Source organism: Herbaspirillum sp. YR522, from assembly GCF_000282575.1.
Classification (GTDB): domain Bacteria; phylum Pseudomonadota; class Gammaproteobacteria; order Burkholderiales; family Burkholderiaceae_D; genus Herbaspirillum.
Map to the genome: position 1 here is coordinate 57,672 of NZ_AKJA01000006.1, position 45,650 is coordinate 103,321.

The window sequence follows — 45,650 nt, forward strand, 5'->3', positions numbered from 1 at the left end:
GATATCCTTGATGGTGGTACAGGCGTTGATCTGTTGTTTGGTGGCGCAGGAGACGATCAACTAATCGATCTTTCTGGGAACGGTGCATTGCTCGGCGGAGCTGGTAATGACACGTTGACTAATGGCGGCGGTAACTACCTGGTGGCAGGGGGCTCCGGCAGCGATGTGCTGAATCTCAGCGGCGCGCGGAATATTCTTGCATTCAATCGTGGCGATGGCACTGACACCGTAATTACATCAAGTGGCATCCAGAATGTGATTTCTTTGGGGGGAGGTATTAGATACGCTGACCTTTCACTGAGTAAAAATGGAAATGATTTGATACTCAATGTGGGGCAAGGCGATTCGTTGACGATGAAGGATTGGTATTCGACCACAGGTAAGAAGTCTGTGACTGCCTTACAAGTTTTCACTGAAGGCGGGAATTTTTCTGAAGCGTCGTCTGATCCGCTAAGCAACCATAAGGTCGAGCTATTTGACTTTGGACAATTGGTGCAGACCTACGATCAGTCCCGATTGCTCCAAGAGGCTGCATTGCAGCCGGTCACGGCTTGGGCGGTCGTCGATGGTCTGCTGGCAGCTCATTTGTCCGGTAGCGATAGTGTGGCGCTTGGCGGTGATCTTGCGTATCAATACGCCCAAGGCGGAAGTTTGACAGGTGCATGGTTGACGGGGGCTCAAGCGACTGTTTCGGATTCGCAATTTTCCACGAGCGGGCAGACGCTGCAACGACAGCTGGCAGCTGCCAGTAGCACAGACCTTAAATTGGTTGCTTAAGAATATTATTTGAGATTGATATGACTGGAAATTCGAAGAGTTCACAACAGCCTACAGCAGAACAAATGACAGCCGCACAAGAAGAATTGGACGCGGCGTTTACCAAGCTGCCAACACTCGGTCCGATTGTTTGGTTATATGCGCGAACTCAAGAACGGCGGTTCACGTTCTTGGCGGACCTTGATTGGGCGGTCATACCTCCTGTGACTTTGGATCAATGCCGTCTCTTTATGAAGGGGAAGATGCCTTTTGCCTTTTTTACATGGGCAAGGGTTAGTGACGAGGTTCATCAGCGCCTTGAGGCCGGTGTCAATAAACTGGCCCCTCACGAGTGGAATTCCGGCCCGCATCTCTGGCTGATCGATGTAGTTACACCATTTGGTAGTGGCGATCAGTTATTGGCGGATTTGCATCAGATCAAATTCAAGGACGAGGCGTATTTGCGATATTTGTGGCCCGATCCGGTAACAAAGAAACTGGAGGTGCGTACTTTTGAGCCTGCTGTATCAGTCAATACAGAGGTTGGCGAAACCAAGATAGACAACAGGTCATCTTCGCAAAAGCACTGACTGGGCGTTCGATGAATACAATTGCAACGCAGCGGGCCGAGGCTGCAAGAGAAGAATTTCGTTCAATGGAGGACATCGAGCGGGAACCGCCAGGTTCCATTCTCCGGCTGACTCTTTATGCTGTCCTCGGCCTGTTCGTCATCCTGCTAATCTGGGCCATAGTTGGAAAGCTAGACATCATCGCATCCGCAGAGGGGAGACTCGTTCCTCAGACGTTCGTCAAGATCGTGCAGCCCGCTGATAGCGGGGTGGTTGCGGAGATTCGAGTAAAAGAGGGGCAGCGTGTCGAGGCAGGGCAGGTCTTGCTTCGCATGGATACAAAGATATCTGATGCTGATGATACCGAGCTAAGAATGGAGTTGGCCAACAGATCGCTGCAACTGCGCCGGATTGATGCCGAACTGTCGGGGGCAGTGCTGGCCCCCCGATCTGGAGATAACGACGACCTTTTCCTTCATATTAATGCTCAGTACCTTGCGCATCGGCAGAATTTTCTGGATACCCAAGGACAGGAGCAACAGGTGTTGCGCAAAGCGCAGCACGAGCTTGCATCTGCCAAGGAAATTCTAGGAAAGCTTCGCCAGACTGCACCCATTCTCAAGCAGCAAGCAGATGCCTATGTCGACCTTGGCAAAGATGGGTATGCCGGTCAACTGATGGTGCAGGAAAAGCAGCGTGAATATCTAGAGCGTGCTCAAGACCTTAAAGCTCAAGAATCCACCGTTGCTGGGCTGGACGCAGCAATTGGCCAATCTCAGAAGCGCATTGAGCAGATTACCTCGAATTATCGGAGTACCTTACTCAATGAACGTATAGAGGCCGAAGGCCAAAGACACAAAATTGAGCAGGATTTGATCAAGCAGAATCGCAAGGCTGAGCTATTGGAACTGAAAGCACCGCAAGCCGGCTTTGTAAAAGACTTGGCTACGCATACCGTCGGAACAGTGGTCACCCCAGGCACTATATTGCTTACCCTGGTACCTGAAAATGAGCCGCTCATCGCTGAAGTGCAGATTAAAAATGATGACGTGGGGTTCATCCACGAGGGACAAAACGGGAAAATAAAATTAGTCGCATATCCGTTTCAGAAATACGGAATGATCGAAGGTAAGGTTATCCATCTTGGTGCCGATTCCCAAGAAGCAAGTCAAGCGCAATCTGGTAAGCAGGGAAATGTCGAAAACAAAAATGGGGCTGCCCAACAGACCTACAAGGCTCTGATCGAACTAAATAGGCAGGCCTTGGAAAACCAAGGGGCGCTTCTAAAGCTTGTTTCAGGTATGCAGGTCATTGCTGAAATAAATCAAGGGCAGCGCACTGTAATGGAGTACCTGCTCTCACCGGTTCAGAAAGCGTTCCACGAGAGCGCGCGAGAAAGATGATGGTTTGGGGACATCGTATTCAGTTGCGCATCCAGTGCGTAATGTTGCCGCTGGCTATTGTTGTAATCCTGGGGAATTCTGCCTACGCTGCCGGTCCGTTGGACTTCTACGAACGGGCAAAGCGTGATGATCCAACTTTCGAGGCGGCCCAGTTTGAGTTGGAATCTGCTAAAGAAAGAATTCCTCAAGCACGGGCGGGTTTATTGCCTTCGGTGATTGCATCAGGTGGCCGAAGTCGGTCGCACGGCCAATATAGTTTTAATCAGGATGTGCCAAGTGACCGCAATGTGGGGGCCTGGAATTGGACGGTGCAACTCACCCAGCCATTGCTTCGGGCTCAGAACTGGGCAAGCTACAGCCAAGCAGAAGCGATGGTGGCCCAAGCTGAAGCAAAATTCATACAAGCCAGGCAGGACTTGATCTTACGGATTGCGCAGGCTTATTTTGATTTTGATACTGCTCGAGAGAGCCTGATTGTCGCGCAAGCCCAAGTAGTCGCAGTTGACCAGCAACTTAATATGGCGAAGCGGGGATTTCAAGCAGGAACAAACACCATCACGGACGTTCACGAATCGAAAGCACGATATGACCTCGGACAATCTCAAAAGATTGCTGCGGAAAATGACTTAATCAATAAAAAGGAGGAGCTGGAGAAGATTGTTGGCGCATTCAAGGAACCCGTCGATTCGCTAAATGCGCAAGCTGTTCTCATGACGCCTGAGCCTGCTGACGCCGAGGCATGGGCAGGGATTGCGCGTGATTCATCGCCTCAAGTGCTTCAGCAGCAGGCAGCGATCAATGCCGCTGAAAAAGAAATTGCGCGAAATAAAGCCGGCTATCTGCCGACGGTGGATTTGGTCGGTTCCTACGGGCGTAATTTTTCGTCAGGTAGTAGCAATACTCCAACAGACTATGAGACCAGGACCCGATCGAATCAGATTGGGATTCAGGTTAACATTCCAATCTTCTCTGGTGGCGAGACCAATTCTCGGGTGCGTCAGGCGGTAGCAGAACTTTACAGGGCGAGGGCCGAGTTTCGCGTGGCTCAGAGAGGGGCCAACGCAGCGGCAAGACAAGCTTTTTTTGCCATTGCGAGTGGTAAATCTCAGGTAGATGCCTTGCAGTCCGCAGTTGATTCAAGCCGAAATGCCGTTAAAGCCAATCAAGTCGGATATCGTCTTGGCACTCGTATTATGGTAGACGTGCTGAACGCTCAGCAGCAGCTCTACACCGCACAGCGCGACCTGGTAAAGGCAAAATACGATGTTCTATTACAAAGCTTGAAGTTGAGAGCAGCTGCTGGGACCTTGTCGGAAGACGACGTCATTAATTTGAATCGATTGTTCGTTGAGTGACAAACGAATGTCTTATTTTCCGCTGCTGATGTCGTGTCGGACAATCGTCGAGCATCCGGCATGCGATTTCACTGGATCGACCTTATTATTCTGTAGGAGCCGATCAGAGTATTGGTTTGCGCCGATCTAGTCTTTTCAGTAAAGCGCCTACAGAACCGATGAGTTGCGATTCACCGCTGTAGCAAAGATCGCTGGATTGGCAATGATTGATTCAAAGGCGAGATCGTGAAGATGGCACCGGCCGACCCATATCACCCTGTTTGGACGTCCGACGTTTCGGACATTCAATGATGTTGACAAGAACGTTTAGAGAAAGTAATGGCACTTTTTGAAATGACGCGTGAAACCCTCACCGCGATCAGTGAAACGAGCTTCGATATTGAAGGCATCTACGAGCGTAAAGACCTCCAACGACACCTCAAAAAAAATATATCCGTACTAGCGCCTGACCTAATGGTCATCGCAGAGGAATATGGCGATTGGGTAGATAGCTTACGTCGCGTTGATTTGCTATGCATCGACAAAGACGCCAATCTCGTTGTCGTAGAAATCAAGAGGACGAACGATGGCGGTCACATGGAACTGCAAGCCATTCGCTACGCAGCCATGCTATCGACAATGACCTGGAAGCAGCTCATTGAAGCGCATGTGACTTACCTAAGTGCGGAAGGTAAGTCCATCGATACGGCAGAAGCCGACATTCTCGCTTTCCTTCATCTTGAGGTCCCTGACGAAGAAGGATTCGGAAAGGATGTTCGAATCATCCTTGCTTCCTCAAACTTCTCGAAAGAAATCACAATGGCTGTCCTATGGTTGAACGACCATGGCTTGGATATCCAATGCATCAAGCTCAAGCCATACCGCCTTCAAGACAGACTTCTATTGGATGTTCAGCAGATTATTCCGCTCCCAGAAGCCGCAGAGTTTCAAACTCAAATCCGTGCCAAAGAAACGGCCGAACGAGTGCAAAAGGCTGAGAGATACGATATTCGATACCAGTTTTGGGAAGAGTTACTTGCTTATGCCAAAACGAAGACTCAACTTCATGCTTCTCGTCGCCCAGGTAAATATCATTGGATTGGGGGAACGACAGGTAAAGCCGGCGTTTATATCAATTACGTCATAAGAGGCGACGACGCCCAAGTCGAGCTCTATATCGATGACCACGATGAAGTAACCAACAAAGCCAGATTCGAATACTTCAAGAGCCATGCAGAGGATATCAATGCGAAATTCGGTGAAGGCTTGATATGGGAAGAGCTTCAAAGCAAGAGGGCTTGCCGCGTGAAGTATGAACTTCAAGGCGGCTGGCGAACTGACAGAGCTGAATGGAAGGGCATGCAGCAGAACATGGTTGAAGCCATGATTAAGCTTGAAAGTGTATTCCGGCCGTACATCACCAGTATGACGATTTGAGGGGAAAAGGCCGCGTTGAAGCTGTTCTTTCAATTCCGCTGTTAGGTTATTGAATATTTCAGCAGCGCCACCAGTCAATCGCATTCCGGTAACACCGCTAACAACTCGCCCTGGGCATTACAGGTCTGCTGGAATTCAGCCAGCGATTGGCCTCGCATGGCGGCGTAGATATCACCACTTTCCCACTTTCCATGCCGCCCAGCCGAGCAAAGTCGGCCTGGCGCGCAGGCGGGGAGAATAGCCGGCCATGCTCCGCTTCCGCATGCAACCCATCGACACATCGACTAGCCACCCAGCGCGCTGACGATTTCCTGTGTGGTACGCACCTTCCCCATATGCGGAAACACGCGTTCGTTCGAAAACCGATGCATCTCCGCGCTGATGGAGCTCATGGCGTCTTGCGCGAAGATCAGTTCGTAAGCCCTGTCGAAGGCGCCGCGTGCCGTCGATTCCACGCCGAAGTTGGTGGCGATCCCGGCCATGATGATGCTGGTGATGCCACGGCGACGCAGATGGAGGTCAAGCTCGGTCCCGTAGAAAGCGCCCCAGTTGCGCTTGGTGATGATCAGGTCGCCGGCGTGTTCCAGCAGGGATGGCGCCAGCTCCGAAGCGCCTGGCGGCGGTGGCGGCGCACCGGCCGGACGCGACAGTGGCTGGTCGGCGGGCAGCGCGGGCAGGGCATTGACGTCCACCCTTACCCAGATCACGGTGCCGCCGGCGTCCCTCAGGGCATTGGCGATCCGGATGCTGTTGTCCAGCACCACCGCCGATGAATGGGGCGCCAGTTGCCGACCCAGGTTGCTGGCCTGCAAATCGATGGCGATCAGTGCGGTGTGGTTGGCATCGATGTCGGGGGTAGTCATGGCTCTCCTTGAATGTGAGGATATCCTCATTATTATAGTCCTATAATATGAGGATGCAATCACATAAAACCGAAGCCTCGCGTCGCGTCCCCAAGCAGGAGCGTGCCGAGCATCGCATCCGTCAAATGCTGGCGACCACCGAGAAATTGATCTCCAAGCGGGGACTCGAGGCGGTGACGATGACCGAGATTGCCGCCGTCGCCGGCATGTCGATCGGTGCCCTCTACCAGTACTTTCCTAACAAGGACGCCATCGCGTCGGCCATGCGCACGGCCTATGCGCAGGAGATGGACCGCCTGTGGAGCGGGTTCCTGGCGCTGCATGAGACGCTCGACCTGCGCGCCTTTTCCGATGGCATCGTCGATCTGATGACGGCGTTCATCGCGGCGCATCCGGCCTACCTGGTCCTGTTCTCGTCCGATGTGAAGGCTACGCGCACCGATGCACAACGCGAAGGCCTGCGACTGCGCTTCGCCCAGGCGTTCATGCAGCGCTGTCCCGCGCTGGCAAAGGACCAGGCGATGCATATCGCGTCGATCGCGGTGGCGATGGTCAAGAGCCTGGTCGGTGCACGTGAACAGGCAGCGCCGGCGGACAGACCGCACCTTGAAGCGGAAATGAAGATCGCACTGCTTGCCTACCTGTCTGTTCGGCTCGATGACGAATGAGATCGGTCGCGTGCATACGCATGGTCGCTTGCTGCGGTTTCCGCATGGCAATCCCGAGATGGCAATGAAAGTGAAAAGTCAGGGGTTTAGCCATCCTGCATGCCATGGGATGGGAATATTAGGTGCCGCAGGGCGATGCGGCCTGCGCATCGGGCATTGCGATACCGCGCGCTGTCATCGGCGCATGCTTGGCCATGGCGTTCCCGGCTAAACTGTCGAGCTATGTCCGAATCCAGGGTTTTTCCATGAAACTGCGCTCGCGTCTGGCCTTGATGGCCTTGCTTGCCCTTGTCCCGCTGTTGATCTTTTCGGCACTTGCCGCAAAAAGGTTGAGTGACGGCACACGCGAAAACGCAATCAGGGCCATGCAGGAGACTGCCAACGCCACTGCGCTGATCATCGACCGCGAACTGCAGGGGGCGCTGTCGGCAGTGCTGGTGCTGTCCCGCTCGCCGTTGCTGCTCGACGAGAAGTTCGCGCAGTTCTACGACCAGGCCAAGTCGACCGCGTCCGGCGACAGTGCCTGGGTGATCCTGTACGCTCCCGACGGCCGGCAGGCGCTCAATACGCGCGTACCGTACGGTGCACCATTGCTGATCCGGCCTTCCCCGGATGAGTTGCCGCCCATCATTTCGGCCAAGGGCGTGCACATCTCGGGGATGGTCTGGTCGCGCGCACTGAAGAAACACATCATCTTCATCGATGTGCCCGTAACCACCAGGAGCGGCAAGAACTACGTCCTGTCGCAAGCCGTCTATGCCGACCATTTCGGCGTGGCCTTCAAGGAGAGGGATATTCCGTCGACCTGGGTGGTGGGGATATTCGACAAGGAGGGCATGACCATCGCGCGCAGCATCGGGGCCGACCAGTTCGTCGGCAAGAAGGCCAACCCCGATACCGTCGAGGCGATCCGGCTGGGCGTCGACAGTTTCCGCAAGCATGTCGTGCGCGGAGAACTCGAGGTGTATGACGTCATCACCCATTCCGACCTGTCGGGCTGGGCGGTTGCCGTGGGCGTGCCGGTGGAGGAAATCGACGGTCAGGTACGCGAGGCCGGCTACATGGCCGCGGGAGGGCTGCTGCTGGCGGTATTTGCGGCATTGATGGGTTCCGGGATCGTGGGGCGGCAACTGGCCAGTTCGATCGAGACGGCGGCCATCGCATCGGACATGCTGGGCAAGAGCGAAGAGCTGCCACCGCTGAGGCGATCGGGCACGCGGGAAATCGACCACCTGCAGCACGCCATCGTCAGTGCGGCGGCCAAGTTGAAGGCTGCCGAAACTAAAAACGCCGAACTGCTCGATTCCGAACGCACGGCGCGGCAAGCGGCGGAGCTGGAAAACCGGCGCAAGGATGAGTTCCTCGCCATGCTGGGGCATGAACTGCGCAATCCGCTGTCGGCCATCACCAGCGCGGTTTCGCTGTTGAGGCTCAGGGTCGGCGACGACCCCGCGGTGCGACGTCCGACCGATATCATTCATCGCCAGAGCGCCCATCTGCGCTCGCTGCTGGACGACCTGCTCGACCTGAGCCGGGTCATCTACGGCAAGGTCCAGCTCGACATGCAGCCCACCGACCTGGCTGCGCTGATCGGTGGTTCGATCAAGAACATGACCGATACCGCCAAGCTCTCCAGGCATACCTTCTCGCTGAGCACGGTGCCGGTCATGGTGAGCGCCGATCTGACCCGCATGGAGCAGATCTTCAGCAACCTCATCGACAACGCCGTCAAATATACCGACGAGGGCGGCTCGATCCAGGTCTCGGTGACGCAGGGCCACGGCATGGCACTGCTGCGCGTGGCGGACACGGGTGTCGGCATGGGGCCGGAACTGCTGCCCTATGTCTTCGACGTCTTCGTCCAGGGCGACAATACCCTGGCCCGTACCAAGGGCGGCATGGGCATAGGCCTGAGCCTGATCAAGAAACTGGTCGAGTTGCATGGCGGGACGGTGGCTGCGTTTTCCGAGGGCGTCGGCCGCGGCAGTGTGTTCGAGGTCCGGCTGCCGGTGCTGGCCAGCGGCGCCTCGGCGGAGGCAGCCGGGCACGCCATCGATGCTGCGCTGGACGGCGTCAAGGTGCTGCTGGTGGAAGACCAGGACGACCTGCGCGAGATGACGCAGGCATTGCTGGCAGAACTGGGCCTGCAGGTCTGGTCGGCGGCCAACGGCCGCGATGCGCTTGCCATTGCCGCAGCGCACCGGCCGCAGGTGGCGCTGATCGATATCGGCTTGCCCGACATGAGCGGCTACGAGCTGGCAGTGGCGTTACGCGGGAACGACCAGGCCGCACCCATGCACCTGATTGCCCTGTCGGGCTACGGTCTTGCCGGCGACAAGCAACGGGCTGCTGCCGCCGGCTTCCATCATCACCTGACCAAACCGTTGCCACTGGACGAATTGCGGCAGTACCTGGCCGCTTTGAATCTGCCTTGAATCTGCTTTGAAGCCGATTTGACCCCGGCCTTTTAATAGTCTCGTCTCGAACCGCTCGACGTGGTCGGGTGATGGTGACCGCCATCTTCCGTCCCTTCCTGCATTCCTACGTCACAATCAGCGCTAGGCGCGCACGCTTGCAGTCTTCGACCGAGCGCGGGCAATCGATAATTAAACAATAATCATCGCTCCAGGAGGACCACCACCGCCCATGCTGCCCGCAGCGCGCGGCTACACCGAACATTCATACAGGAGCAGCGCCATGCATGACCTAGCCGCAACGCCAGGTACGCAGTCCACCCAGGTTGCCACCCATCCCATCACCCTGACGATCAACGGCCGTCCATTCAGGCTCCAGGTCGAAAGCTGGACCACGCTGCTCGACCTGCTGCGCGACAAGATCGGCCTGACCGGTAGCAAGAAAGGTTGCGACCACGGCCAATGCGGTGCCTGTACGGTGCTGGTGGATGGACGCCGCATCAACGCCTGCCTGACCCTGGCGGTGATGCAGGATGGGCGCAGCGTCACCACGGTCGAGGGGCTGGCGCGCGAAGTGGACGAGCAACAGGTTCTTCATCCGCTGCAACAGGCCTTTATCGCCCACGATGCCTTCCAGTGCGGCTACTGCACGCCCGGCCAGCTGTGCTCGGCGGTCGGCCTGCTGGCCGAAGGGCAGGCCAGCAATCGCGACGATGTACGCGAACTGATGAGTGGCAACATCTGCCGCTGTGGCGCCTATGCGCAGATCGCCGATGCGGTCTCGGAGGTGGCCTTCGGTGCCGCGAGCGCATCGATACCGTCGGCTGCCCGGGCCGATGCCAACAGTGGTCCCGCCGGCTTGCCGGATGCGGAAACACCGGTCGTGGTCGGGACGGTGCCGGCATGAACCCCTTCTCCTATATTCCTGCCGCCACTACCGATGCGGCACTGAGCGCGATCACTGCCGGCGCGACATCCGACTCGGTTGCCGACGACCGTGTCCTGCCGCGCTTCATCGCCGGCGGTACCAACCTGCTGGACCTGATGAAGGAAAACATCAGCCGCCCGTCGGCCCTGGTCGATGTCAATGCGCTGGCCTTGTCCGCTATCGAATCGACTCCGCAGGGCGGCATGCTATTGGGCGCATTGGCGCGCAATGCGGATACCGCCTATCACCCTGGCGTGCGGCGCGACTATCCGCTGCTGACATCGGCGATCCTTGCCGGCGCCTCGCCGCAGATTCGCAATATGGCCAGTAACGGCGGCAACCTGCTGCAACGGACCCGGTGCTATTACTTCTACGATGTCGGCGTGCCATGCAACAAGCGCAACCCGGGCAGTGGCTGCCCGGCCAGGGATGGCCTGAGCCGCAACCATGCGGTGCTGGGCGCCAGCGAGCATTGCATCGCCACCCATCCATCGGACATGTGCGTGGCGCTGGCCGCGCTGGAGGCGGTGGTGCACGTGCGGTCGCAGCAGGGCACGCGCAGCATTGCGATGGCAGATTTCCACCGCCTGCCTGATGAGCGTCCCGATGTCGACACCAACCTGCGCCCCGATGAGCTGATCACCGGCATCGAGTTGCCCAGCGCGCGCCAGTTCGCCGCGCACTCGGCCTATCTGAAATTGCGTGACCGGGCCTCGTACGCATTTGCGCTGGTCTCGGTGGCGGCGATGCTCGATTTTGCAGCCGATGGCACGGTGCGCCAGGCGCGTATCGCGTTGGGCGGCGTGGCCCACAAGCCCTGGCGTGTACCCGACGCGGAAGCATGCCTGGTGGGCCTCATGCCCACGGCCGAGAACTTCCAGCTGGCCGCCGACCGCTTGCTGCAAGGCGCGCGCGCTTACGGTACCGCGCCCACCAATGGTTTCAAGATCCCGATGGCCCAGCGCGCGGTGGTGCGGGCATTGATGCTGGCTACCGAGGGCACCGTCACCAACGATGTGGCCGCGCAAGACAGTGACGACACCGGAGAACGCACATGAACGACGCCCTTGACAATGCCGCACAGGCGGCCATCGACGACGCGCTGCACGACATCCAGCCGATGGCGCCCGCCGGCACCGGGCACGTGCCGCTGGGCGCTTCGGTCTCGCGCATCGACGGCCTGGCCAAGGTCACCGGCCAGGCCCGTTATGCGGCCGAACATATCACGCCCGACATGACCTTCGGGGTGGTGGTCAACAGCAGCGTGGCCCGCGGGCGCATCCTGTCCTTCGACCTGGCCGCGGCCCTGGCGGTGGCCGGCGTGATCGATGTCATCACGTACCAGAACCGGCCCCATGTGCGCTCCCTGGGCGTGTTCTATAAGGACATGACCGCCCCGGGCGGAACGCCCTTCAAGCCCCTGCACGACGAGCAGATCCACTACAGCGGCCAGCCCATTGCGCTGGTCGTGGCCGAGACCTTCGAGGCGGCCCGTTATGCGGCCTCGCTGGTGCGGGCCGATATCGAAGTGCTGCCGCACGACACCAGGCTATTGGCCAACCTGGCGCAGGCGCATGTGCCCAGCCGGCTCAAGGCAGGCTATTCGCCGCCACCCAAGCCGCGCGGGGACGCCGATGCCGCTTACGAGGCCGCGCCGGTGAAGATCGAAGGCCATTACACCAGCGGCGTCGAGCATCACAACCCGCTGGAAATGCATGCCACCACCGTCATCCTGGGCCCGGATGGTCATATGACCGTCTACGACAAGACCCAGAGCTCGCAGAACAGTCGCTGGTACGTCTCGCACGTATTCGGATTGGGCAAGGACCGGGTGACCGTCAGGAATGTCTTCGTCGGCGGTGCCTTCGGTTCTGGCCTGCGCCCGCAGTACCAGCTGTTCATGGCCATGATCGCCACGCTGAAACTGAAGCGCTCCGTGCGCGTGGTGCTGACCCGCCAGCAGATGTTCACCTTCGGTCACCGTCCTGAAACCGTACAGCATGTACGCCTTGGCGCCGACCATGACGGCAGCTTGAAGTCGATCGTGCACAGCGCCGTGGCCGAGACCTCGCGCTTCGAGGACTATGTCGAGGTCGTCGTCAACTGGAGCGGACAACTCTACAAGTGCGACAACATCAGGCTCGACTACAAGCTGGTCAAGCTGGACCAATACAGCCCGATGGACATGCGCGCCCCCGGCGCGGCGCACGGGGTGCATGCCATCGAAGTGGCCATGGATGAATTGTCCTATGCATTGAAGATGGACCCGCTGGCGCTGCGCCTGAAGAACTACGCCGATACCGATGGCAACAAGGACCTGCCGTTCTCGACCAAGGAACTGCGGGCCTGCTATGAGCAGGGCGCACGCCGGTTCGGTTGGGCGCAACGCCCGCCGCAGCCCCGTGCGACCCGCATCGGCACTGAGCTGGTCGGCTGGGGCATGGCCACCGGTACCTGGGACGCGATGCAGATGTTCGCCCGTGCCGAAGCCGTGTTCCACGCCGACGGCAGGCTGGTGGTCAGTTCCGCGGCCACCGACATCGGCACCGGCACCTACACCGTCATGACCATGATCGCGGCGGCCGCCATGGGCTTGCCGATGGAGCAGGTCAGCTTCAGGCTGGGCGACTCGACCTTGCCGGTGGCGCCCATCGAAGGAGGCTCGTCGCATGTGACCACCATCGGCGCGGCCATCGAAGGGGTATGCGACAAGCTCAAGCGGAGCCTGTGGAGAGCGGCGCGCAGGATGCCCCACTCGCCGTTCGCCGATATCAAGCTGGACCAGGTGCATTTCGCGCAGGGCAGGATGCAGGTGGTGGCCAGTCCCGACACCAGCATCGCACTGGTCGACATCCTGGCTGCCAGCAAGCAGGAATCCATGGCCCACAAGTACATGATGTTGCCCAACGTGTTGAAGCAGAAGAAGTTTGTGCGCGCCACGCATTCGGCCGTGTTCTGCGAGGTCAGGGTGGACGAGCAATTCGGCACGGTGCGTGTCACCCGCGTGGTCAGCGCGATTGCCGCCGGCAAGATACTGAGCGCCAAGACGGCCCGCAGCCAGATCACCGGCGGCGTGGTGTGGGGCATCAGCCAGGCGCTGCATGAAGAGACCCATAGCGACCACCGGCTAGGTCGCTTCATGAACCACAACCTGAGCGAGTACCACGTGGCGGTCAATGCGGACATCCACGATATCGACGTGATCTTCGTGGAAGAAGACGATCGCATCGTCAGTCGCATGGGCGCCAAGGGGGTCGGCGAGATCGGCATCGTCGGGGTCGCCGCGGCCATCAGCAATGCGATCTATCACGCCACCGGCCAACGTGTACGCAGCACTCCCATGACCCCCGACAAGGTGATGCGACCCGGGGCCGGGCCGGACTGACCCCAGGTATCGAGTCGGTCATGGCCATCGCGGCGGCCCTAGGCCGCCTGCCGGCGCCAGGCCCCGGGCGACACGCCCATGCCCCGCACGAACATCCGGTGGAAATGGCTTTGATCGTGGAAGTCGCAGTTGGCGGCGACCTCGGCCAATGACAGCGCGGAATTGCTGAGGTATTCGCGTGCCTGCGCAAGTCGCTGCGACAGCACCCACTGGTGCGGCGTCTGGCCGGTGGTCTTCTTGAAGGCCTTCATGAAATAGCTGACCGACATGTTGCATTGACGGGCGATGTCGGCGATCGAGGCTGCGCTGCGGTTCCTGGCCAGCAGCAGTGCCTTGGCGCGTTCGGCATGGACCCGCGACAGCACGCCGGGCCGGTCCCGCTCTGGGCCAGTGCCGCCGCAGGCCCGTAGCAGGTAGGTCGCCATGGTGCCCAGGAGCTGGTCGACGAACAGCGCACTGGCCTGTGACGGACATGCCAGCGACGGCAACAGGGCGTGGGTCAGGTGCTGCAGCACCGGGTCGCTGCGCGCGGCAATCGGCGCCAGTGCCACGCCGGCAGGCGTGACATGCTGGTGGACCAGGCCCTCGAAATAACTCCTCGGGAATTCAAACAGCGTGAAATCGAATGGCGTCGCGACCTCTGCTGCATAAGGATCCTGCAGGTCGCGCAGGTAGATATCGCCGCGCGAGAACCGGTGCGAGCCTGCCAGCTCGCCCTGGATGATGCGGCGCTGATGCGCTCCGGTCATCGATACGCCCAGCAGGTACCCGCTGCCCGAACAGGCACTGGTGATGTGCAACCGGCGCGCGCTGTCATAGCGCTTGCGATAGACGCTGACGCCGTTGCTGCAGAGCTGGGCGCCGAAGCGTAGTTGTCCGTACGGGCCGTCGGGCGCGGGCGCAGGCCGGTCCAGGGCTGCGATCGTGGTCTGGAAGGTGGTCGTCATGGGCTGGGCGCGGATGGACACGGGTCGAGTGGCGAGAACCCGTATCGTTGCCGACCAGGTTGCAGGCAGTGTGTCTGCAAGCGCTTCGCCACGCTCGCACGATCAGGCCATGGGTTGCACCATTCGGGCCATGCCGGGCATGGCCTTGGCGTTCAATGCACCTTGCGGCAGTCGCTGGGAAGCAGCCCGAGATGCTTCTTGAACAGGCGCGCCAGGTAGGATGGCGACTCGATGCCCACGGCCAGCCCTGCCTGCAGCACCGACATCCCGCGCTCGCCGATGAGCCGCTGCGCTTGTTCCACGCGGCGCCGGTTGGTGTAATCGACCACGCTCTCGCTGGCAATGTCGCGAAACAGCCGTGTCAGGTGCCGTCGCGACAGGTGGAATTGCCGGCACAGCGTGTCGAGATCGTGATGCTGCTCCAGGTGTTCGTCGATGAACTGCTGCACCTGGCGGATCAGCAGCGCGTTGTTGCCGCGGCCGTCGCCGGCATCGAGGCGCTCGCCGCGCGCGATGATGCGCATGCACTCATCGAACAGCAGGTGATTGAGGTGGTGCTGGCGGCCGGCGTGCAGGTCGGGTTCGCGGGAGGGCGACCGCGGCGATGCTTCGATGCGGTCGTACAGCAGCAGGATGGCGTCCAGCACGTCGCTGCGCGCCCACTGGCCGGCCTGCGCGATGGCCGCCTGCAGATCGGTGCCGGCGTGTCGGGGGCCATAGCGACGCAGGTAATCCGGCTCGACGTACAGCGTGAGATGGCTTTGCTTGCGACAGGCGGCCGAGGTGGCGTGCCCGATATCGAGGCCGACCGCAGAGAAGGACAGGCTCGACAGGCGCATGTCGGCCTGGCTGCACTCGGTCGACAGCAGCAGGCTGCCACGGCGCGGCACCAGCAGCATGTGACAGTCGTGGGTGTGCCAATCCATGACATAGCCGCTGCCACTGCTCAGTTCGCAATGCAGGACATCGCTCTGCATGGCGGGCATTTTCTGGGAGCGCTTGGTCACGCGGGACGCGGGGTCGCTTCGGAGCATGGAAAACCTGGGGATGGCAGTTGGAAGACCGGGCCTGGCCAGGCCCGCTGCCCACTATAACAGTATCTAGGCGAGCTCGACGCAACCGCCCAGATAACACCCCGGTGGGGTGCCGCTACCGGCATGGTCCTGCGCAAAGCGCACGTGGATGTCGGACGGGCAGCCCATGGCGCGCCCCTGGTGCATCAGCAGCGGGCCGGCATCGGCCGCCGCCAGGCCGTAGTGCAGCAGGCCGAAGGCGAGGGCGGCGGCGGCAATGCCGGTGGCGGCATCCTCCGGGTAGCCGGAAGACTTCGGGAACTGGCGGGCGTCGAATTTGCGGGCCTGGCCCGGATCGGCGGCAAACGGATACAGGCCGGTCGAATCGATCCGCTCGCACAGCCGTTCGATGGCCGCCGGATCGGGGCGGGCGGCGTCGAGCACGGCCGGGCTGCGCAGCGGGACCAGTGTCTTGACGCGACTGGTACTGGCGTTCAGGAACGGCAGCGCAAGTGCATCGGCCGGCTGCAAGCCCATCGCAGCGAGGATGTCGGCGCGCAACTGCGGCTGTGGCATCTCGACCACGGTGGCGCCGGGCTGCGAGATCTCGACCGATATCCCGTCTTCCGGATTGCCGCTCACCATGGCCCGCACCGTGCCGCTCATGGTCTGGATGGCCACGCGGTCCGACTTCAGCAGGCCTCGCCTGGCCAGCAGCCACACGGCACCGATGGTGGCATGGCCGCACATGCTCATCTCATGACGCGGTACGAAGAAGCGCAGGCGCAGGTCATGCCGGCTGGCATCGTCGGGCGCCAGCACGAAGCCGCTTTCATGGCCATGGGTGCGGGCGATGGCCAGCATGTCGTCGTCCGGCAAGCCGTCGGCGCAGAGGACGATGGGGGCGGGATTGCCGCCGCCGACGGCGGAGGTGAAGACCTTGACCACTTCGATATGGGGCATGGCGGATGCTCGGATGAGGGTTCGATAGAGCGCCACAGTGTGAGGCCGGGCGTATGCCGGTGCGCACGCGATCAGGCCATGCGCGGCCATTTTCGGGCCTTGATGCCGGATCACCGGTGCACCATCAGGTGCGGGCGGTTCACCAAAGTTGGTCGGCGCGCCCCGTTTACTGGCGCTGCAGGTGCCGGCGCGACCGAAAATGCCGCGAATCGACTGGCATGCAATTTGCTGTCTATGCAAAAAGAAGCTTTCGTATTGGAAAGTGACTTGCATGGAGAGGCGAGCCGCGATGTCGATGGAAAAGGAAAATCAACTGAATGCCGAATTCGAGGCCGATGCCCTGCAGCTGGGCGCCCGGCTGCGCCACGCCAGGCGCCTGAGGAACCTCACCCTCAAGGAATGCGCCGATACCGCCGGGTGTTCCGAGGGCCAGCTGTCGAAAGTGGAGCGTGGCGTATCGGCCCCCTCGCTGGCGCTGTTGCACCGCCTGGCGCACCTGTACGCAAGCAACGTCTCGGAATTGCTGGGCAAGACCGCGCCCAACAGCTCGCCGGTGCTGTTGCGGGGCAGCCGGCCGACCTTCGGCCGCAACCATGCCGACATCAGCCTGGAACGCATGGACCATGCGGCGCCGGGCTCGCTGCTGCAGGCGCATATCCACATCATCCCGGTCGGGGCCAAGAGCGATGGCCTCATCGAGCACGTGGGCGAGGAGGTCGGCTATGTGCTGGAGGGCACCGTGAAGCTCACCATCGGTGGCGAGACCTATGTGCTGACGGTCGGTGACGGCTTTCACTTTCCCAGCCAGATGCCGCACGGCTACGAGAACATCGGCGCCGACGTCGCCCGCATCTATTGGGTCAACACGCCCGCAACGTTTTAACCGCAATCGTCCAGGAGCACACGGTGGAATACAACTGGCAGTTTCATTTGCTATCTCAATATTGGCCGGTCTTCGTCAACGGCGCGCTGGTGACCCTGCAGATCACCTTCACCGCCACCGTCATCGGCCTGGTCATCGGGCTTCCGGTAGGCATCGCGCGCCAGTCCGATACCGGGGTGCTGCGCTGGATCGCCACCATCTATGTGGAAGCGATCCGCTCGACGCCGGCACTGGTCCAGATCGTCTGGGTCTATTACTGTTTTCCGGTGCTGTTCGATGTGCAGCTGGGCGCCAAGACGGCCATCATCCTGACGCTGGGCGTCCACAGCGGCGCCTATATCGCCGAGATCGTGCGGGCCGGCGTCGAAGGCGTCGACAAGGGGCAGATGATGGCCGCGCGTTCCATCGGCATGCCGCACCTGATGTCGCTGCGCCGGATCATCCTGCCCCAGGCGATCCAGCGCATGATCCCGCCGTTCATCAACGAGTTCGCGAACCTGATGAAGCTCTCCACGCTGGGCTCCACCATCGCCGTCTACGAGCTGCTGCAGGAATCGAACAACCTCATCGCCCAGACCTATCGTCCGCTGGAGGTCTACACCTTCCTCGCGATCGTCTTTTTCGTGATCACCTTTCCCTGGATCTTCCTCTCGCGCCAGCTCGAGAAGAAGATCAAGAAGAACGCCTGATTCCAAGGAGCCTGCATGCTGTCCGTCAAATCCCTCGGCAAGTCCTACGACAAGCTGCGCGTCCTCAACGACATCAACCTCGAGATCAACACCAAGGATGTGGTGGCACTGATCGGACCCAGCGGGTCCGGCAAGAGCACCTTGCTCAAGTGCCTCAATTTCCTGGAACCCTACGACCAGGGAGAGGTGTTCTTCAATGGCGAACTGGTCGGGTATTCGAGCGCCGACGGAGCCAGGCGCAAGCTGGCTTCGCAGGCACAGGTCAATCGCATGCGTACCCGCATGGGCATGGTGTTCCAGAACTTCAACCTGTTTCCGCACATGACGCTGCTGCAGAACGTCATGGAGGGACCGGTGCAGGTACTGAAGAAGTCGCGCGACGAAGCCCGGCAGACGGCGGAGGCCATTCTCAAGCGTGTCGGCCTGGGCGACAAGCTCGATGTACGTCCCACCCGGCTGTCGGGCGGACAGCAACAGCGCGCCGCCATTGCGCGCTCGCTGGCGATGAAGCCGCAACTGATGCTGTTCGACGAGCCGACTTCGGCGCTGGACCCGGAACTGGTCAATGAAGTGCTGGCCGTGATGGGCGACCTGGCCCGCGACGGCATGACGATGGTCATCGTCACCCACGAGATGTCCTTTGCCAGGGAAGTCGCTGGCAGGGTGGTGTTCATGGAGGGCGGCTATGTAGTGGAAGAGGGGCCGCCCGAACAGATTTTCACCTCACCCACAAATGCGCGCACGCAATCGTTTCTGTCCCGCGTTCTTCGATAACAACACCTACGTCAAGGAATTGTCATGTTCAAAAAATTCGCGTCCCTGGTCCTGGCCGTTGCCGTGCTCGGCTCCACTCTCTGCGCCCCGGCCCATGCCGCCGGCGAACTCGATGCCATCACCAAACGCGGCGAGCTGCGCATCGGCTACATTCCGTCGCCGCCGGGCACCAACAAGGACCCGGCCACGGGCGAGCTGACCGGCTTCTATGTCGAGATCGCCAAGAGCCTGGCTGCACAGATGAACGTCAAGCCGGTGTTTGTCGAAACCACCTGGGCCAATTTCGTGGCCGGCCTGCAGGCCAAGCAATTCGACATGTCCATCGGTGCCACCTTCGCCACCGTCAAGCGGGCGATGGCGGTCGACTTCTCGACGCCGCTGTTCTATCTGGGCAGCGTGGCCGTGGTCAAGGCCAACGACAATCGTTTCAAGACGCCGGCCGACATGAACAAGCCCGAGATCAAGATCGCGGTGGTGCAGGGCACGGCGGCCGAGGACTGGGTGCGCCAGACCATGCCCAACGCCAAGGTCACCTCGCTGGCCGGCGGCAACCTGACCGCCGGCTTCATGGAAGTCGCGGCGGGCCGGGTCGATGCCAGCTTCGAAGACTCGTTCACCGCTGGCCGCTTCGTCGAACAGCAGCCCTCGACCAAGGTCATCTTCGGCGACAAGCCGGTGTTCTTCCTGCCCATCGCCTGGACCGTCAAGAAGGGCAACACCGAATTGCAGGAAGTCATCAGCATCTCGATCCGCAACCTGATCCTGTCGAACCAGATGAATACGCTGGTGGGCAAGTATCTCAAGGGCGGCCGCTATCTCGACACGCCCAACCTGACCGAGTTTCCCAAGTAAGCACGTCGTGAATCCTTGTACCCGAATTGAAAAAGGTAGATGAAGATGCCCTCATATCCAAGTTGGGAACAGACCCTGGCAGGCAAGCACTGGCGAACCGTCCATTTTCCCCGCATCCGCGAAGATACGCCGACCTTCCTGGGGGTGCCTTACGCGCTGGACGAAAGCGACCTGCAAGGTGCGGACGTGGTGATCATCGGTGCGCCCTTCGCGGCCGGCTGGGGCAAGAAGTACAGCGGTGTCGACAAGGCCGAATGGCTGGCGGCGACCACCCGGGTGCGCCAGCAATCGATCCGCTATCGCGGCGGCTACGTCCAGGAGCTCGACATCGATGTCTTCGAGCACCTCAAGGTGGTCGACTACGGCGATATCCCGATCCCGCTCGAAGCCAGCTACGAGGGCACGGTGGAGCGCATCCTGGCGGCCCAGGACATGGTCGAGGAGCGCGTCAGGCAGGCCCTCGACGCAGGCGCCATCCCGATCGTCATCGGCCAGAATTCGCCGGTGGCATCCTATGCCGTGGGGCGCCCCGTGGCCCAGCATTTCAAGGGCCCGATCGGGATGGTCAGTCTGGATACGCACTGGGATGCCTGGCCCTACGACTGGGCCACCAAGAACGATCGCATTGCCGGTTCCACCAACTGGAAGGACAAGCTGTTTCGCGATTGCCAGAACTATGGCATGCAGAACCTGGTGGAAATCGGCGAACGCGGCATGCTGGAGGACCCGGCGACGGTGCGCCGCTTCGTCAACGGCGGCTGCTGCTTCATGCCGATGTGGAAGATTCGCACCGAGCTCGGCATCGAAGGCGTCATCAGGAACCTGGACCAGGCCTACCGGGGCACCGACGCCGTCTATGCCCACTTCGACATGGATGTGCTGGGTGGCGCCGGTCCTACCGATGGCGACATCCTCGGCGAGCTGGCCGAGCCCATGGGCATGACCGACTACGAGGCCATCCGCATCGCCTACGAGACCGGCAAGCGGGGCTGCGCCGGCCTGTCCTTCCTGTGCATTCCACCCGGCTCGGCGGTGATGTACCGGGTCATCGTCTATTGCCTGACCTACTTCATGGCCGGCATTGCCGAGCGCAAGCGCGGCCAGAACGGTGGAGCATGACATGCTGGTGATCGACCAAGACCGGGTGCTCGCCTCGCTGCAGGCGCTGGCCCGGTTCGGCGCGCAGGGCCGGGGCGTCAATCGGCCTGCGCTGTCGCGCCCGGACATGCAGGCCAGGCAATGGCTGGCCGCCGAGATGAGCGACGCAGGGCTGGCCGTTACCATCGACGCGGTCGGCAACGTGTTCGGCAGATCGCGCGCGGCGCGGGCCCTGCTGCTCGGTTCGCACTGCGACAGCGTGCCCACCGGCGGCTGGCTCGATGGCGCGCTCGGCGTCATCTACGGCATCGAGGCGGCACGCGCGATGGGCCAGCAGTATCCGGATGCCGAGGTCGGCATCGACGTGGTGGCCTTCGCCGACGAAGAGGGGCGTTACCTGAGTTGCCTGGGAAGCAAATGGTTCTGCGGCGAGCTGGGCGCGCACGATCTGGCGGCGCTGAAGTTCGATGGCGTGTCGTTCCCCGAGGCTGCGCGCGATATCGGGCTGCATCCGGATATCGGCGCGCTGCTGGATCCGGCGCGCCATGTGGGGTATGTCGAGGCCCACATCGAGCAGGGGCCGCGCCTGGACGATGGCCAGCTCGACCTGGGCATCGTCACCGGCATTGCCGGCATGCGGCGCTTCGGCGTCAGCTTCGCCGGCCAGGCCGACCACGCCGGCACCACGCCCATGGCGCTGCGCCGGGACGCCGGCATGGCCGCGCTCGATTTTGCCGTTGCGCTGCGCGACCGTTTCGTTGCACTGCGGGCGCCGGATGCGGTGTGGAACTTCGGCGCCATCAGCTTCTTCCCCGGGGTTGCCAACGTGGTACCGAAAGAGGCGCAATTGACGGTGGAAATCCGTGACCTCGATGTGCAGCACCTCGATGCGATGCAGGCCTGCCTGGAGCAGCTGGTCCGGCAGGACGATTACCGCGCAGGCGTGCGCATCGCCTGCACGTTGACCGGCAACCTGGCGCCGGCACGGATGGACCCGGCGTTGACGCAATTGCTGGCCACCGCCAGCGCACGAGGCAGCAGCAAGATCATGCGCATGCACAGTGGCGCCATCCACGACGCCATGGTCATGTCGCGCTACCTGCCGTCGGCGATGTTGTTCGTGCCCAGTATCGGCGGGCGCAGTCACGACGCCATCGAAGATACCGCTGAGCGTCACCTGCGACTGGGCGCCAAGGTATTCGCCGACGCCGCCTACGCGATGACACAAGGCGCCGGTCGTGAGTGAACTGCCGCCGCAGTATCGGCAACAGCAGGCCCGGATCGACCTGGCGGCGCTGTACCGGATGGTTGCGCATTTCAGGATGACCGACCTGGTCGATACGCACATCTCGTTGCGCGTGCCGGGCCAGGACCACCACTTCCTGATCAATGCCTATGGCGTGCAGTTCCAGCAGATGGCGCCGGGCGACCTGGTGAAGATCGATCCCGAAGGGCAATTGGTCGGGCCTGATCGAACACGACGCGTCAACGTCGCCGGCTTCGTGATCCACTCGGCGATTCACATGGCGCGGCACGACCTGCAATGCGTCATCCACACGCCTACCCCGGACGGGATCGCGGTCGCCTGCATGGAGCAGGGCTTGCTGCCCTCAGCCAGCACGCGCTGAAGTTCTATCGACGCATTGGCTACCATGAATATGAAGGTATCGCGCTCGATACCGGTGAGCGCCAACGCCTGGTCGCCAACCTGGGCATTCACCAGGCGATGATCTTGCGCAATCACGGCTTGCTGGTGGCTGGACGCACCCTCGCGGAGGCGTTCCTGAACCTGATGTACCTCGAGCGCGCCTGCCAGATCCAGGTCAAGGCCATGGCGACCGGCCAGGCGCTCCACTTTCCAAGCCCCGAAGTGTGCGAGAAGACGGCACGCCAGTACGAACAATGCGAAGGCCTGGAGCACGCCAGCTTCGTATGGGATGCGATGCTGAAACTACTTTAGTAAAGCGCTGGTGTTGCTGGCGTGAACATGCCCGGGCAAGCGGGAGTCGATGGGCAGCTTGGTCTGAATTATTTCCAGATGGCAATTTTTCCTTGCGCCTGCAGGCGATCGGGACTCATCGTTGGGGTAGGGCATCGCCCCTCGGTGCGGCGATGCAGCTGGATATGTCTTTGTTGGCAAGTTGGCATGCGGGATAGCACGGATTAACGACAGTCGATATTTTTTTAGCGACGTCCGGGCTGGTCGGCAGGAAATCGAATAAAAAATAAATGTATACTTGCAGCAAATCGAATTGCCTCGACTGTCACTTAGCCACAAGCAAACCTGACATGCCGGCGGCTTCTTCCCCGGATTACCTTCAAGGGAAACCATGTACTTCCGCAGTCAGCGCCCTTCCGCGGGCGATCCACTGGATGTGTCACGTGCCGCCCTGAGCGACCCGGGCGTGTCGCATCGCACCGCAACGAATCCTTCCGAATCATCCGTGCGCGCCCAACTGGTTCCCCATAATGCCTGGGACGACCTGTACGGCCTTTACCTGGGCGTGCTGTTCGCGGCGATGGGCATCTCGCTGCTGGCCAAGGCTGGACTGATCACCGGCGGCATCGCCGGCATGGCCTTGCTGACGTCGTCGCTCACGGGGTGGGCGCCGGCGCCCCTGGTGCCGCTGATCAATATCCCGTTCATCGTTTTCAGTTTCCTGGTCATGGGGCGGGTCTTCGCGTCCAAGAGCATCGTGGTCAGCATTGCCATCGGCAGCGTGGTCGCCGGCATTGCCCGATGGCTGGACGTATCGAGCATCGGGACCGGGTTTGCCGCCATCGCCGGCGGCACTTTCCTGGGCATGGGCATCCTGTGCCTGGCCCGACATAATGCATCGATGGGGGGCACCGGTGCGGTGGCGCTATGGATCCAGCGGCGCTATCGCATCAACGCCGGCATCAGCCAGCTGGCGTTCGACCTGGCCTTGTTCGCGTTGGCGGCGACCTCCTTGCCTGTCGGCAAATTGCTATGGTCCATCCTTGGCACCGTGGCCATGAACGGCATGCTGATCGTCTGGCATAAGCCGGGCCGTTATCGGGCCTAGGGCCTGGCATCGGCCGCTGTCCGGCTGTTGCGCTGTCTGCGCCAGGCATCGCAGCGCTGTGCGCTAGCGCTCAAGCCGGCCGCATGCCCATCGATTACCCGCGGTCCATTCGTGACGGGCGAGCTCAAGCTGCTTAACCAATCCCTAACACCGAATGCCGGCGTCGTCCGTGCGCTTGCGCGCATGGCAGCCATGTTGGAAAAGCACGACGCGCATCGCGGTCGAGCGGATTCCTTCACATCGGTGTGGGGTAGCGCACGGTACTTTCGCGACGACTGGGGCAACCTTCATTCGGGCGCGAAATGACGGCATGACAGCAGATTCGATCGAGCATCATTCGATTCGGCATAAGTGCATTTTCAGGAAGTGACCGTTTGAATCCGCGCCGCATCCGAAGCCTCCAGTGAATTTCCATTCAGCGATCAAATTCAACTTTCAAAAGGTTCCTCCGTGAAAAAGCACATTCTCAACTCCCTCGTCCTGGTATCGGCACTGGCCTCATGCGCAGCGGCAAACGCGGCAACCGATATCAACAACACGTCGGCGCTCGTCTTCAACAACAACACCACGCCCATCGGAGCAACTTATGGGCTTTCCGACGCAGGCAAGTCCTTTACGGAGAACTTCACTTTCAGCACCCCGGGAATGTTCGGCTTTACCGGGGCGATCATCTCGATCACGCTCGGAACGCTGGCAGGCGTGAGCCTGAGCGCCTTTACCCTGACCGGTAACGGCGTCACCTCCACCGGTACCTTGACCTCGAGCGCAGGCCTGCAGACATGGACCCTGATCGCCCCGAACCTCAGCCTGGGCAATTACACCCTGGCCGCAGTGGGCAACGTAAGCGGGACAGGAGGCGGCAGTTTCGGCGGCAATGTCAATATTGCAGCGGTTCCCGAGGCATCGACTACTGCCATGATGATGGGCGGCCTGGCGTTGGTAGGGTTCTTCGCTGCCCGTCGCCGTCGCTCGGCCAACGGCAAGGCCGGGACGCCTGGTAACTTGATGGCTGCGTGACCGACAACGCGGGTATCTTCCGCCCGATGAAGAACTGCCCGTTCGACGGGCAGTTTTTTTTGAGATGGCCGAAGAGGGCCTGGCCGATCCATTGGCGATTGCAGCTCGCCATGCCGGCCGATCGCCCGGTGCCGACGGCGAGCATCCGGAAACGTTTTTTTGCCTGTGTTCGATAGCGAACATGCAATAGTCGACGAATGCTTTATGGTGCCTTCATCGCAGTTCCGCTTTCCCCCCCTCCGGCGCCAGCCGGATTCAAGCCCCTCACCTTCCTGCCTCGGGTCGAGGGGCTTTTTTTCGTGTGCGTGCCGCCCATCCCAGCGCATCACGAACGCCGCTTCTCCAGCATTTCATCTTTTTTCGCAAATCCGGTTCCCTTTCCTGAATCTCGCTTGGCAATAGAGGTATCGGGCCAGTTTCTTCCGCCATTGGCCCCTGTTCTTGCTTCGAGGGATTCATGAAACCGTTCAAATTCTTCATGACGCTGCTGCTGGCGTCGCTATTGCTGGTGGCCAACGTGTTTGCCGCCGAGTCCCAGGCCGTCGTGTCGGGAGCCTCCAAGAGGGTGCTGCTGGTCGTGCGCATGGAAGGCAAGAGCCTGCCTGTCGACCAGAAGATACAGCAGCACCTGGCCGCGCGTGGCTATGTCGTCACGCTGCACAGCCAGTACGCCGCAGTCGATGCCGCGCGCGATACCGACCTGGTGATCCTGTCGTCTACCGTCAGATCGCGCGATCTGCTGGGCGCCTACCGTCAGGTGAGCGTACCCATGCTCACCTGGGAGAGCGACCTGCTCGATGACCTCGGGATGACCGCCAAGCGCGTCGATATCGATTTCGGCAAGGTCGAAAAAGAACGTTACGTGTGGCTCGTCAATGCGCCTCACCCATTGGCAGCCGGGCTACCGGCGGGCGTGGCCAACGTCTACGAGAAGCCTGCCGGGATGAATTGGGGCAAGCCCGGCCTGGGCGCGGCCACCATCGCCACGGTATATGGGCAACCGGATAAGGCCGTCATCTTCGGCTACGAGAAGGGGGCCACGATGGACTACGAATCGCTGGCGCCGGCACGCCGCGTCATGTTCTTCCTCGATAACGAGACCTTCACCAATCTGTCCGCTTCCGGGCTCAAGCTGTTCGACGCCGCCGTCGATTGGGCCATGGGATCGCACTGATCGCGCCCCATTGTCAATGACACCCCTTTGTAACATCCACTGGATTTCCCAATGACCATCAAATTATTCCCCCGCAAGAAGCAGGTGCTGCTCGGCATTTCGTTGATGTCCACCGCCATGCCCATGCCGGCCTGGGCGCAAGCGACCACTCCAGCCGAAACCGGACTGGCGCCGATCCAGGTCCTGGGTGAGAAAAAGCCGGACAACGAGCGCGACTACACCGCACGCAGCGCCCCCAGCGTGCTGCGCTCGGAGGCGCCCTTGTTCGAGACTGCGCAATCGATCACCGTGATCACCGGCAAGCAGATCGAAGAGAGGCAGGCGAAGACGGTGGCCGAAGCCCTGGACGGGGTGGCCGGGGTCACCGCCGGCGCCTATGGTCGGCGCGGCTGGGACGACTTCATGATCCGCGGCCAGATCTCGTCGGCGCAGACCTATGTCGATGGCCTGCGGACCCAGAATTCCACCAATGTCCTGCGCGCCGAGGATATCTTTGGCCTGGGTTCGATCGAGGTCGTCAAGGGGCCGACATCGGTGGGCTTTGGCATGGCACTGCCCGGCGGCCTGGTCAACCTGAGCACCAAGCGCCCCCAGGCCGACACCTTCTTCAACGCCGGCCTGAGCTATGGCAGCTATGCCCAGAAGGACGCGACGGTGGATCTGAACGTCGCCCCCAAGGGCAGCAGCAAAGGCGCGTTCCGCCTGCTGGCCCACGTTGCGGACCAGGACGACCCGACCGACCATGTGTACTTCAAGAGCCAGTATGTGGCGGGTTCATACAACTTCGACCTGGGTGCCAGCGATGAGCTGTCGGTCATCGCCAGCTACCAGCACCGCGAGTACATCCGCAACCAGGGCGTGCCGTTGAACTGGTCCGAGAAATACGGACGTAGCATCTTCGTGGGCGAACCGGACCGTCCCTACAAGGTGGATGTGATGCGGGTAGGAAGCAACTACACGCATTATTTCGACAACGGCTGGATCTTCAGGCAGAACCTGGCGGTCACCAAGGGCAGCAGCTGGACCAATTCGGTGTTCGCTGCCGGCGCGGCGCGGTTTCCGCTGGTCGCTCGCCAGATCAACAACCAGGACAAGCGTGACGTGAATGTCACGCTGGATAACTACCTGCAGCGCAGTTTCGATCTCGGCCGGGTCAAGTACGATCTCGTCACCGGTCTCGACACCATGCGCGAGCGCAGCGATTACTACCAGCGCACCGACAATATCAATGCGCTCAATGCGGATACCCTGGTCTACGGCGTCACCTCGATCCGGCCCGGCACGCCGGCCCGCGACGTGACCACCACGCAGGATGTCGGCCTGTACCTGCGCAATACCATCAAGATCGACAACCGCTGGATCATCGGCCTGTCCGGGCGTCATGACTGGGCGCGGGTGAACGTGCAGCACCGGCTGGGCGGCGCCGACGCGACCAACTCGAATACGGCATTCACCGGTAGTGCTTCGTTGATGTATCGCATCAACGACAACTTCGCCCCCTATGCCAGCTATTCGACCTCGTTCATGCCGGGCACCGACCTCGGGGCCAATGGCACGCTGTTGAAGCCCGAGACCGGCAAGCAGACCGAAGTCGGCATGAAATTCCAGGGCTTCGAGCAACGCCTGCAAGGCTATCTTGCCGCCTATGACCTGCGGCGCCAGAACGTGACCGAGGCCGACGCCACCCTGGGCTACTCGGTCCAGACGGGCGAACAGGTCACCAAGGGTTTCGAAGTGGAAACCACGGCCGCGCTGACCAGGCAATGGAATGTATCGGCGTCGTATAGCTACATTCCGTTCGCCAAGACCACCGCCAGCCTGGCGACGAGCGATATCGGCAAGCGCATCAACCTGGTTCCCAGGAACGCCGTGGGCCTGTTCACCCAGTACTACCTGAGCGCCGACAGGATGGGCTGGAACATGGGCGCCGGCGCACGCTACCAGAGCGCCCGCACGTCGCAACGGGCGGCCAACTACGTCGCGCTGGCGGGACATACGGTATTTGACGTCAATACCGGATACGAGGCAGAGTCCTGGGGCGTGAACCTGAGCATCAAGAACCTGTTCGACAAGGAGTACATCCAGGGCACGACCCCGGCGGCGACGCTGATCACCTTCGGCAGCCCGCGCACCTTCCTGCTGACTGCCAAGTTCAAGTACTGAGCCGGCCTGCCTGCGTGCCCCGGTGGCCTGGGCGGGGGCACGCTACGGGGTGCGCTGTTCCATCGGCTGGCAAGGCCCCACGAATACCTTCAAAGGCCTCCGAAGACTTGCGCCTGACTGCCAGCACCTTGGGGCGCCAGCAACTGCAGGCCGGTGCGCCGTACGAACTCCGCATATCGCAGCGGTGGCCCGGCCCGGGTATCGGATCGGTTGGCCTGTATATGCGCCCATGACCTTGCGCTCCCCGGATCATAGACCAGCTTGAACAGGTGGCTGGGAACGGCCACCCGCCCGTGGCCTATATGGGAAGTGGCGCCATCGAACAGCGGCCCGGTGTAGACGAAGACATCACCCTGGGCCCGCATCACGTATTTGCGCGTGTCCTGCTCGAGGCGCGACCAGGCGCCGGCGTTGTGTACCTGGTCCTGCGGCACCATGTTGGCCAGCGAGAAGCTTTGCGCCATCGCCCCGGGCGTGGTCATGTCGGCCGCGGGCGCCATGTGCCCGCGCGCGTAGCCAGATCCCTTATAGTCCTCCAGCTCGGCGCGCTCGCTGCGCGGCAGGCGGGCTTCCGGATAGAACCTGTCGGTGCGGTGCTGTTTCCTGGCCTGCAGCAGGGTGGCCCGGTTCAGGCGTTCGACCACCAGCAGCGGCGTCCTGGTCTGGGCGTCGTACAGTACCGCGAAGGCATCGAAACAGAGCTCGCGCAGGTGCTCGCCTGCGGGCAGTCGGGGCGCCTGGCCGCCAGGGAAGAACTGTGGGCAGCGGGTAAAGCGGGTAACGGTGTCGCCGCCATCGACGTGCGCCGGCGGCGGCTCGTAGGCGCCGGGCCAGTCGATCCGGGAAAGGATGGACGAGTCCCGCAGCGCATCGGGCAGTCGTGCATTGAGCACGCAACTGGCGATGCCGAAGACGACGATAGTGGTGCTGGTAAAGGAAACCAGGAAGCGCCGCAGCGCCCCCGGAGATTTTTTCCTGCTCTTGGACCTGGATCGTTTGCGAGGTGCGGTGGTTTTTTGTCTGGTTGCCATGCTGCCCGAATGGTAGCTTGCAAGCCTGGCCTTTGCCACTCACTTTTTACTGACGAACGATGATCGGGGCGGCGATATCGTGTCGCTGCGTGGCGACGACGTCTGGCGGCAAGTCGGCGCAGGATGATTGTTGCGTTGGCCGGTCGGGATATCGACCGCATGGTTCGATCGGTATGCGTCTGCGCTCGCCACGGTGTTGCCGGCGCCGCAATGTTTCAGTTGTAATGTGGTGGCCCGGTGCTGCAACACGATTGAAGCCCAGCCGGTGCAAGATGGCTCCATACCAACTGCATTGACGAAGGAGAACATCATGCGAATCGCCGTTTTCATTGGAATGATGACACTGGCCTTCGAGGCCCATGCCGGTCGCGGCGGCGCGATGTTGATGAAGGACCTGACCCGCCTGTTCAGCCACCTGTTTCATCAGTGGGTAGGCTGATCGTCATGGCTCGATCAGCACGCGACGGGATTCCTTATAGAATACAGAGGACGTTTTCGCCGAATGGAACCATGCCGGTTTAAACCGGCGTTACCGGACGACCGTCTTCGTCGTGCTGGCCGAGGCCGAGAGCTTCTCGGCGCAGCGCGCCGCTTGTCGCTGTCGTCGGCCGCCGTCACCGGCTCCATCGCCACGCTGGAAAAACGCCTGGAAACGAGACATGAAACGCAAACTGCATCTGCTGGTGATCGATCCGCAAAACGATTTCTGCGACCTGCCCGACGCCTACCTGCCCGGCGACCCCGCGCTCAAGCCCTCCCTGCCGGTGGCCGGTGCCCACGCCGACCTGCAGCGGGTGGCGCGGCTGATCGATGAAGGTGGCGCGGGCTTGTCGGCCATCAGCATCACCCTCGATTCGCATCACCGACTCGACATTGCCCACCCGGGCTTCTGGCGCCAGGGCGATGGCGGCGCGGTAGCGGCATTTACCCAGATCGTGGCGGCCGACGTGCGGCGCGGTGCTTATCTGCCGCGCGACCGGCAAGCCTTGCCGCGCACGCTGGCCTACCTGGATGCCCTGGAGGCCGCGCAACGTTACCGGTTGATGGTGTGGCCGGTGCACTGCGAGATCGGCAGCTGGGGCGGGGCGGTGCATGCCGACGTACGTGCCGCCTATAACCGCTGGGAAGAAGCGGGCTTGCGCAGCGTCGCCAAGCTGGCCAAGGGCAGCAATCCCTGGACCGAGCACTATTCGGCCTTGAAGGCCGAAGTGCCGGATGCCAGCGACCCCGGCACCCAGCTCAACGGCCGCTTCCTCGATGACCTGGCGCAGGCCGATACGGTCTACATTACCGGCCAGGCCGCCAGCCATTGCGTGCGGGCCACCACCGAAGACATGGTCGACAATCTCGATGCTGCGAGCCGGGCGCGCCTGGTGCTGGTGACCGATTGCATGAGCCCGGTGGCCGGGTTCGAGGCTCAATCCCGGCAGTTCATCGACGCCATGGCCGCAGCCGGGGTGCGCCTCGCGCGTGCGCACGAGGTGCTGGCCGAGTTGCATGCCAACGCCTGACGCGGCGACCGCCCTGGCGCCGATCCTGATCATCGAGCCGCGCGGTCAACTTCCATAGATGGCGTCTTATGTTGTATAAGCATTCGACTATGAATGTACATTTTCAATAAACACTTCAAAGTTAAAGGCTTATATTAGATAATGCGTTATCTATGGAGGTCTCATGCCCAAGAAACTGATGCATGACGAGGCCAGGTATCCAAGCCTGGTTGCGCAGCGTGTCGCGCTGTGGGGACAGTACATTCATGCGGCGCGGCTGGAGCAGCGCATTACCGCCGCTGACCTGTCGCAGCGCGCGCGCGTCTCCGAAAGCACGCTGCGGCGGCTGGAACAGGGAGACCCCGGCGCCGCGGTGGGCGCCTATATGGCGGTGCTCAATGTCCTGGGCGGGCTGGCCGACCTGGCGCCTGTGCCTGTGCGACAGGTAGCCGCCCCGGTCAGGCGGGATGGCACAGTGGCTTCGCGCGTGCGTCGCTCGGCAGCGGAGATCGACGATGAGTACTTCTGAGCGCCCGGTTCGCCTGTATGTCTACCTTCAGCGCCCCGACAACGGGCAATGGGTGACGGTGGGGCGTTACTCCCTGCAGCGCGAAACGGAAGGGCGCTTCCTGTATGCCCCGAGTTATGCCGATGCCGGGTTGGGTTGGGCCATCGATCCGGTCAACCTGCCATTCAAGCCCGGTATCGCCATCGGTGCGCCGCGATATCGCGGCTTGCATGACGTCTTGCGCGATGCCTGCCCGGACTCGTGGGGACAGGCCATCATCCGCAAGCAAAAGGGTTTGTCCGATAGCGCGCATCCGTATCAATTCCTGGTCAACGCCAGGAATGCCGACCGTTGGGGAGCGTTGGCAATCGGCACCTCGCCCAGGCCTTCGGTGGATCATCTCAGCAGCCCGCGCCTGGAAAACCTGGCCGACCTGGTGGTCGAATTGTCTGCCATGGCGGTGCAGCGACCACCGGTCAACAAGAACATCCGCAAGATGCTGGTGGCGGCGCCCAGTCTCGGTGGCGCCCGCCCCAAGGGTGTGGTGCAGGATGGCGATGACTACTGGCTGGTCAAGCCGCGCGTGCCCAGCGACACTGCCGACGTGCCCTTGCTGGAGCACATGGCGGCCCGGTTGGGGCGCGCGGTCGGCCTGGATTTTGCCGACACGGTGTACCAGACGGTGGGCGACGCCATCAGCGTAGTGCGTGTCAAGCGATTCGACCGGCGTGGTGATCGCCGGCTCATGGCGATCAGCGGCGCGACGATGCTGTCGACCGAATTTCCTGGCGGGCAGGTCAGGGCGGAATGGAGTTATCCCCGGCTGGCCGAGGAACTGCAACGTATCGGGGCCGGCCCCGACCGCCAGGAGCTGTTCTTGCGCATGGTCTACAACGCCGTGCTCGGCAACGATGACGACCACCCGCGCAACCATGCCGCCATCTACGATAGCGCGCTCAAGCGCTGGCGCCTTTCGCCCGCCTTCGACGTCGTACCCAATTGGGATGACAGCCCGGCCGCGCTGGCCATGCAGACCTCGCTCGGACGATACGATATTTCCCGGCAATCCATCCTTGCCGATGCCGGCCATTTCGGACTGTCGTCCACGCAGGCGCCGGCCCTGCTCGACGACTTCCTCGATCGCCTGGACAGGTCGGGCAAGCAGCTCGCAAGCCAGGCCCCGGCGGCGATCCAGGCCTTCTTCCATGCGCGGATTTCTCATGGCGTGCAACTGTTGCGCGGCGGTCAGGACCCTGCCGTTAGGTCGAATAAATTTGAGTAAAGCTGATAGAATGATAGTTATTCTCATTCAATGAAGTTTCTTCGCCGGCGCACTCATGTCGATATCCGAACCACAGCATCAGCAACTGGGAGCGTTGTACAGCGATCACCATGGCTGGCTCAAGGGATGGTTGCGCGGCAAGCTGGGATGTGCGGCGGACGCGGCCGACCTGGCGCAGGATACGTTCCTGCGGTTGCTCAACCGGGAGCAGGGCGCTTCGTGCGCCACCGGCTTGCGCGAGCCGCGCGCCTACCTGACCCGCATCGCCCAGGGCCTGGTGATCGATCACTGGCGACGGCGCGATGTCGAGCGGGCCTTCCTCGATGCGCTGGCTGCGATGCCCGAGGCCGAGGCGCCTGCGCCCGAAACCCGGCTGTTGATCATCGAGGCCCTGGTGCGCATCGACGCCGCGCTCGATGCGCTCAAGCCCCGTGCGCGCCAGGCCTTCCTGCTGGCGCAGCTGGATGGGCTGAGCGGGCCGGCCATCGCCGCCCGGCTGGGCGTATCGCTGGCCACGGTCGAACGTGACCTCAATGCGGCCTGGCAGCAGTGCTATCGGGTCTATTTCCTGTGAATCCCGGCGAGATGCGCACGGCGCAGCCGATCATCGATGCGCAAGCGGTCGACCAGGCCATTGCCTGGGGGGTACGGCTGCGCCTGCGCGGGGGCGATGCCGGCGACCTGCAGGCGTTCGAGGCATGGCGTCGTGCCGACGCGCGCCATGAAGCCGCCTGGCGCCGTATAGAGACCATGCAACAGGACCTGCAGCACATGCAGGCGGTGCCGTCGCAACTGGCGGGGCAGGTGCTGGCGGCCAGCGCCCGGGCGGCGCTCGGCCGGCGCCGCGGCGCCATGAAACTGATGATCGCCGGCGCCATGGTGGGGGCGGCAGCCTACGCCGGGCGCGACAGCGCCTGGATGCAGATGGCCACGGCCGACTACAGCACCGGCGTCGGTCGTCGGCGCACGGTGCAACTGGACGATGGCAGCGAGCTGGTGCTCAATACCGATACCGCCGTCAATGTGCGTTATGAAGCCAGCCGGCGCCTGATCGAGGTCCGTCGCGGCGAGATACTGGTGACCACCGGCCGTGACGCCTCGGCGCTGCAACGGCGCGCCTTCATGGTCAGCACCGACGATGGCATGATGCTGGCCAAGGGGACCAGGTTCCTGGTGCGCAAGGAGCCGGGCCGGACCCGCCTGACGGTACTCGAGCATGCGGTCGAACTGAGCAGCCCCGAGGTGCACGAAGCGGTGCTGGCGCAGGCCGGCGACAGCTTCTACATGTCGCGCCGGGCAATCTGGAGGGCCGCTGCCGACAACTTCGATCCGGTGGCCTGGACCGAGGGCGTGATCGCCGCGCGCGAAATGCGCATGGACCAGTTCGTGGCCGAGCTGTCGCGCTATCGACCGGGTTTGCTCAGGTGCGATCCGGAAGTGGCCGCCTTGCCGGTGTCGGGCGTATTCCAGTTGCACGATACCGAGCGCACCATCGAGGTCCTGCTGGCGACCCAGCCGGTGGCGGCGCGCTACCGCACCCGGTATTGGGTGACCATCATTGCGCGGCAACCCGGTTGATCCGAAAAAAATAATCGAAAACAGGTGAGGGGATTTGCGAAGTGCTGCGGCAAGCAAGTTAGAGATCCTGACTTGTTGTCCAACCTTATCGTCAATCCCATGCCACCTGTAACCACTTCCTACCCCGTCCCCCATCGACTGGCGCGCGCCGTCGGCGGCGCCATGCTGGCGCTGGCCGTGGGCCTGCCCCTGGCCATGAGCCAGCAAGCCATGGCGCAAACCGCCAATGCGTCGACCACCCAGCATTTCAGGATCGCCGCCGGCCCGCTGGACGCCGCGCTCGACCAGTTCGCACGCGAAGCCCGCATCACGCTGACCTATGATGCGGCCGCCTTGCGCGGCCTGCGCGCGTCCTCGCTCAACGGCAGCTATACCATCGACGCCGGCCTGGCGGCGTTGCTGGCCGGCAGTGGCATGGGCGCGGTGCGCCTGGCCGGCGGCGACTATACCGTGCGTCCGGTGGCGCCCGACACCGGCGCTGCCGCCGCTGCCGCCAGCACCTTGCCGACCATCACCGTCAAGGACGACGCCGAGATCGAGACCGCGCTCACGGCGGTCACCGGCAACGTCGCCCGCATCAGCCGGGTCGGCACCAAGACCGATACCTCGCTCAAGGAAACGCCGCAATCCATCTCCGTCATCACCCGCGACCAGCTGGATGCGCAGGGTGTCGAAAGCATCGCCGAAGGGCTGCGTTATACCCCCGGCGTGGTGGCCCAGTACGGCAATACCGACCTGCGCTACGACTGGCTGACGGTGCGCGGTTTCGTGCCGGGGCGATACCTGGACGGCATGCGCCTGCCGTTTGGCGCGCGCGGGTATTCGCAGCCGCGCGTGGAGCCTTTCGGCCTGGAGCGCATCGAGGTCCTGAAGGGACCCAGCTCGCTGCTGTATGGCCAGGCCACTCCAGGAGGCCTGGTCAACATGGTCAGCAAGCGTCCCACCACCGAGACGGTGCGCGAGGTCGAGCTGCAATATGGCAGCCACAACCGCAAGCAATTGGGCATCGACCTGGGTGGCAAGATCGACGACAGCGGCCAATGGAGCTACCGCCTGGTGGCCCTGGGACGCAAGAGCGATACCGCCTATGACTTCGTGAGCGAGGAGAAGACCTACCTGGCGCCGTCGCTGACCTGGCATCCGAACGCCGATACCCGGCTGACGCTGCTGGCGCAGTACCAGAAGATCGATTCCAGGGGCGGCGGCGGCGCCCCGGTGCTGACCGCCAATGGCACGCTCTACACCAATCGCTTCGCCGCGCTCGATCGCAGCACCTTTGCCGGCGAGCCGGGCTTCGACCGCTTCACCAACGAACAGTATTTCCTTGGCTACGAGTTCGAGCAACAGCTCAACGCCGATTGGAGCGTGCGCCAGAACCTGCGTTTTGGCGAAGTCGATGCCGATACCCGCCGGGTGCAGACCGCCTGCCTCAATGCCCTTTGCAATCCGGCCACGCTGGGGCGCTATGCCTGGGCCTTCCCCGAGAAGTCGCGCATGTTCACCGTCGACAACCAGCTGCAGGGTAACTTCAATGCCGGGCCGACCCGGCACACGCTGCTGGTCGGTGTCGATTATTCGGCCGAACGCAGCCATTACAGCGAGAGTTCGCTGAACGTGCTGGGCAGCCTGTTCAATGCCTATGCGCCGGTCTACGGCACCTATAGCGGCGTGGTGCCGCCGGCGGCGATGCGCATCGAGCAGGACCGCGACCAGCTGGGCACCTACCTGCAGGACCAGGTCAGGCTGGAGCGCTGGACCCTGGTGGCCGGCGGTCGCTACGACTGGGCCGATACCAAGACCCGCACCACCACCAGCACCGCCAGCACGCTGGTGTCGCAAAGCGATTCGGCATTCACCGGCCGCCTGGGGCTGCTGTACAGTTTCGACAATGGCATCACGCCCTATGTCAGCTATTCGACTTCGTTCCAGCCGACGGTGGGCACCAGCCGCACCCTGGCCGTGTTCAAGCCGACCAAGGGACGCCAGACCGAGGCCGGTGTGAAGGTCCAGCCGGACGGTTCGAAGACCATGATCACGCTGTCGGCCTATGAATTGACCCAGCAGAACGTGACCACGCCCGATCCGCTCAACACCAGCTTCAACGAGCAGACCGGCGAAGTGCGGGTGCGCGGCATCGAGCTCGAAGGCAAGGTACAACTGCAGAAGGGCCTGGACCTGATCGCTTCCTACGGTTACACCGACAGCAAGATCACCAAGGCCAACACCAGCGGCGGCGTCAACAACACCGGCAATCGCCTGGCCTTCGTGCCGCGCAACCAGGCCAGTGCCTGGCTGGACTACACGGTGCAGGATGCCGACCTGGCAGGCCTGGGCGGAGGTTTCGGCGCGCGTTACCTGGGCGAGAACTTCGGTGACAATGGCAACCTCTATCACATGCCCGGCGTGACCCTGTTCGACGCCGCCCTGCGTTACGACTTCGGCAAGACCAATGCGCAACTCAAGGGCCTGCGCATGGCGCTCAATGCATCCAATATCTTCAACAAGACCTATGTGGCCGCATGCCTGGGGGCCTCGGGTTGTTATTACGGTGACGGCCGCAATGTCTACCTGACGCTGAAGTATGGTTGGTAAGTTGTTGCATCGACGCTGATTCATCCAGCGTATCTGGTATAAGAAAAGCACTTGCCGCTGCCGCCGGACGATCGAGAGTCCGGTCGCAGCGGCATTTTTTCGTCAGTCGATCCGGGGCGCGAAAGCACTTTCTCACGGGCCTGCACAAGGGGAGTGCGCGGGTGCGCCAAATGCATGCGGGGCAACCCGTTTTGTTGCGCCGCAATGGTGCTTTGCGGACGATCGCGACCCCACCCGAAGCGCGGATTTGAGTTTATGCACACGCTAAATCATTGATTTAAATAATTTAAAAATCAATATGCGATGACGATGATTGCAATGCAATCATAGATATTTACATGCGATTTTCGTTCTTCTATTCTTCTTTCAACAATGAGCAGGTCCGAGCGCGCCGTGCGACGCCCCCCAATAAATCCGATGCGGGTCTATTTGCGGGCGGCACTGGTGGCGCATGCATGAGGGAGATAGTGTATGGACGTACAAAACGGTTTGATCGCGCAGTTGCAGGCGGCATTGGGCGCTGGCGCGGTCATCGTGGCCGAGGCCGAGATGGAGGGCTACACCGAAGACTGGCGCGGCCGCTTCAAGGCGCCCGCGCTGTGCGCGGTATTGCCGGCCACCACCGAGCAGGTGGCACTGGTAGTGAAGGCCTGTGCCGCGCACGGCGTGCCGCTGCTGCCGCAAGGCGGCAACACCAGCCTGTGCGGCGGCGCCGTGCCGCAAAAGGGCGGCACGCCCCCGGTGATCCTGAACCTGGCGCGCATGCGCCGGATCCGCGACATCGATCCATCCAACAACTCGATGGTGGTCGAGGCCGGCTGTATCCTGCAGACGGTCCAGGAGGCGGCCGTCGAGGCCAGGCGGCTGTATCCGATCAGCCTGGGTGCCGAGGGCTCCTGCCAGATCGGCGGCACGCTGGCCACCAATGCCGGCGGCACCAGCGTGCTGCGTTACGGTAATACCCGCGACAACGTGCTGGGCCTGGAAGTGGTCCTGCCCGACGGCACCATCTGGAACGGCCTGCGCGCGCTGCGCAAGGACAATACCGGCCTCGACCTGAAGCAGCTTTTCATCGGTGCCGAAGGTGCGCTGGGCGTCATCACGGCGGCGACGCTGAAGTTGCATCCCTTGCCCACCGAGCACGCCATGGCGTGGTTCGCACCGGCCGATACCGAGGCCGCCTTGAAGGTGCTGGGCATGTTCCAGCAGGGATGCGGCTCGCGCCTGTCGGCCTTCGAGATGATGAACGACCGCCAGCTCGAACTGGTCATCGCACACGTTCCCAATCGCCGCAATCCGCTCGAGGCGATGCATCCCTGGCATGTGCTGGTGGAGCTGGCCGATACCCAGGGCGCCGATGAACTCGGCCAGATCCTGCTGCAGGTGCTGGAGCAGGCCATGGAACAGGGCCTGGTGGTCGATGCCGCCATCGCCAGCAGCCAGGCACAACGTGCCGCGCTGTGGGAAATCCGCCATAGCGTAAGCGAGGCCAACAAGAAGGAAGGCATCGGCCTGACCACCGATTGCGCGGTGCCGGTGTCGGCCGTGCCGGCTTTCATCGCGCAGGCCAGTGCTGCCGTGCATGCCGACGTGCCGGGGCTCGATATCATCGTGGTGGGCCACGTGGGCGACGGCAATATCCACTTCATCCCGATGTTCGATTTCGACACCTGGAAGGCGCTGCCCGATCCCGACGACATGGGCCGGCGCATGCGCCACTGCGTCAACCAGGTGGCCCATACCCTGGGCGGCACCTTCAGCGCCGAGCATGGCGTGGGCCAGACCGGCCTGCCCGAGATGGCGCACTACAAGTCGCCAGTGGAGCTTGCCCTGATGAAGACCCTCAAGCAGGCGCTGGACCCGGCCAACCTGATGAACCCAGGGCGCCTGCTGCCCTAGGGCCTGTCCTAGCCGTACCGTAATCCCCCCCTGTTACCGGCCCCGATCGCGCGTCGATCGAGCCGGCTCTTTCGTTACGTCCATCCTCATGGAGAACCAGATGAAACCGAAACAAAACGCAAGTGGACATGTAGAAAATTCCGGCCGCCGCTCGGCCATCAAGGCCGCCGCCGCAGGCGCCGTGGCGATCTCGTTCCCGTTCATCTGGACCCCGTCGCGCGCGGCCACCAAGCGCATCGTGGTGCGTGACGACGGCGGCATCTACAACAAGGCCTACAACGAAGTGTTCTACAAGCCGTTTCGCGACAAGACCGGTATCGAAGTGGTCGGCGTGCAGGCCACGGCCGAACCGACCGCGCAGATCAAGAGCATGGTCGACGCCGGCGCCTATACCTGGGACATGGCCAAGGTCAGCCAGCCTGCGGTGCTCACGCTGACCGCCGGCGGCAAGGAATACCTGGAACGCCACGGCCTGGAGTCGGACCCGATGATCGCCAAGATCCCCAAGCAGTACATGACCCCGTTCGGCGTCGGCCATAACGTCTACACCACGGTGCTGGCCTATCGCACCGATGCATTCAAGGGCAGGAAGGCGCCCAATTCGTGGGCCGACATGTGGAACGTGAAGGACTTCCCGGGGCGTCGCGCCTTGCGCAAGTATCCATTCGACACCATCGAGGAAGCGCTGATGGCCGATGGCGTGGCGCCAGGCCAGGTCTATCCCTGTGACATCGATCGTGCCCTGGCCAGCCTGGGCAAGATCGCCAAGAACGTCGACGTCTGGTGGACCACCGGCGCCCAGGTCGAGCAGATGCTGACCTCCGGCGAGGTCGACATGGTCGCCACCTGGGCTTCGCGCGCGCAATCGGCCATGGCCAACGGCGCTCCGGTGGCCATCGTCTGGAACCAGAACATCTGGGGCTGCGACAGCTGGGCCATCCTCAAGGGCACGCCCAATGCCGATGCCTGCCGCGAGTTCATCAAGTTCGCCAGCGACGCCAAGCGGCAGGCGGCGCTGACCAACTTCTTCCCGGCCGGGCTGACGCAACCGGAAGGCTTCAGCTTCGTGAAACCCGAGATCGCGCGCAATTCGCCGACCTACCCGGAGAACATGAAGAGCGGGGTACAGATCGACGCCAGATACTGGCAGCAGAAACAGAGCGTGGCGCTGGAACGCTTCAATCGCTGGGTCCTCGGTTAATCCGTCATCAATCATCCGTTAGAGCATCAGACCATGTCAGCTTCCAATCTCTGCATATCGGGCCTTAGCAAGCGCTATGGCGATTTCGTCGCGCTGGCGCCGACCGATCTCGACGTCGCCCAGGGCGAATTCCTTACCCTGCTGGGACCCAGCGGATCCGGCAAGACCACGCTGCTGAGCCTGATTGCAGGGTTGGCGCAAGCTGACGGGGGCAGTATCAGCATCAATGGCATGGACGTCACCTATGGCGCGCCCTACGAGCGCGACATCGGCATGGTGTTCCAGAACTACGCCTTGTTCCCGCACATGACGGTGGCCGAGAACATCGCCTTTCCGCTGCAGATGCGCCGGGTCGATGCCGCCACCGCGCGCAAGCAGGTCGAGCAGGCGCTGGAGATGGTGCACCTGCCGCATGTGGCGGACCGTTATCCGCGCGAGTTGTCCGGCGGCCAGCAGCAGCGCATCGCGCTGGCCCGCTGCATGGTCTACCGGCCTTCGATCATCCTCATGGATGAACCGCTGGGCGCGCTCGACAAGAAGCTGCGCGATCACATGCAACTGGAGATCAAGCGTATCCACCGCGAACTGGGCACCACCATCGTCTACGTCACCCACGACCAGGAAGAGGCGATGACCATGTCCGACCGCATCTGCCTGATGCAGGCGGGCGCCATCGCCCAGCTCGGCAGTCCGGACGACCTGTATTTCCGGCCCGCCAATGCCTTCGTGGCCGATTTCCTGGGCGAGTCGAACCTGCTCGAGGCCAAGGTCCTGGCGCGCCAGGGCGAACGCGTGCGGGTCGCCATCGGCGGCCACGACCAGGGCGAGGCGGTGGCCTACGACGCCAGCATCAAGGCCGGCGACGCGGTCAAGCTGATGATTCGCCCGCAGAACGTGAGCGTGCATGGCGAGCCGGCGCAGGTTCCTGCCGGTACCGCGATGCTGCAGGGCCGCTTGATCGAAGTGATGGTCACCGGCGGCATGACCAAGCTGTACCTCGACAATACGGGCGCTGCCGCACCGCTGGTGGCGTCGTACCCGACCAACCGCATGGGCTCGCGCTACCAGATCGGGCAGCAGATCACGCTGTGCTGGCAGCCCGACGACGCCGTGGCGATCCTGGGATAAGACATGAAGCCAACCACACTCCCACATCCGACCGACGCGGCGCCGGCAGCCCGTGCGGCCCGCTGGCGCAGCCGGCTGCGCCCGGTGCTGATGTCGGCGCCGTTGATGATCCTGCTGCTGGTGCTGCTGGTCTATCCGGTGGGCCAGTTGCTGATGCTGAGCATACGCAACGAGACCGGCTGGAACCTGGCCGAGTACCGCAAGCTGTTCGAGTCGTCGGTATATGTCGAGGTCTTGCTGATCACGCTCAAGGTATCGCTGCTGACGACGCTGTTCTCGGTGGTGTTCGGCTATCCGATCGCCTACCTGATCTCCACCGTCACGGCGCAGCGCAAGAACCGCCTGCTGTACTGGGTGCTGCTGTCGTTCTGGACCAGCTTTCTGGTGCGCACCTTCGGCTGGGTGGTGCTGCTGGGCCGCAACGGCGTCATCAACTGGGTGCTCAAGACGCTGGGCATCATCGACGCGCCGCTGAACCTGCTCTACAACCTGCCGGCGGTGGTGGTGGGGATGGTGCATGCACTGATGCCATTGGCGATCCTGACCATGCTGTCGGTGATGGAAAACATCGACCGCCGCCTGCCGAGCGCGGCCTCGACCCTGGGGGCGCGTCCTGGCACGGCGTTCTGGCGCGTGTATTTCCCGCTGTCGCTGCCGGGCGTGGCCTCCGGCGCGCTGATGGTGTTCGTGACCGCGATCGGCTTCTTCATCACGCCGGCCTTGCTGGGCGGGCGGCACGAGACGATGATCACCCAGCTCATCATCGACCAGGTCATGCAGGCGCTGAACTGGGGCTTCGCCGGTGCCATCTCGGTGTTGCTGCTGGTGGTGGTGCTGGTGGTGTTCGTGATCTACGACCGCATGGTCGGCCTGTCCACCATGGCCGGCGGCAGCAGTGCGGCGGCCCGGAAGTCGTCGGCCAACCCGGCCTGGCGGCGGCTGGGCAATGGCATCCTGGGCGCCCTGGGGCACGCCACCGATACCTTGCTGGCGCCGTTCACCCGTCGTCGCAACGCGCCGGCAGCGCAGGGGCGCAGCCTCGATCTTGCGGTGATCGTGCTGCTGGTCTTCCTCAGTGCGCCGGCCTTCATGATGATCCCCTTGTCGTTCGATTCGGCCTCGGGCCTGGCCTGGCCGCCACGCGGGTTCTCGCTGCAGTGGTACCGCCAGGTGTTCGAGTCGTCGCTGTGGATGGACGCCATCGGCCGCTCCATGCTGGTCGGCGTGGGCACCGGCGTGTTGTCCATGCTCATCGGCACACCCATGGCGTTCCTGCTGGTGCGTGGCAGCGGGCGCGGCAATGCCGGCCTGCTGGCCCTGGTGCTGGCGCCGATGATCGTGCCGCGCATGATCCTGGCGGTGGGCGTGTTCTATTTCTTCGCCCGCATCGGCCTGGTCGGTTCATCGTTTGGCCTGATGCTGGCCCATACGGTGGTGGCGGTGCCTTATGTGGTCATCACCATGATGGCGGTACTGCGCAACTACGACACGCGCCTGGATCACGCGGCCTACAGCATGGGCGCGCGACCGCTGGCCACGCTGCGCCGGGTGACGCTGCCGATCCTGAGCGCCGGCATGCTGTCGTCGTTCCTGTTTGCGTTTGCCACGTCGTTCGACGAGTTGACCATTGCACTGTTCACCACGGGTGGCCTGAGCACCACGCTGCCCAAGCAATTCTGGGATGAAACCACGATGCAGATATCACCGGTCATCGCCGCCGTGTCGACCTGCCTGTTCGCGTTCATCACCCTCCTCATTTCCGCCGCCGACCGGCTGCGCCGCCGCAGCCTGGCTTCCTGAGTTTCATTAGAAAAGGTAACGATATGCTTACAGTCGCGTCAATCAAGGGCGTCATGCCCGCCATTCCCACTCCCGTCAATGCGGACGACACCATCAACGTCGCCGCCACCCAGGCGCTGCTGCGCTTCCTGCTCAAGCAGGGTATCGACGGCGTGCTGCCATTGGGCGGCACCGGCGAATACGGCGCGCTCTCGCGTGCCCAACGCGCGCGCATGATCGAGCTTACCGCGGCCGAGGTCAAGGGCAGCGTGCCGGTGATTGCCGGCGTGCTCGATCCGGGATACCACGATGCCATCGGCTCCGGGCGCGAACTGGCTGCAGCCGGCGCCGACGGCTTGCTGGTGCTCACGCCTTACTACACCAACCCGACCCAGGCCGGCATTCGCGACTACTTCCTGCGTTATGCCGACGAGTCGCCGGTGCCGATCCTGATCTACGAGATTCCCTACCGTACCCGTATCGCCATCGCCCCCGAGGTGCTGCACGAGCTGTCGCGCCATGAGCGCATCATCGGCATGAAGGCCTGCAATACCGACATGTGGCATTTCCTGCGCACCATGGCCGGCGTCGACGATTCGTTCGCCGTACTCAGCGGTGAAGACACGCTGTTCCCGCTGCATCTGGCCGCCGGCGCCCGGGGCGGCATCATCGTCACGGCGTCGCTGCTGCCGACGGCCTGGCAGCAGGTGTATCAACTGGCGCGTGCCGGCAAGACCGCCGAGGCGATCGCCTTGCACCGCTCGCTGATCCCGCTGATGAACCTGGCGTTTGCCGAGACCAACCCGGGCCCGATGAAAGCCGTGATGGATCTCATTGGCGTGAATGCGCCCGAGATGCTGGCGCCGCTGGTGCCGCCCGCGGCAGATCTGGCCAGCCGGTTGCGCGACGAACTGCAGAAGCAGCTGGCGATCTTCGAGGCGCCCCGGGCGGCCTGACCTGCGGCCACCCGCCCGCTCAGCCGCGCAGGCTTTGCAGGCGGGATTTCGAAATCGAAGTGGCAGCGACCTGGACATGCTGGGCCAGTTCGCTCTCGACCCGTTCCACCGTCCAGCGCGAGGTCGGCACCGAGATGTTGATGGCGCCGATGGGGATGCCGCCGTGGTCGGTGACCGGGGCCGCCACCGAGATGTCGCCCAGTACCGTCTCGTTCTCGATGACGGCATAGCCGCGACGCGCTACCTGGCGGATGCGCTCCATCAACTTGTTGGTATTGGTCTGGGTAAAGGGGGTCATCGGTTCGAGCCGGGTCTGCGCCAGGATTTCCTTGATGCGGTTGGCGGGCAGTCGCGACAGGATCGCGATGCCGGAGGCCGTGAACAGGGCCGGCAGGCGGGCACCCACCACGATGTCGATGTTGACCAGGTGCTTGCCCGGGAAGCGGGCCACGAACACGATCTCGTGACCATCCAGTTCCAGCAGGTTGGTGGTCTCGCCGACATGGCGGCTGATGTCGAGCAGATAGGGCGAGGCCTTGTCGACCAGCTCGTTGGCGCGGATGTAGTTATAGGAGAACTGCAACACCTTGCTGGTCAATCCGTAGTTGCGGGTATCGGCGATGCGCTGCAGGTAGCCCAGTTCTTCCAGCGTATGCACCACGCGCTGGGTGGCGCTTCGATCCAGGCCCGAAGCGCGTGCGATGTCACCCAGCGTCATGTGGCGATTGGGGCCATCGAAGGTATGCAAGACCTGGAAGGTCTTCTCGGTGGAGCCGATGAACAGCGTGGAACGGTCCGCTTTGCGGTCGCGTGCGGGCGTTGGCGAGACCGGGGCAGGGGCGTTTTTTGGCATGTTGGTGGCTCTATAACTATTGTTATTCGATAACTATGATTGAATTGCAATTATATCGCGCCGGCGTTTCGACTCATTTGTTTCATTTCCCGTTATCGGAAGTCTGGAGTCTGAATTGAAGATTGCATTTATTGGCGCCGGCAATATGGCCGGCGCACTGATCGGCGGCCTGGTGGCACAGGGCAACGACCCGCTGGACATCGTCGCCATCGATCCCGGCGCCGATGCCCGCGAGCGTGTCGCCGTCCATGGCGTGCGCACCGGTGTGGCCGCGGACGCGACCACACTGGCGTCGTGCGAGGTCATCGTGCTGGCGGTCAAGCCACAGATCTTGCGCGCGGTGGCCGGGCAGTTGGCGCCCTGGCTGCAACGGCAGCTGGTCATCAGCGTGGCCGCCGGCATCCGGTTGCAGGACCTGTCGCGCTGGCTGGGCGGGTATCGCCACCTGGTGCGCGCCATGCCCAATACCCCGGCGCAGATCGGGCTGGGGGCGACCGGTCTGGCGGCGCTGGACGAGGTCAGTGCGCACCAGAAGGCGCTGGCCACGGCGGTGATGGATGCGGTCGGCATGACGGTCTGGGTCGAGCAGGAAAACCAGCTCGACGCCGTCACAGCAGTCTCCGGCAGCGGCCCGGCCTATGTGTTCTATTTCATCGAAGCCATGGCCGAGGCCGGTGTCCAGATGGGCCTGGGACCGGCGCAGGCGCAAGCGCTGGCGCTGGCCACCTTCAACGGCGCGGCGCAGTTGGCCAGCCAGGCCGGTGAAACGCCGGAGATCCTGCGCGAGCGCGTCACGTCCAAGGGCGGCACTACGGCCGCGGCGCTGGCGTCATTTGCCCATGCCCAGGTCAAGCAGCGCATCATCGACGGCGCCATCGCGGCCAAGCTGCGTGCCACCGAGATCGGCAACGAAATGGGGGCGCTGTGAGCCAGGCTGGCGAGCGACTGTTGGCGCAATACGGCCCGCGCGAGGCCA

General features: G+C 62.4%; 40 protein-coding genes and 1 pseudogene (1 of these 41 only partly in view). 34 read left to right on the plus strand and 7 right to left on the minus strand.

Annotated elements, in window-relative coordinates; translation table 11 throughout:
* The 5 genes from PMI40_RS23580 to PMI40_RS00265 all read left to right on the plus strand — a co-directional run.
* On the plus strand, positions 1-777 hold the 3' end of the coding sequence (locus tag PMI40_RS23580; protein ID WP_157221403.1) for a hypothetical protein. 16,776 nt of this gene lie to the left of the window's left edge; 777 of the gene's 17,553 nt are visible here — the last part of the coding sequence; its start codon lies beyond the left edge, outside the window; it ends in the stop codon at positions 775-777.
* Positions 778-842: 65 nt separating this feature from the next.
* Positions 843-1,346 (plus strand): toxin-activating lysine-acyltransferase, encoded by a 504-nt coding sequence (locus tag PMI40_RS00250; RefSeq protein WP_051001722.1) that lies wholly within the window; start codon positions 843-845, stop codon positions 1,344-1,346.
* 11 nt (positions 1,347-1,357) lie between these two features.
* Positions 1,358-2,728, plus strand: a complete 1,371-nt coding sequence (locus tag PMI40_RS00255; protein ID WP_008110913.1) for an HlyD family type I secretion periplasmic adaptor subunit — start codon at positions 1,358-1,360, stop codon at positions 2,726-2,728.
* 41 nt (positions 2,729-2,769) lie between these two features.
* Positions 2,770-4,083 carry a TolC family outer membrane protein gene (locus PMI40_RS00260; RefSeq protein ID WP_051001723.1) on the plus strand — a complete coding sequence of 438 codons (1,314 nt, stop codon included), beginning with the start codon at positions 2,770-2,772 and terminating at the stop codon, positions 4,081-4,083.
* A gap of 318 nt (positions 4,084-4,401) precedes the next feature.
* Entirely contained in the window at positions 4,402-5,499 is a 1,098-nt protein-coding gene (locus tag PMI40_RS00265) for a DUF4268 domain-containing protein (protein WP_008110917.1), read from the plus strand.
* A 284-nt stretch (positions 5,500-5,783) separates the two neighbouring features.
* On the opposite strand, the gene PMI40_RS00270 is transcribed toward PMI40_RS00265, so the two are convergent.
* Entirely contained in the window at positions 5,784-6,362 is a 579-nt protein-coding gene (locus PMI40_RS00270; RefSeq protein WP_008110919.1) for an isochorismatase family protein, read from the minus strand.
* 53 nt (positions 6,363-6,415) lie between these two features.
* Here PMI40_RS00270 and PMI40_RS00275 point away from each other — a divergent pair, with 53 nt between their 5' ends.
* From PMI40_RS00275 to PMI40_RS00295, 5 genes are all read left to right on the plus strand, one after another.
* On the plus strand, positions 6,416-7,030 hold the full coding sequence (locus PMI40_RS00275) for a TetR/AcrR family transcriptional regulator (RefSeq protein ID WP_008110920.1): 615 nt from the start codon (positions 6,416-6,418) through the stop codon (positions 7,028-7,030).
* A gap of 365 nt (positions 7,031-7,395) precedes the next feature.
* Positions 7,396-9,465: a hybrid sensor histidine kinase/response regulator gene (locus PMI40_RS22805; RefSeq protein WP_162130374.1), complete on the plus strand. Its 2,070-nt coding sequence runs from the start codon at positions 7,396-7,398 to the stop codon at positions 9,463-9,465.
* 262 nt (positions 9,466-9,727) lie between these two features.
* Positions 9,728-10,351, plus strand: coding sequence for a (2Fe-2S)-binding protein (locus tag PMI40_RS00285; RefSeq protein ID WP_008110923.1), 624 nt, complete (start codon positions 9,728-9,730; stop codon positions 10,349-10,351).
* A complete protein-coding gene (locus tag PMI40_RS00290; protein ID WP_008110924.1) occupies positions 10,348-11,430 on the plus strand; it encodes a xanthine dehydrogenase family protein subunit M in 1,083 nt (360 codons plus the stop codon). Before PMI40_RS00285 ends, PMI40_RS00290 begins: the two co-directional genes overlap by 4 nt.
* On the plus strand, positions 11,427-13,757 hold the full coding sequence (locus PMI40_RS00295) for a xanthine dehydrogenase family protein molybdopterin-binding subunit (protein ID WP_008110925.1): 2,331 nt from the start codon (positions 11,427-11,429) through the stop codon (positions 13,755-13,757). Before PMI40_RS00290 ends, PMI40_RS00295 begins: the two co-directional genes overlap by 4 nt.
* 38 nt (positions 13,758-13,795) lie before the next feature.
* Here the strand turns inward: PMI40_RS00295 and PMI40_RS00300 are convergent, their stop codons facing one another.
* The 3 genes from PMI40_RS00300 to PMI40_RS00310 form a co-directional block, all read right to left on the minus strand.
* Positions 13,796-14,704 (minus strand): AraC family transcriptional regulator, encoded by a 909-nt coding sequence (locus PMI40_RS00300; protein WP_008110926.1) that lies wholly within the window; start codon positions 14,702-14,704, stop codon positions 13,796-13,798.
* Positions 14,705-14,856: 152 nt separating this feature from the next.
* Entirely contained in the window at positions 14,857-15,681 is an 825-nt protein-coding gene (locus PMI40_RS00305) for an AraC family transcriptional regulator (protein ID WP_051001725.1), read from the minus strand.
* A gap of 123 nt (positions 15,682-15,804) precedes the next feature.
* The gene (locus PMI40_RS00310) at positions 15,805-16,680 is read right to left on the minus strand and encodes a PhzF family phenazine biosynthesis protein (protein WP_008110928.1); all 876 of its coding nucleotides are present in this window, start codon (positions 16,678-16,680) and stop codon (positions 15,805-15,807) included.
* 271 nt (positions 16,681-16,951) lie between these two features.
* On the opposite strand from PMI40_RS00310, the gene PMI40_RS00315 reads away from it, so the two are divergent.
* The 11 genes and pseudogenes from PMI40_RS00315 to PMI40_RS00365 all read left to right on the plus strand — a co-directional run bounded on the left by PMI40_RS00315 (position 16,952) and on the right by PMI40_RS00365 (position 28,377).
* Positions 16,952-17,563 (plus strand): XRE family transcriptional regulator, encoded by a 612-nt coding sequence (locus PMI40_RS00315; RefSeq protein WP_157221404.1) that lies wholly within the window; start codon positions 16,952-16,954, stop codon positions 17,561-17,563.
* Positions 17,564-17,586: 23 nt separating this feature from the next.
* Entirely contained in the window at positions 17,587-18,252 is a 666-nt protein-coding gene (locus PMI40_RS00320) for an amino acid ABC transporter permease (RefSeq protein ID WP_008110932.1), read from the plus strand.
* A 15-nt stretch (positions 18,253-18,267) separates the two neighbouring features.
* A complete protein-coding gene (locus PMI40_RS00325; RefSeq protein WP_008110934.1) occupies positions 18,268-19,026 on the plus strand; it encodes an amino acid ABC transporter ATP-binding protein in 759 nt (252 codons plus the stop codon).
* A gap of 24 nt (positions 19,027-19,050) precedes the next feature.
* Positions 19,051-19,878, plus strand: a complete 828-nt coding sequence (locus PMI40_RS00330; RefSeq protein ID WP_008110936.1) for an ABC transporter substrate-binding protein — start codon at positions 19,051-19,053, stop codon at positions 19,876-19,878.
* Positions 19,879-19,917: 39 nt separating this feature from the next.
* A complete protein-coding gene (locus PMI40_RS00335; protein ID WP_202949692.1) occupies positions 19,918-20,997 on the plus strand; it encodes an arginase family protein in 1,080 nt (359 codons plus the stop codon).
* Position 20,998: 1 nt separating this feature from the next.
* Positions 20,999-22,222, plus strand: coding sequence for a M20 family metallo-hydrolase (locus PMI40_RS00340; protein ID WP_008110941.1), 1,224 nt, complete (start codon positions 20,999-21,001; stop codon positions 22,220-22,222).
* A 58-nt stretch (positions 22,223-22,280) separates the two neighbouring features.
* Positions 22,281-22,936: pseudogene (locus PMI40_RS00345) on the plus strand (class II aldolase/adducin family protein).
* Positions 22,937-23,306: 370 nt separating this feature from the next.
* On the plus strand, positions 23,307-24,023 hold the full coding sequence (locus PMI40_RS00350; protein WP_008110948.1) for a YitT family protein: 717 nt from the start codon (positions 23,307-23,309) through the stop codon (positions 24,021-24,023).
* Positions 24,024-24,473: 450 nt separating this feature from the next.
* On the plus strand, positions 24,474-25,040 hold the full coding sequence (locus PMI40_RS00355) for an FxDxF family PEP-CTERM protein (protein ID WP_008110951.1): 567 nt from the start codon (positions 24,474-24,476) through the stop codon (positions 25,038-25,040).
* Positions 25,041-25,497: 457 nt separating this feature from the next.
* Positions 25,498-26,214: a hypothetical protein gene (locus PMI40_RS00360; RefSeq protein WP_008110952.1), complete on the plus strand. Its 717-nt coding sequence runs from the start codon at positions 25,498-25,500 to the stop codon at positions 26,212-26,214.
* A gap of 51 nt (positions 26,215-26,265) precedes the next feature.
* Positions 26,266-28,377, plus strand: coding sequence for a TonB-dependent siderophore receptor (locus PMI40_RS00365; protein ID WP_008110954.1), 2,112 nt, complete (start codon positions 26,266-26,268; stop codon positions 28,375-28,377).
* 89 nt (positions 28,378-28,466) lie between these two features.
* On the opposite strand, the gene PMI40_RS00370 is transcribed toward PMI40_RS00365, so the two are convergent.
* Both PMI40_RS00370 and PMI40_RS23585 read right to left on the minus strand, forming a co-directional pair.
* The gene (locus PMI40_RS00370; RefSeq protein WP_008110955.1) at positions 28,467-29,408 is read right to left on the minus strand and encodes a DNA/RNA non-specific endonuclease; all 942 of its coding nucleotides are present in this window, start codon (positions 29,406-29,408) and stop codon (positions 28,467-28,469) included.
* A gap of 39 nt (positions 29,409-29,447) precedes the next feature.
* Positions 29,448-29,720 (minus strand): hypothetical protein, encoded by a 273-nt coding sequence (locus PMI40_RS23585; RefSeq protein ID WP_157221405.1) that lies wholly within the window; start codon positions 29,718-29,720, stop codon positions 29,448-29,450.
* Between PMI40_RS23585 and PMI40_RS24495 the strand changes: the two genes are divergently transcribed.
* The 12 genes from PMI40_RS24495 to dapA all read left to right on the plus strand — a co-directional run bounded on the left by PMI40_RS24495 (position 29,719) and on the right by dapA (position 43,821).
* A complete protein-coding gene (locus tag PMI40_RS24495) occupies positions 29,719-29,847 on the plus strand; it encodes a hypothetical protein (RefSeq protein WP_008110957.1) in 129 nt (42 codons plus the stop codon). The two genes, PMI40_RS23585 and PMI40_RS24495, sit on opposite strands and share 2 nt — an antisense overlap.
* 220 nt (positions 29,848-30,067) lie before the next feature.
* The gene (locus PMI40_RS00375) at positions 30,068-30,919 is read left to right on the plus strand and encodes a hypothetical protein (protein WP_008110959.1); all 852 of its coding nucleotides are present in this window, start codon (positions 30,068-30,070) and stop codon (positions 30,917-30,919) included.
* Positions 30,920-31,082: 163 nt separating this feature from the next.
* Positions 31,083-31,427, plus strand: a complete 345-nt coding sequence (locus PMI40_RS00380; RefSeq protein ID WP_008110961.1) for a helix-turn-helix domain-containing protein — start codon at positions 31,083-31,085, stop codon at positions 31,425-31,427.
* Positions 31,414-32,688 (plus strand): type II toxin-antitoxin system HipA family toxin, encoded by a 1,275-nt coding sequence (locus tag PMI40_RS00385; protein WP_008110963.1) that lies wholly within the window; start codon positions 31,414-31,416, stop codon positions 32,686-32,688. The genes PMI40_RS00380 and PMI40_RS00385 overlap by 14 nt, the downstream gene beginning before the upstream one ends.
* A 55-nt stretch (positions 32,689-32,743) precedes the next feature.
* Complete coding sequence (locus PMI40_RS00390) at positions 32,744-33,262, plus strand: sigma-70 family RNA polymerase sigma factor (RefSeq protein ID WP_008110964.1); 519 nt, start codon at positions 32,744-32,746, stop codon at positions 33,260-33,262.
* An 11-nt stretch (positions 33,263-33,273) separates the two neighbouring features.
* Positions 33,274-34,266 carry a FecR domain-containing protein gene (locus PMI40_RS00395; protein ID WP_008110967.1) on the plus strand — a complete coding sequence of 331 codons (993 nt, stop codon included), beginning with the start codon at positions 33,274-33,276 and terminating at the stop codon, positions 34,264-34,266.
* 72 nt (positions 34,267-34,338) lie between these two features.
* Positions 34,339-36,858: a TonB-dependent siderophore receptor gene (locus tag PMI40_RS00400; protein WP_008110968.1), complete on the plus strand. Its 2,520-nt coding sequence runs from the start codon at positions 34,339-34,341 to the stop codon at positions 36,856-36,858.
* 471 nt (positions 36,859-37,329) lie between these two features.
* Positions 37,330-38,757 carry an FAD-binding oxidoreductase gene (locus tag PMI40_RS00405; protein WP_008110971.1) on the plus strand — a complete coding sequence of 476 codons (1,428 nt, stop codon included), beginning with the start codon at positions 37,330-37,332 and terminating at the stop codon, positions 38,755-38,757.
* Between the two features lie 100 nt (positions 38,758-38,857).
* On the plus strand, positions 38,858-39,958 hold the full coding sequence (locus PMI40_RS00410; RefSeq protein ID WP_008110973.1) for an ABC transporter substrate-binding protein: 1,101 nt from the start codon (positions 38,858-38,860) through the stop codon (positions 39,956-39,958).
* 33 nt (positions 39,959-39,991) lie between these two features.
* On the plus strand, positions 39,992-41,086 hold the full coding sequence (locus PMI40_RS00415) for an ABC transporter ATP-binding protein (protein WP_008110975.1): 1,095 nt from the start codon (positions 39,992-39,994) through the stop codon (positions 41,084-41,086).
* Positions 41,087-41,089: 3 nt separating this feature from the next.
* Positions 41,090-42,886 (plus strand): ABC transporter permease subunit, encoded by a 1,797-nt coding sequence (locus PMI40_RS00420; RefSeq protein WP_008110977.1) that lies wholly within the window; start codon positions 41,090-41,092, stop codon positions 42,884-42,886.
* A gap of 23 nt (positions 42,887-42,909) precedes the next feature.
* Positions 42,910-43,821, plus strand: a complete 912-nt coding sequence (gene dapA / locus PMI40_RS00425) for a 4-hydroxy-tetrahydrodipicolinate synthase (RefSeq protein WP_008110979.1) — start codon at positions 42,910-42,912, stop codon at positions 43,819-43,821.
* A 19-nt stretch (positions 43,822-43,840) separates the two neighbouring features.
* Here the strand turns inward: dapA and PMI40_RS00430 are convergent, their stop codons facing one another.
* Positions 43,841-44,674 carry an IclR family transcriptional regulator gene (locus PMI40_RS00430; protein ID WP_008110981.1) on the minus strand — a complete coding sequence of 278 codons (834 nt, stop codon included), beginning with the start codon at positions 44,672-44,674 and terminating at the stop codon, positions 43,841-43,843.
* Between the two features lie 115 nt (positions 44,675-44,789).
* Between PMI40_RS00430 and proC the strand changes: the two genes are divergently transcribed.
* Positions 44,790-45,602 (plus strand): pyrroline-5-carboxylate reductase, encoded by an 813-nt coding sequence (gene proC / locus PMI40_RS00435; RefSeq protein ID WP_008110983.1) that lies wholly within the window; start codon positions 44,790-44,792, stop codon positions 45,600-45,602.
* The last annotated feature ends 48 nt before the right edge of the window (positions 45,603-45,650 follow it).

Coding starts and splice junctions, on each gene's coding strand:
- PMI40_RS00250 (WP_051001722.1), top strand. CDS start 843: ATGACAGCCGCACAAGAAGAATTGGACGCGGCGTTTACCAAGCTGCCA.
- PMI40_RS00255 (WP_008110913.1), top strand. CDS start 1,358: ATGAATACAATTGCAACGCAGCGGGCCGAGGCTGCAAGAGAAGAATTT.
- PMI40_RS00260 (WP_051001723.1), top strand. CDS start 2,770: ATGTTGCCGCTGGCTATTGTTGTAATCCTGGGGAATTCTGCCTACGCT.
- PMI40_RS00265 (WP_008110917.1), top strand. CDS start 4,402: ATGGCACTTTTTGAAATGACGCGTGAAACCCTCACCGCGATCAGTGAA.
- PMI40_RS00270 (WP_008110919.1), bottom strand. CDS start 6,362: ATGACTACCCCCGACATCGATGCCAACCACACCGCACTGATCGCCATC.
- PMI40_RS00275 (WP_008110920.1), top strand. CDS start 6,416: ATGCAATCACATAAAACCGAAGCCTCGCGTCGCGTCCCCAAGCAGGAG.
- PMI40_RS22805 (WP_162130374.1), top strand. CDS start 7,396: ATGCAGGAGACTGCCAACGCCACTGCGCTGATCATCGACCGCGAACTG.
- PMI40_RS00285 (WP_008110923.1), top strand. CDS start 9,728: ATGCATGACCTAGCCGCAACGCCAGGTACGCAGTCCACCCAGGTTGCC.
- PMI40_RS00290 (WP_008110924.1), top strand. CDS start 10,348: ATGAACCCCTTCTCCTATATTCCTGCCGCCACTACCGATGCGGCACTG.
- PMI40_RS00295 (WP_008110925.1), top strand. CDS start 11,427: ATGAACGACGCCCTTGACAATGCCGCACAGGCGGCCATCGACGACGCG.
- PMI40_RS00300 (WP_008110926.1), bottom strand. CDS start 14,704: ATGACGACCACCTTCCAGACCACGATCGCAGCCCTGGACCGGCCTGCG.
- PMI40_RS00305 (WP_051001725.1), bottom strand. CDS start 15,681: ATGCAGAGCGATGTCCTGCATTGCGAACTGAGCAGTGGCAGCGGCTAT.
- PMI40_RS00310 (WP_008110928.1), bottom strand. CDS start 16,680: ATGCCCCATATCGAAGTGGTCAAGGTCTTCACCTCCGCCGTCGGCGGC.
- PMI40_RS00315 (WP_157221404.1), top strand. CDS start 16,952: ATGGAGAGGCGAGCCGCGATGTCGATGGAAAAGGAAAATCAACTGAAT.
- PMI40_RS00325 (WP_008110934.1), top strand. CDS start 18,268: ATGCTGTCCGTCAAATCCCTCGGCAAGTCCTACGACAAGCTGCGCGTC.
- PMI40_RS00330 (WP_008110936.1), top strand. CDS start 19,051: ATGTTCAAAAAATTCGCGTCCCTGGTCCTGGCCGTTGCCGTGCTCGGC.
- PMI40_RS00335 (WP_202949692.1), top strand. CDS start 19,918: ATGAAGATGCCCTCATATCCAAGTTGGGAACAGACCCTGGCAGGCAAG.
- PMI40_RS00340 (WP_008110941.1), top strand. CDS start 20,999: ATGCTGGTGATCGACCAAGACCGGGTGCTCGCCTCGCTGCAGGCGCTG.
- PMI40_RS00350 (WP_008110948.1), top strand. CDS start 23,307: ATGTACTTCCGCAGTCAGCGCCCTTCCGCGGGCGATCCACTGGATGTG.
- PMI40_RS00360 (WP_008110952.1), top strand. CDS start 25,498: ATGAAACCGTTCAAATTCTTCATGACGCTGCTGCTGGCGTCGCTATTG.
- PMI40_RS00365 (WP_008110954.1), top strand. CDS start 26,266: ATGACCATCAAATTATTCCCCCGCAAGAAGCAGGTGCTGCTCGGCATT.
- PMI40_RS00370 (WP_008110955.1), bottom strand. CDS start 29,408: ATGGCAACCAGACAAAAAACCACCGCACCTCGCAAACGATCCAGGTCC.
- PMI40_RS24495 (WP_008110957.1), top strand. CDS start 29,719: ATGCGAATCGCCGTTTTCATTGGAATGATGACACTGGCCTTCGAGGCC.
- PMI40_RS23585 (WP_157221405.1), bottom strand. CDS start 29,720: ATGATGTTCTCCTTCGTCAATGCAGTTGGTATGGAGCCATCTTGCACC.
- PMI40_RS00375 (WP_008110959.1), top strand. CDS start 30,068: ATGAAACGCAAACTGCATCTGCTGGTGATCGATCCGCAAAACGATTTC.
- PMI40_RS00380 (WP_008110961.1), top strand. CDS start 31,083: ATGCCCAAGAAACTGATGCATGACGAGGCCAGGTATCCAAGCCTGGTT.
- PMI40_RS00385 (WP_008110963.1), top strand. CDS start 31,414: ATGAGTACTTCTGAGCGCCCGGTTCGCCTGTATGTCTACCTTCAGCGC.
- PMI40_RS00390 (WP_008110964.1), top strand. CDS start 32,744: ATGTCGATATCCGAACCACAGCATCAGCAACTGGGAGCGTTGTACAGC.
- PMI40_RS00395 (WP_008110967.1), top strand. CDS start 33,274: ATGCGCACGGCGCAGCCGATCATCGATGCGCAAGCGGTCGACCAGGCC.
- PMI40_RS00405 (WP_008110971.1), top strand. CDS start 37,330: ATGGACGTACAAAACGGTTTGATCGCGCAGTTGCAGGCGGCATTGGGC.
- PMI40_RS00410 (WP_008110973.1), top strand. CDS start 38,858: ATGAAACCGAAACAAAACGCAAGTGGACATGTAGAAAATTCCGGCCGC.
- PMI40_RS00415 (WP_008110975.1), top strand. CDS start 39,992: ATGTCAGCTTCCAATCTCTGCATATCGGGCCTTAGCAAGCGCTATGGC.
- PMI40_RS00420 (WP_008110977.1), top strand. CDS start 41,090: ATGAAGCCAACCACACTCCCACATCCGACCGACGCGGCGCCGGCAGCC.
- dapA (WP_008110979.1), top strand. CDS start 42,910: ATGCTTACAGTCGCGTCAATCAAGGGCGTCATGCCCGCCATTCCCACT.
- PMI40_RS00430 (WP_008110981.1), bottom strand. CDS start 44,674: ATGCCAAAAAACGCCCCTGCCCCGGTCTCGCCAACGCCCGCACGCGAC.